The sequence below is a fragment of the Pseudoalteromonas sp. BSi20311 genome (assembly GCF_000239875.1).
Classification (GTDB): Bacteria; Pseudomonadota; Gammaproteobacteria; order Enterobacterales; family Alteromonadaceae; genus Pseudoalteromonas.
This window is the reverse complement of the sequence record NZ_BADU01000054.1, coordinates 1-53384: the sequence shown is the minus strand read 5'-3', so window position 1 is coordinate 53384 and position 53384 is coordinate 1. Positions and strand designations below refer to the sequence as shown.

Sequence of the window (53384 nt, the reverse complement as noted above, 5' to 3'; positions counted from 1 at the left end):
CTAACTAGGTACTTTAAGTACTACTTTATAAGACAAACAATAAAAAGCGCTAACCTAATGGTTAGCGCTTTTTTTAAGCTCGGGTCAAATCAAGCTTTAAAACAAATGGGCTTAAAGGTCGCCTTCATCACCTAATACGTCTTCGCCATCTTCTGGCTCAACCGTTGCTTTTAGCAATAGCATCTCTCGTAATTTACCTTCAATTTCATCTGCAATTTCAGGGTTTTCTTTAAGGAACTTAATCGAATTAGACTTACCTTGGCCAACTTTGTTGCCATTGTAACTGTACCAAGCACCCGCTTTTTCAACAATTTTGTGCTTAACACCTAAATCAATCAGCTCGCCCTGCTTAGAAATACCTTCGCCATACATAATGATAAATTCAGCTTGTTTGAACGGCGGTGCAACTTTGTTTTTCACAATTTTAACGCGCGTTTCATTACCAACAACTTCATCGCCTTCTTTTACCGAACCAATACGGCGAATATCAATACGTACAGAGGCGTAAAATTTCAGGGCATTACCACCAGTTGTTGTTTCAGGGTTACCAAACATTACACCAATTTTCATACGGATTTGGTTAATGAAAATACATAGTGTGTTTGAACGCTTAATGTTACCTGTAAGCTTACGTAATGCTTGTGACATTAAACGTGCTTGTAGACCCATGTGTGAATCACCCATGTCGCCTTCAATCTCAGCTTTTGGTGTCAATGCTGCAACCGAATCGACAATCACTACATCAACCGCGCTTGAACGCACTAACATGTCACAAATTTCCAGTGCTTGCTCACCTGTATCTGGTTGAGATACCAGTAACTCATCAATGTTAACACCTAGTTTTTGTGCATAAATTGGATCAAGAGCATGCTCAGCATCAACAAAGGCACAGGTTTTACCTTCTTTTTGAGCTTCAGCGATAACTTGCAATGTTAGCGTTGTTTTACCTGATGACTCTGGGCCATATACTTCAACAATACGCCCCATCGGCAAGCCGCCTATGCCTAAGGCAATATCAATACCTAGCGAGCCTGTTGATACAGCGTCAATGTTTAACGCTTTATTGTCACCCAATTTCATGATTGAGCCTTTACCAAATTGACGTTCAATTTGTGATAAAGCTGCGTCCAACGCTTTTTGTTTGTTATCGTTCATTTTCTTCTCCAAATCCAGCTAATGCAGACAAGTATACTGTATGAAATCACAGTATCAAGCTAATTTTATTATTTTATCTTCTCTATTATGATTTTTAAAGAAAATACAATAGCTTGCAGCCTAACTTGCGCCCTGTTACCATTAAATACTTGTTCAAACGTCCAGTGTTTACCGTTAATTTGCAGTCCAAACCACACGAGCCCTACCAGTTTGCCCTCAGTAGCACCACCGGGTCCTGCAATCCCTGAAATAGCAATGCCAATATCAGCATTTGCAGCCTTACAAGCGCCTGCTGCCATCTCAATGACTGTTTGTTCGCTCACCGCGCCAAATTCCTCTAGGGTATCATGCTTCACATTGAGTAATTCATGCTTTGCGTTATTGCTATAAGTGACAAATGCACGGTCAATATATGCTGAGCTGCCTGGGGTATCGGTAAGCGAATAACTCACTCCACCACCAGTACATGATTCAGCGGTAGTGATCCATAAGCGTTTATCCGTTAAAATAGCGCCTAATTGCGCAGCAAGTGTCTTAATCTCTTGATGTAATTCCATATTCAGCCTTTGGGTAAATACATGTCGTTTGATCTTTATGCACCGCACACTATAAAACAACAAACCCCTATGATGCAGCAGTATCTAAAAATAAAATCAGAGCATCGCGATATTTTATTGTTTTATCGGATGGGGGATTTTTACGAACTCTTTTTTGATGACGCAAAACGCGCCGCGCAGTTGCTTGATATTTCACAAACACACCGTGGCAAAGCAGGGGGCGATCCTATTCCTATGGCGGGCGTGCCTTATCATGCGGTAGAAAACTACTTAGCCCGCTTAGTACAAATGGGCGAGTCGGTGGCTATTTGTGAACAAGTGGGTGACCCTGCCACCAGCAAAGGCCCTGTTGAGCGTAAAGTAGTCCGTATTGTAACCCCAGGAACTATTTCTGACGAAGCCTTACTACAAGAGCGCCAAGACAACTTACTAACCAGTGTTTGGCAAAATAAAAAAGGCTTATACGGTGTTGCGTATCTTGATATCAACTCTGGGCGCTTCAATGTTGTTGAAGTAAACACTGATGAAGCATTTAGCTCAACCCTACAACGCTTAGCGCCTGCTGAGTTACTATATAGTGAACACTTTGAAAACACTCATTTAATTGAACATATTAAGGGAGCGCGTCGTCGCCCTGATTGGGAGTTTGACCTTGATACCGCGCAACACTTACTATGCGAGCAGTTTGGCACCAAAGATTTAGTCGGTTTTGGGGTCGACAAAGCACATAGCGCCTTGGTGGCAGCAGGCTGTTTAATGCAGTACGTAAAAGATACCCAACGTATTGCATTACCGCACATTCGTGCAATTACCCTTGAGCATAATGAACACGCAGTAATTTTGGATGCGCCAACTCGCAAAAACCTTGAACTTACCGTTAATCTATCAGGTGGCTTTGAAAATACCCTTGCCCAAGTGCTTGATAAAACAGCCACAGCGATGGGCTCGCGATTACTTAAGCGTCGTATTCATACCCCTATTCGTAATAAAGACGAGTTAAACTCTCGTCTAAATGCCATTAGTGCTATTTTAGATGTGCAATTATGCAGTGAGCTGCATGACGCGCTCAAAGAGATTGGTGATATAGAACGTGTAATTGCTCGCTTGGCATTACACACGGCTCGCCCACGTGATTTAACAAGGCTTCGTAGTGCGCTTCAAGCATTAGCACCGCTACATAGCTTATTAAACGATGCCACAGATGCGCGTATTTCTCATATTATTGCCCACTCTAAAGAGCTCCCCGAGCTTCAAGCATTACTTGAACGTGCAGTGATTGATAACCCACCAGTGTTAATTCGTGATGGTGGTGTTATTGCGCCAGGGTATAACAGCGAACTCGATGAGTGGCGTAATTTAAGCCAAGGTGCAACCGATGTGCTTGAACAGCTAGAGCAGCGCGAACGTGAACGTACAGGTATTAGTACACTTAAGATTGGTTATAACCGAGTGCATGGCTTTTTTATTGAAGTGAGCCGCGCCAACTCGCACTTAGTGCCTGCAGATTACATTCGTCGTCAAACATTAAAAAATAACGAGCGCTATATAATCCCAGAACTAAAAGAACACGAAGACAAAGTTCTCGGCAGTCAATCAAAAGCGTTGGCCCTTGAAAAACAATTATACGAACAGTTATTTGAGTTTATTGCTCCGCATATTGAGCAACTACAAATAATGGCCTCGGTCATTGCCGATTTAGATGTACTGAACAATTTAGCAGAGCGTGCTCAAACACTTAATTATGCCAAGCCTGAGCTTTGCGATAACGATAATATCAGCATTAAACAAGGCCGCCACCCTGTGGTAGAGCAGGTAATGAAAGACCCGTTTATTGCCAACCCTGTGGAACTCAATAACCAGCGTAAAATGTTGATTATTACCGGCCCTAACATGGGCGGTAAATCAACCTACATGCGCCAAACTGCCCTTATTGTGCTTATGGCACATATTGGCTGTTACGTTCCTGCCGATAGCGCTAAAATTGGTAATATAGATAGAATATTTACCCGTATTGGCGCCAGTGACGACTTAGCATCTGGGCGTTCAACCTTCATGGTTGAAATGACCGAAACCGCGGCAATTTTAAATAATGCCACTGCACAATCATTGGTATTAATGGATGAAATAGGCCGAGGAACCAGTACTTACGATGGTTTATCACTGGCGTACGCTACGGCTGATCACCTCGCTTCAAAAATCGCGGCTAAAACTTTGTTCGCAACCCATTACTTTGAACTCACTGAGCTTGCAGAACAAACGCCTGGGCTGGTTAATGTGCACCTAGATGCCATTGAACACAACGATACCATTGCCTTTATGCACACGGTATTAGATGGTGCCGCAAGTAAAAGTTTTGGTTTGCAAGTAGCGGCACTGGCCGGGGTGCCTAAAGCAGTTATTGCCCAAGCTAAACAAAAGCTAAGCTTGCTTGAAAACCATCAAAGTGTCACCACAGTCACTACAGAGCAACAGGTTTTACCGTTTGATAGTGAACCGCAAATAATTCAGCCTAGTGAGCTTGAGCAACAAATGAGCGCAATAGACCCTGATAACCTATCACCGCGTCAGGCGCATGAACTGCTTTATAAATTAAAAGCACTGCTTTATACGTAAACAGCCCGGCTTAAAAAGCCGGGCTGTATTCATTTTTCTGTGTGTTTAGATTAAGCGAACTGTTCAAATAAGCTTTTGGTACTTAAGCCTTCTTGTTGCAAAATATCTTTTAACCGACGTAGCGCCTCAACCTGTATTTGGCGAACTCGCTCACGGGTTAAGCCTATTTCACGGCCAACATCTTCAAGGGTTGAGGGTTCATAGCCTAGTAAACCAAACCGACGTGCCAGTACTTCGCGTTGCTTAGGGTTTAACTCACCTAACCAGTCAATAATATGCGTATTCATATCGTTGTTTTGTACTTCACCTTCAGGGCCTACATTTTTTTCATCGGCTATCACATCTAATAATGCACTGTCATTCTCGCTACCAATGGGCATATCTACAGACGCTATTTTTTCATTTAGGCGTAGCATTTTAGTAACGTCTTCGACCGGTCTATCTAAGCTTTCTGCAATTTCTTCTGCGGTAGGCTCATGATCAAGCTTTTGCGTTAGCTCACGTGCTGTACGTAAATAAACGTTAAGCTCTTTAACAACATGAATAGGCAAACGAATAGTACGCGTTTGATTCATTATCGCCCGCTCAATGGTTTGACGTATCCACCATGTAGCATAAGTAGAAAATCGAAAACCACGTTCAGGATCAAACTTTTCAACCGCTCTAATGAGTCCTAAGTTACCTTCTTCAATTAAATCGAGTAGAGCAAGCCCACGATTGTTATACCTGCGCGCAATTTTCACAACCAAGCGTAAGTTACTTTCAATCATGCGTTTACGGGAAGCTTCACAGCCTTTAAGCGATTTTCGTGCAAAAAAGACTTCTTCTTCGGCACTTAATAGAGGGGAAAAACCAATTTCGCCTAGGTATAACTGAGTGGCGTCGAGGTTTTTAGTGACTTCTTCTTTAACAAATACGTCTTCATCTTCCACGTCATCAAGTAGTTGCGTTGGATCTTCAACTTTTGAATCGTCAAACTTATCATCAGTGGGGGTTTTCTCAGCTTTTGCTACATCAGCCATAAGACTTCTCCTGAGCAAGCTATCAATAACTTTATGATTAAGGTCTGTAGTCGTTTTATTAGCTTTTGCTGTATTAGCCATGAGCCTTCTCCAGAACAATCAATCAACACCTTTAGTTCAGGGTAGGTATTTAGCAGGGTTAACAGCTTTTCCTCGATAACGAATTTCAAAACGAAGTGCCGTTACTGAAGACTCTGAATTACCAATTTCTGCTATTTTTTGTCCCGCCTTCACTGTTTGCTTTTCTTTAACAAGTAACTTTGAGTTATGTGCATAAGCACTTAGGTAATCATCATTATGTTTCAATATAATTAAATTACCGTAACCTCTTAGTGCACTACCCGCATAGACTACCGTTCCTTGAGCAGCGGCGAATACTGCCGACCCCTTTTTATTAGCAATCTGTAGGCCTTTATAACCATTTTCCTTGTTAGAAAAGCGTTGGATTATTTTACCTTTAGCAGGCCAAAACCAACTCAACTTTCTGTTTGCAGAACCTTGAGACTTGCTAATTTTTTGGTTAGCTTGTTTTTGAACATACCTTCGTTTTTTCGGCTTATCAAGCTCTTTCTTTGATTTCTTGTTACTTTTTTGTAAATTAGATGACTTTTTAGCTGGGTGTTTTTGATTCGTTTTTGCTGTAACTCTTGGCTTGCTTGGTTCTAAAAGAGAAACAACCTGACCAGGAACAATAATGTAAGGTGATGCAATTGCATTGTTTTTTGCAAGCTCCCTGAAATCTTTTCCGGCACTAAAAGCAATCGAGTAAAGTGTATCGCCTTTTTGTACTGTGTATTTTCCGCCGTTAATATTAATCCGTGAGGGATAGTCATTAATATTATTATTTAAACTGCTTACCGGTGCGGGAACATGGCGAGACGAGCATGCACAGAGAAAAACACTAATAAATAAAGCAACATAACAGCGTATTTGTTTATTCAATGCGTTTTGCCCTCTGCGTTAATAACATTAATATATAGTACTTAACGTAATAAAATGTACGCAACAACAATTAAAGCAACCACAGCCCAGCCAAGCACTTCAATATATTGACGTAATTTTTGCTCCATTTTAACTCCGCCCCATTTCATTAAAGCAGATACTAAAAAGAAACGCGCCCCTCGTCCAACCGCCGATGCAACAATAAAGGGTAAAAACGCCATCTGTAATACCCCTGCACCAATAGTAAATACCTTATAAGGAATAGGCGAAAACCCGGCTAAAAATACCACCCATACGCCATAATCTTTAAACCATGCAAGTGCCGTATTAAATTTATCTTGCCATTGCATTTGTGCAATAAAAGGCTCTACAACAGGTTCAAATAACCAAAACCCTAGTAGATAACCTAGCACGCCGCCAAGCACAGAAGCTACGGTAGCAAAGCTTGCAAATCGCCATGCTTTACTCGGTTGTGCCAGCGACATAGGCGCTAACATTACATCGGGTGGCACCGGAAAAAAAACCGATTCGGCAAAGCTCATCCCTGCTAAATAACGTTCTGCATGGCGATGCTTAGCCCACACTAAGGCCATATCATATAACTTGGTAAACAACTTCAAAATGAATTCCTATTCAATATCGCCAGGGACCAAAGGTACAAATCTTACTGGCGCAATTACATGCTCTGTAAAGCTATCGCCTTGGCGAATAACCATGGTTAATTTTTGTTCTGCCTCACCAATGGGGCCGAGTAATACGCCTCCATCTGCAAGTTGTGCGAGTAGTTCTGGAGGGATAATCGTTGCCGCAGCGGTAACAATAATGCCATTAAATGGCGCTTGCGATTGCCATCCTTGCCAACCGTCACCGTGTTTCATAGTGACATTATATAAATCGAGCTGATGTAATCGACGCTTTGCTTGCCATTGCAAAGCTTTTATACGCTCAACCGAATACACCTTATCAAAGGTTTTAGCCAGTACCGCGGTTTGATAGCCGGATCCGGTACCAATTTCTAACACTTTACTTTTCACGCCGGCTAAACGCATCAATTCGGTCATACGGGCAACAATGTAAGGCTGAGAAATAGTTTGTCCTTGCCCTATCGGTAGCGCAGTATTTTGATACGCTTTGTGCTTTAGTACATCATCAATAAAAATATGCCGAGGAATTTGCGAAATCGCCTTTAAAACCTCCTTATCTTCTACGCCCTCTCGTTGTAATAGGTCTGAAAGCGCTTGTGCACTGCGGGTATAATTAGCCAGCACGGTTGATCTCCAACTCGGCTAACCACTCTCCCACGGCTTTAATACTGTCTTTGGCAGTCATATCAACGCTCAATGGGGTGACTGATGCATAGCCATTATTTACAGCATAAAAATCGGTGCCTTCACCGGCATCGCTTTCTGTACCCAAAGAACCATACCAAAAAATATCGCGTCCCCAAGGATCGCTTTGCTTGGTCATGGTTTCTGCTTTGTGTCGCGCGCCTAAGCGAGTTACCTGAACACCTTTTAGCTCACTTAAAGGAATATCTGGCACATTAATATTGATGATCTGATCTTTAGGCAGCGGATGCGAAGCAAGCCCTTTAATAATATTGACCGTAACGGCTGCTGCCGTTTCAAAGTGTTCACCAAGGTGAGAGCACAAAGACACCGCAATTGCTGGTAAGCCCAGATGACGACCTTCAGTCGCCGCAGCAACCGTACCAGAGTAAAGTGTATCGTCACCTAAATTGCCGCCGTGGTTAATACCGGCTACCACTAAATCGGGCTTTTCATCCATTAATTGATTCACACCTAAATGCACACAATCCGTTGGCGTGCCATTAACCGACATAAAGCCATTGTCGAGTGTCGTTGCACGCAAAGGATTCATTAACGTTAGTGAATTACTAGCGCCACTGCAATTTCTATCTGGCGCAACCAGCGTTACCTCAGCAATTTGTGTTAATGCTTGGTATAAAACAGCAATACCTTTGGCATTAACACCATCATCATTACTTAATAGAATCTTCATCTGCGTTATCCTTTTCTTTTCGCTCGCGAGGACTGGCGTCAGTATAATCAACCAGTTCGCGCAGTAAAGCCGTTGCAAAGCAGCCTTTGGGTAAACCAAAGCTGAGTTTTAATGTGCGTTCATCAAGTGTTTCTACACTTAGATCTTGAGGGATTAAACGCAGCATTCTGCGCTCGTTTTTAAGCCCTAGCTCACCTAAGCCATCACACCATGCTTGATACGGTGCCAACCATGTTTTTTCTTGTTCGGTTAAGCCTTTTTCACTTTTGCCAACCATGGGCGCCGACATCATAATGTCGCCTGAGGCAAGCCGTGCAATATTTTCATCACTTATCGCATCTTCAAAAAACGCATTGCTACCACTTAGCATAAATACTTCGCGGTGCATGGTTTTAGCAAGGCCATGCTCTGCCACGCGTAAACTAACAATTTGATTAAACACATGTGAACGCGCAGCAGAAATAATAATGCCTCGCAGCTTTTTATCGCGAATACGCTCACCGGCAAACATCTTTTCGGCCATCACTAAGTTATGCCCATCACGGCCAAAACGCTGCTCACCAAAGTAGTTAGGCACACCTGCGCGTACTGCGTTTATACGGCATAAAATATCAAGCGGCTCGGTTACATTGCGCAAGGTAATAGTAAATCTATTTCCTTTATGGCAACCGGTGCGCAATTTTCGCTCATGGCGCTGCTGCGAAACCACAAACACGCTTTCGCTGTTGAGCTCAGTAAAATCAATATGTTTTTTAATCGGTACTTTTACGCTAAACCACTGCGAGCATACTCCATGGCGGTCTTTCATGCCGGCATAACTTACATCACGTGGCGATACACCCGCTTTTTGTGCAATCAGCTTGGCAACATATTGGGTGTTTTCACCCTTTTTAACCACTTGCAAACACACGTGTTCACCACTGCCGGTAAACTCTATACCGAGCTCCTCATCAACCATAAAGTCTTCTGCGGTGGTTTTAAAGTCGGCTTTAGAAAGCGGCGCGCCATATAAATAATTTAATTCGCTCATGCGTTTTGTTTGCTCATAATGACCACGGCATGGCTTGAAATGCCTTCTTTTCGCCCCTCAAACCCGAGCTTTTCAGTGGTTGTGGCTTTAACATTTATCTGTGAAAGCTCAGCATTTAAATCACTGGCAAGATTGGTTCGCATTGCTTGAATGTGCGGCAGCATTTTTGGTGCTTGTGCCACAATAGTGACATCCGCATTGCCTAATACATAGCCCTGTTGCTTGGCTAGACTCACTACATGGCGAAGTAAAATACGGCTATCGATATTTTCATACTCACTGGCTGTATCTGGAAAGTGCTTACCAATATCGCCCAGCGCTAATGAGCCTAAAATCGCGTCACACAACGCATGAATAGCTACATCTCCATCTGAGTGTGCTAAAAAGCCTTGCGGGTAATCAATTTTTTCGCCGCAGATGGTTAAAGGCCCTTGGCCTCCAAATTTATGCACGTCAAAACCATGGCCTATTCGTATCATGTTGCACTCTCATTATTTTGTTTTTGCAGTAAAAAGCCAGCTAAATCTAAATCTTCTGGGGTGGTAATTTTAATATTGTCACTACGCCCTGCTACCAGCTTTACCGGCTTATTTGCCCACTCCATTGCACTGGCTTCATCAGTAATGGTTGCACCGCTGTTAAGCGCACTTTGCAATGCCGTTTTAAGCTCGTCGTATTTAAACAGTTGCGGGGTAAGCGCTTGCCATAAATCATCACGAGGCACAGTTTGCTGCGCATGGCTTTGCCCTCGTTTTATAGTGTCTTTTACTTTGCTGGCTAAAATGCCGCCTTCATCAGCCTGCATGCACTGTGCGATTAAGCGCTCTATATCAGCAATATCAACTAAAGGTCTTGCTGCATCATGCACCAAAACCCAAGTCGGTGGATTGGCAGCTAAAAACAATAAACTGTTTAATACTGAATCTGCACGCTCTTTACCGCCAATAGCACGCACGATGCGAGGATCAGCTAGCGTAAGGTCGTCAAAGTAAGGGTCGGTTTCGCTCAAAGCCACCACTATAGAGTTTAACTGCGGTAACTGCGATAACTTAGCGAGCGTGTGCTCTAAAATGGTTTTCCCTGCTAAGGAAATATATTGCTTTGGTGTTGTGTGTTGCATTCTGCTGCCAACACCTGCGGCAGGAACAATAGCTGCAATAGTAAATTTATTTGTCATGGTGTTGAGCCGGTAAAACACGAATAAAGGTTTCGTCCGGTTTAATCATTCCTAATTCGTTGCGGGCACGCTCTTCAATGCCTTCGTGGCCGAGCTTTAAATCTTCTATATCCGCTTTTAATACTTTATTACGCTTTATTAGTTTTTCGTTAGTTTGTTGATGCGATGCCACCGCATTTTTTAAACGGGTGTAGTCTTGCACCCCGTTATGACCAAACCAAAGGCGGTACTGGATAAAAAGTGCTAAGCACAACAAGCCAAATTGAAAAAATCGCATTAAACACTCCTTATTTTAATTTTGAATTGTAAGCTTTACGCCAATGGCCGCTTAACATTGCGCCAATTAATATTGGCAGCTAGTAACATTTCCCGTAACGATAATACCCGTGGCGTACTGCGCTTTGAAAACTGCCACTGATGGCCACAACACGCCGCAGCAAGCGTTGCTTTGTTGGGTTTGAGTAATTGCGCACTTTGCTGCTCAAGCCCTTGACCTAAAAAATCAAACCAGCCAAGCTCATTGCAATGAACCTGTGTTTTAGTTACTTGATCAATGCTGTCTATTCTAACCCGAATTTGGCCGTGACTTTGTAATAATACAGGAATAATCAGCCCAACTTTGGCATGCGCTTGATAAAAAAGTTCATTCGCTGAAGAATTAACTTCTGGCGGAGTTGGTTTTTGTTTTTCAAGCCAGCCTCCATTTTGCGCATCAAGCGTAAAAGGCAATGGTGCATTAGCCACCCGTGTTGCGGCACGTTCAATATAATAAGGCAGGCTTTTTAATTGCCTGCGTAAACGGTCGCCATTAGGTTCAGCCACTAAGCGCTGCACCTCACGCTGATAAAAGGCATTACATAATTGTGCATAAAGCACTTTTTGTGCATCAGTTTGCCACATTTCAACTTGTTGGTTTGTGTCAAACTGCTTATTTTTACTGACCAATCGCTATACTCAAAAACACCTTAATAGATGTTTTATAACACAGTAATGCACAGTTTTTAAGCACCGATTGTTAGGGCTTTTCGCCTAATTTCGCAATGCCTGATTCTAAAAATTGCACAACCGTATTACGTTTTTTTCCAATTAATAAACTGCCATCAGCTAAAAACATAAAGTTTTGCCAGTTGCGTTTAAACACATCAAAGCTCGTTTCAATAATATTATCGCGCGCCATACAAAAATAAACGGTGGTGTTAGCCTGCCAGTCTAGGTGGTTTAAAATAGCGTCAGGAAATTGGGGATCTTCGCTTTCCCACGCATCTTCCCAATTAATTTCTTGGCTAAAGTTTTGCTCTTGCGCGCACCAATCGGTTTTATCAAAAAAGTCAGGATGATCATGTTCACGACTCACCATGGTTGTCCATAGCACTGCAGCACGTTCGCTGGTCATAGGTTTAATATTGGCTGCATCAATATCTGAAACCGGAATATCTTTATGGCGAAATACCCAGGCTTTTTTGTAATCATCAAGAGAAATATAATTCATAGTATTGCTGTATTCTTTGGCATAATAAAAAGCGAAGGCAAATTATACAAGATAACAGACTATGACTACAGCACTAAAACTGGGTTTATATCAACACTACAAAGGCCCACAATATAAAGTTATGCATGTGGCGACCCACAGCGAAACCAACGAGCAGTTGGTTATTTACCAAGCCTTATACGGTGAGTACGGCATATGGGCACGCCCACTAAGTATGTTTACTGAAACCGTAGAAAAAGACGGTAAAACTATCGCCCGTTTTGCCTACCTTGGTGAAGCCGATTAACTATGGCATTATAACGCATAATAATTACTGCTCAGACCAGATAAAGGATAACCCGTGCAATTTAATTCTACTGATAATTACATCGCAAGCTCAGCATTAAAACAGGCAGTAAACGCCGCTATTATGCTGCAAAAACCGCTTTTAATTAAAGGCGAGCCTGGCACAGGTAAAACCATGCTGGCCGAAGAGTTAGCGAAAAGTTTAGATACTGAGCTTATTCAGTGGCATATAAAATCAACCACTAAAGCGCAGCAAGGTTTGTACGAGTACGATGCGGTATCGCGTTTGCGCGACAGCCAGCTAGGTGATGAGCGCGTTCACAATATTAGCAACTACATAGTTAAAGGTAAGCTGTGGCAAGCCTTCATGTACGCTGAATTAAACGGCAAACGCCCAGTACTGCTTATTGACGAAATAGACAAAGCCGATATTGAGTTTCCAAACGATTTACTACTCGAACTCGATAAAATGGAATTTCATGTATACGAAACCGGTGAGCGCATTGTGGCTAAAGAGCGCCCTATTGTGATCATCACATCAAACAATGAAAAAGAGCTGCCTGATGCGTTTTTACGTCGCTGTTTTTTCCATTATATTGATTTTCCAAATAGCGACGAAATGCAGCAAATTATTGATGTGCACTACCCGCATGTTAAACAAGATTTAGTTCGCCAAGCGCTAGAAGTATTTTTTAACTTACGTGAAGCCAACAGCCTTAAAAAGAAGCCATCCACCAGCGAATTGCTGGATTGGTTAAAACTATTAATGGCTGAAGATATAGATGCCAAAACCCTGCACGACAAAGCGCAAAAAGGCGGTTTAATGCCGATGTTTGGTGCGCTGCTTAAAAACGAGCAAGACATAAGCCTAATCGAAAAACTTGCGTTTATGAGCCGTCGCTAACATGTTGGTACAGTTTTTTTTCACGCTACGCAAATACCGCTTACCAGTAAGCCTAAGAGAGCTACTCGATTTAATTAACGCTTTAAAACAAGGCGTTATATTTGCTGATGTAGACGCGTTTTATCATTTAGCGCGCACTATTATGGTAAAAGACGAAACCCATTTTGACCGGTTCGATAAAGCCTTTAGCGATTACTTTAGCGGTATTGCCGACTTAGATCTGCTCGAGAGCTTAAAACAACAACACAATTTACCTGAAGATTGGTTGCGTAAAGAGTTTGAAAAGCACCTAAGCGATGAAGAAAAAGCCCAACTAAAAGCCATGGGCGGGCTCGAAGAGCTAATGAAAACCCTAAAAGAGCGTTTAGAAGAACAGCAAAAACGCCATGCTGGCGGCAATAAGTGGGTAGGTACAGGCGGCACCTCGCCTTTTGGTGCATATGGTTATAACCCTGAGGGCGTTCGCATTGGTCAAGACGGCAGCCGCAATCGCCAAGCAGTAAAAGTGTGGGATAAGCGCGAATACCGTAACCTAGATTCTGACCGTGAAATTGGTTCACGCACTATAAAATTGGCGCTTAAAAAGCTGCGCAAATTTGCCCGTACTGGCGCAAGCGACACCCTTGATTTAAACGAGACTATTCGCGCGACCGCCAAGCAAGGCGGCATGCTCGATGTCAAAATGGCCCCCGAGCGCCACAACGCGGTAAAAGTATTGATGCTGTTTGATATTGGCGGTTCAATGGATGACTACATTCATACCTGTGAAGAGTTATTTAGCGCCGCCCACAGCGAATTTAAACACTTAGAATTTTACTACTTTCATAACTGCTTATACGAGCACGTGTGGCAAGATAACCAACGCCGCCACTCAAACGTTATTGACACCATGACGCTGATCAACAAGTTCACCAGTGACTACAAAGTTATATTTGTTGGTGATGCCACTATGGGCCCGTATGAAATTGCCTATCCTGGCGGCTCAGTAGAGCATTGGAATGAAGAACCCGGCAGTGCGTGGTTGAACCGAATCACAAATCACTTTGATAAAGTCGCGTGGCTCAACCCACAACCGGTTGAGCATTGGCCGTACTATCAATCAATTGACTTTATAAAGCAGCTAATGAACAACCGCATGTACCCGCTGAGTTTAGATGGGATAAGTAGCGCGATAAAAGAGCTGAGTTAATCTTAACCTAGGTTGTTAACTTTTTTACGTAGATTGCGTTGAGGTAGGTTCTGTTTTAGGCTGGGTTGAGCACAGCAAAACCCAACATAATCATCACATGCAAGTAGCTGTTAAACACAAAAAAGCGCACTTAATATAGTGCGCTTATATAAGACTTTTAAGTCTTAAAAACTATATCGTACTGTAGCACTGATCAAGTCTAGATCGTCTAGTGACATATAATTAGCACCGAATGAAAGATTTTCATTAATATAATAACGTGCCCCCACAGAAATAGACGTTTCACTATCATCATCAATGTCGACGTAGCCTAAGCGTCCATCTAGTTCAAAGCTCTCGCTCACCATTGAACGAAGACCAACAGATAAGCCATATCCATTTTCATCTTCCGACTCACTTCTACCCGCATAAGATGCTTCTAGCTCTAAATTTTCATATGTCAGCAAACCATAAAAGTCAGTACTGGAGCTAATCGCAGTCCGGTACCCTACCCCTGCGCTAAGCCAATTTATATCAAAATCAGCGCCGTTTACCGAGTCACCCACTGTTTGATATTGGCCAGATAAAAATACATTTTCGCTTACAAGTTTACTACCGTCAATTGTCCACCCATCGGCACCCTCGCCATCAATATCACCGTCTAGGTAACCACCAGAAACGAAGTTAAAGTTAGGCGTTTGTTCAGCTAATGCAGTAGGACTTGCAACGAGAGTCGTTAATAATAAGAGTGCAGTTTTATTCATTTTCATAATGCTTCCTTTGAGTGTTTAATTACTCCTTAAATGTACCCAAAATTATACATGAGCATATAACTACTAGCAATCAAACGGTTATAAACAATAAAGCTTTATGCAAGATCTTGCAGAAAGTTAGTAAGATTATATGTGCAGTGAAGGTTTAGCCATTTTACTTTCTTATAGTTCAGTGGTTTTTTGTTAAATATAATCATATACGCAAACCACATCGAGGTGCTGAGTTCAGCATTTCATGGAGAATAAAAAATCATTTACAATAATTAAAGTTTCTTTTCTATAAGGAATAACGCTTAAAGTTTGGATATATAGCCAGTTAGCTATTAAGGTTATTTATAGATTTTATATTGGTATTTACTTAATGTCAGAGTCATTCGATGAGCCAATAGCCAAGCCCATGCCGCAACCAATCGCAATACCACCCGATATACTAAACGGTAATACATCGAAAAATAAACCACCAATAAGCCCGATAACTGAGCCTATGATTGCACCTATAATCATATAAGGAGCCATCGCGCCTAATGAACTTGTATGTTCATCATGTTTTGCCATTTTAATGCTCCCTTTAAAGTCATAATGTTAAAGCTACAATCTAACCACTAAATTATTTACTAAAGTGCCAACAGGACTACCCATAGTTAAGTAGACATTAGTAGATTTTCAAACTATTTCAAAACTTGATTGTCATAACAGCATGCCAGTCGTCCACTTTTTGTCATAAATAGACGGTGGCAATACTTGTATAAGATTGCTTACCTGATTCAACCAGCTTTAGCACACACCTAATTTATTGCTCAAAATAACCTTCGGTTGTTTTTCTCACTAAGGTTCAATTTGAATAACATATGTTGCTCGCTAATGACTATGGGTGCTCTGCAGTATGTCGATAGTTAACCCTCTTAACGAAGTACTATAGAGGTAATTTACCTCGAACCTCGAACCTCGAATATAAAATCACATCAACTTCCACACAACAAACGCCACAGCAAAACCAACCAAGTACACCAAGCCTAACCAGGTTAAGCCACGCAAAAGTAGACTGTGTTTAATCGCAGGCTCTGAGCGAACTAGGCTGAAGTTAAGCCATGCAAAAACGGGTGTAGTTACAAACGCAAGCGTCATGGCAAAGGTAAGCATGGGCCCAAGAGCTGATTTAAAAAATAAGATCACCGCCATACCAGCCAATGCTTGTAATATAAGCCACGTATTTAAGCTGTGTTTTGATTGCTTAAAACCAAGAAGTTTATGCGATTCGTTAAGTGTTCGGGCGTAACCGTCAAGCACGGTGAGTGTGGTGCCAAACATACACAAAAACGCGATGGCAGATACCAAAGGCCTTGCCCACTCGCCAATAGTAAGTGCATACATATCAATCAGCTGTTTAGCAAAGGCTACACCGCCAAGCTCTATATTACTGCTTTGCCCATATTGCACTAACGCACCTAAACTAAAAAATACCAGCGCAAGCCCTGCGGTTAACCAGTAGCCTACATTAAAGTCGAATAAGCCTTGGCTTTTAGTCACACTTTGCTGAGTTTGTTTTTCTTTAAGCCACAACGAGCTCAGAGCCGAAATTTCAATAGGCGCTGGCATCCAGCCCATTAAGGCAACCATAAAGCCTAACATGGCAAGTTCATACGGTGAGGGGCCAACATAGTTTACAGACGCTACAGGGCCGTTATTTATAGCAATAACTAATGCGGTTATGGTTGCTATAGTAAGTAGCCCCATAATAGCTTTTGCAACGTTATCGAGCGCTTTAAAATGCCCCAGTAATAATATAATTAAACACACGGCCAATATTACCCAGCACAATAAGGTAACAGGAATACTAATAGGTAATGCATAGTGTAATAAGCTCGCAGTAAGCAACAATACGCCTGCGGTATTTACCACTGCGGCAATAATATTCAATGCAATAAAACTATAAAAATAGCCAGGCCCTTGGTTTTTATACCCTTCCACTAAACTGTTTTTGGTGGCGAGTGTGTATTCCATACCAAAACGAAAAAACGGGTACTTTAAAACGTTAACCACCACAATAAGCCAAAATAGCTGCCAGCCAAATAATGCGCCAGCTTGGGTCGATGCAACTAAGTGTGAGCCACCAATGGCAGCGGTGGCCATTAAAATACCTGGGCCGAGCGCCCCTAACCGAGACTTCCATGTGCTTTGTGTGTACTGCATTAACTTCTCAAATTTGGTGTGTTATGTGCTTTTATTATTAATTTTAATCATCAATAAACTGTGTGAATGCATAACTTACCTAATTTAAAGGCAATAAAAAAGAGCCCTTAGGCTCTTTTTAAAAATAACACATTGTTAGTTATTAATTTAAATCCATCTCTTGGATGATTTCGTGTGCTATTTCAGGTGTGGTACTTACAGGCTTTTCATGTAAGTTTGCTTTTATTTGCCCTTTACGATGCTTTAGTGCGGCATCGAGTTTTTTAGCTGCGCTTGAAATGGCTGGGTACATAACCTCGTTTTCCCCTTTAACTGATATTCGCGCACCTTCATAATTTGTACTAATTTCTGCTTGGAACTTGTGATGCTCTTTTGAAAGAATAATGTCGAGCGCTATCAATGATGGAAAATGACTCTCAATTTTAGAAAACTTTTCGTTAATGTGTTCTTTAATAGAATCAGTAACGTCAACATGGTGACCAGAAAGATTAATTTTCATAGGGTATCCTTTTTTATGTTACCTCATAGTTAGTATTGGGGGCTAAACGAATTAACACAAGAGAAAATAGCTAAATTTAGCAATTATTTATTACCGCACCTGATTTAGATCATTCATTTAGCATTAAGTATGCAAAAAGCCGCGTGATAGCGGCCTTTCAGAAGTGCTGATAATTTAATCAACTATATATTTATTCGGTGTATGAACAACAGTAATCTGCAAAGTCAGCGACTTTTACTTGGAATTTAACATTAGCATCTACGTTAAATGATTCACCTGCCGACATTGTTTGCCATTCACTCTCACCTGGCAGTAACACTTCCCATTGGCCGCCATTTAATTCCATCAATTCTTTTTTACTGGTTGCGAATTCAAACTCACCGGGTTGCATAAAACCTAATGTTTTTGTACTGCCATCACCAAATACCACGGTACGACTCGATACTTTACCGTCAAAATATACGTTGGCCTGTTTAACGACACTTACATTATCAAACTGAGACATCCTCACTCCTGTTTATTTAAGTTTATAATTTTAATTATGCTCACAGTGCCTGATACGAGAAAGGCTTGCAAGTTAAGTGCTTTGAAAATTACTCATTTAGAAGCCAAAAGGTTAAAAAATTAACGATTTTATAGGGAAATTTGCTTCGAGCAACGGGCTACGAGCTTCGAACAGATCTTTTGGTAATTTATGCACAAAGAGGACGAAGAGACGCTGCGCTTTAGAGGAAGTGATAAAAGTATAACTCATAAAAAAGCCCGCCCTGTTTACACAGCGCGGGCTTTTAAATGTTAAAGCAGTTGCTTAAAACAATGCGTTTGCTTTGTTAACGATGTTTTCTACGGTGAAGCCGAAGAATTCAAATAGCTCGTTAGCTGGAGCTGATTCACCAAAAGTAGTCATACCGACTACAGCACCATTTAGGCCGACGTACTTGTACCAGTAATCAGCAATACCCGCTTCAATCGCTACGCGACGTGAAACGCTTGCTGGTAATACGCTTTCTTTGTACTCAGGCGATTGATCTTCAAACGCATCAGTACACGGCATAGATACAACACGTACTTTTTTACCCTGCGCACGTAGCTCTTTCGCAGAGTCTTGCGCTAGTTGTACTTCAGAGCCGGTAGCAATAAGAATAAGCTCTGGGTTGCCGTCACAACTTAGGATGTAACCACCCTTTTTAACGTCGCTTAATTGCTGTGCATCACGTGCTTGTTGCTCTAAGCCTTGGCGAGTAAAGATTAATGATGTAGGACCGTCTTTACGTTCAATAGCTTGTTGCCACGCAATTGCCGACTCAACTTGGTCACATGGGCGCCAGTTGTAAAGGTTAGGCGTTAAACGCATGCTGGCAATTTGCTCTACTGGTTGGTGAGTTGGACCATCTTCACCTAAACCAATTGAATCGTGCGTGTATACAAAAATGCTTGGTTGCTTCATTAATGCAGCCATACGTACCGCGTTGCGTGCGTATTCCATAAACATTAAGAACGTTGCACCGTAAGGAATAAAGCCCTTATGAAGTGCAATACCGTTCATAATTGCCGACATACCAAACTCACGTACACCGTAGTAAATGTAGTTACCACTTGCATCATCGCATGTTAAGCCTTTAGAGCCATCCCAAATTGTTAAGTTTGAACCTGCTAAATCGGCAGAGCCACCCATAAACTCAGGTAGTAACGGACCAAACGCGTTTAATGCATTTTGTGATGCTTTACGTGATGCTGGGTTTGCTGGGTTTGCTTGTAACTGCTCAATATACGCTTGTGACTTTTCAGCCCAATCAGCGGGTAAATCTGAATTTGTACGGCGTTTGTATTCTGCTGCTAGCTCTGGGAAGGCTTGCTCGTATGCGGCAAATTTTTCATCCCAGCTTGCTTCAAGCTGTTGGCCTTTTTCTTTGTTATCCCACTGTGCGTAAATGTCAGCAGGGATTTCAAATGCATCACCCGTCCAACCTAAGAACTCGCGAGATGCTTTAATTTCGTCATCACCTAGTGGTGCGCCATGACAGTCGTGGCTACCTGATTTATTAGGTGAGCCATAACCAATTACTGTTTTACAACAAATTAGCGTTGGTTTGTCGGTCACGCTTTTTGCTTCGCTAATTGCAGCACTTACAGCATCGCTGTCGTGGCCATCAACGTCGCTAATTACATGCCAGCCGTATGCTTTAAAACGTGCAGGTGTGTCATCGCTAAACCAGCCTTCAACTTCACCGTCGATTGAAATGCCGTTGTCATCCCAAAATGCCACTAACTTGCCTAGGCCTAATGTGCCAGCAAGCGAACAGGCTTCATGAGAAATACCTTCCATTAAACAACCATCACCCATAAATGCGTAAGTGTGGTGATCAACAATGTCATGGCCTTCACGGTTAAATTGAGCGGCTAATGCTTTTTCAGCAATTGCCATACCTACGGCATTTGTGATCCCTTGACCCAATGGACCCGTAGTAGTCTCGATTCCTGGCGCATATCCATATTCTGGGTGGCCTGGCGTTTTAGAGTGCATTTGGCGGAAGTTTTTAATTTCGTCCAGTGGTAAATCATAACCACTTAAATGCAATAGAGAATAAATTAGCATTGAACCGTGACCATTTGAGAGTATAAATCGATCTCGGTCAGCCCACTCTGGATTTGTTGGGTTATGTTTAAGATAATCGCGCCATAATACTTCTGCGATATCAGCCATGCCCATAGGGGCTCCAGGGTGACCAGATTTGGCCTTTTGTACTGCGTCCATTGACAAGACGCGAATAGCATTTGCAAGTTCTTTGCGAGATGGCATGAATTCTCCTACCTTTATATGTATTTGCGCGGGTATTTATATACCTCCATTCTTACTTATTGTAGGGGCTGTGTGCAATTAAAAACCCATAAAAATAGGACATTATGAATATTTTTTAAGAACCATTTACTATTAGATATTTTATTTAGACGTCTAGGCGTAAAAAAACTATGCAAGTTCGCTTGTTTTAGATAAAATACGCGCCTTAATTTTTTAGCGCTAATACCGACGTTTGTGAAGCGCAATATTTGTGAGCATAATTACAATGGCAAAACATTTATTTACTTCTGAATCTGTTTCTGAAGGTCATCCGGATAAAATCGCCGATCAAATTTCTGATGCGGTACTTGATGCTATCCTAGAGCAAGACTCTCATGCCCGTGTAGCGTGTGAAACTTACGTTAAAACCGGTATGGTTATGGTTGGTGGTGAAATCACGACTAGCGCATGGGTTGATATCGAAGAAATTACACGTAAAACAGTACGTGAAATTGGTTACACACACTCAGATATGGGCTTTGATGCCGATTCGTGTGCAATTTTAAACACGATTGGTAAACAGTCTCCAGACATCAACCAAGGTGTTGATCGTACAAGCCCTGAAGAACAAGGCGCTGGCGACCAAGGCTTAATGTTTGGTTACGCATGTAACGAAACTGAAGTATTAATGCCTGCTCCAATTACTTATTCTCACCGTTTAGTGCAGCGTCAAGCTGAAGTTCGTAAAAGCGGCGAGCTTAACTGGTTACGTCCAGATGCAAAATCACAAGTTACATTTGCATACGAAAATGGCAAGCCAGTAGGTATTGATGCCGTTGTACTTTCTACTCAGCACAGCGAAGATGTATCGCAAAATGACTTAGTAGAAGCGGTAATGGAAACAATTATTAAGCCAGTACTTCCTGCTGAGCTTATTACTAGCGCAACTAAATTTTTCATTAACCCAACGGGTCGTTTTGTTATTGGTGGCCCAATGGGTGACTGTGGTTTAACTGGTCGTAAAATCATTGTAGATACTTACGGTGGTATGGCTCGTCACGGTGGTGGTGCTTTCTCTGGTAAAGATCCATCAAAAGTTGACCGTTCAGCGGCTTATGCTGCACGTTATGTTGCTAAAAACATTGTTGCTGCAGGTCTTGCCGATAAATGTGAACTTCAGGTGTCTTACGCTATCGGCGTTGCAGAGCCTACTTCTATCAGTGTTGAAACATTTGGTACTGGTAAATTAGAAGAAGCGCGTTTAATCGAACTTATTCGTGAACACTTTGACTTACGCCCTTACGGCCTAATTCAAATGCTTGACCTTGAGCGCCCTATTTACCTTCCAACAGCGGCTTATGGCCACTTTGGTCGTGACGAATTCCCATGGGAACGCACAGATAAAGCAGACGCACTTCGCGCAGCAGCTGGGCTATAAGCCACTTAGCTAATATTTAAACGGCCCTTTTTAGGGCCGTTTTGCTATGTGCACTAAGTTAGTCGTAAAACAGTCTCGAACTGTTTAACATTTTAGGTATATACTCTGCTTATACAATAAAGCGTATTAGGGATAAAAAATGGCCGACAATTTTCGTGTTATATTTGTAGGACTTGCAGAAGGCGCAGACAGCCAGGCAGTAACCACTGCACTGACAGAAAAGCTGAAAACCTCGCCAGAGAAGGTGGCTGCATTTTTTAATGGCAAACCGTTATTTGCCCCATGCCCTAAAGATAAAGCACTCAAGCAAGCCAAGTTACTTTCAACGCTTGGGATTAAAAGTAAACTTCAGCAAACTGCGGCTACACAAACGGCGTCTCAAACAGCTTACGACAGCCAACGAGATCAGCGCTTATTTGACGCCCTAGATTACATTACCAGTAGCCTAATTCGCCTTGAAGAAAAACTAGAAGATATTGAGCAACGCCTCCCTGAAGTTGAATTATCATTACCTGATGAAAATAATGAAGTATGGGAAGATGACGATTTAATGCTTGATGAGCCTCTCTCTACTGAGCCCAAAAAACGCGGCAACCTTGTTTTATATTCGCTGATTTCTACAGCCGTAATATTGCTTATTGTACTTGCTATGTACTTATTATTTCCTAATTTATTCTCTTTTTAATTACGGTTAAGTTATTTAATGAGTAATAATCGCGCACAAATAAGACACGATATTCGTAAAGCACGTAATAACCTATCAAAAAACCAGCAAGAATTAGCCGCCGAATCGCTTAAAGTGAATTTTATTCAACACTTAAAAAGCGTAAATTCGGCCAAAAAAAGCCATATCGCGCTTTATTTAAGTAATGATGGAGAATTAGATACCTCATTGTTAATTAATGAATTATGGAACACTGGCCAGGCTATTTACCTGCCCATAATCCATCCATTTAATGGGGCTAATTTACTATTTCAACGCTATGAAAAAAACTCACCCATGAGAGCAAATCGCTATGGTATCTTGGAGCCTAAGCTGAATTGCTCTCAAATATGCCCATTACCTGAGCTTGATTACGTTTTAATGCCATTAGTGGCATTTGATAAATTTGGTAATCGCCTTGGAATGGGAGGTGGGTTTTACGATAGAACATTGGCACGTTTATACGAACAACACTGGCAACAACCGCAACTTATTGGCCTCGCACATGCGTGCCAACAAGTCGATGAGTTACCGATTGAATCGTGGGATGTACCACTAAAAACGATCATAACACCCGATAAAACCTACTGTTGGTAACAACTAATCTTGTAAACTAACAGCTATTTTGACACCAATGAGCAGACAACAATGACACAAGATGAATTAAAAAAAGCAGCTGCGTGGGCTGCACTCGAGTTTGTAAAAGAAAACACCATAGTAGGTGTAGGTACAGGCTCAACCGTTAATCACTTTATTGATGCCCTAGGCACAGTTAAAGACACCATCGTTGGCGCAGTATCAAGTTCAGAAGCATCTACAGCGCGCTTAAAAGAGCTTGGCATAGAAGTGTTTGAGCTTAACGATGTAGCAGCACTCGACGTATACGTAGATGGCGCAGATGAAATTAACGCCTTAAATGAAATGATCAAAGGCGGCGGTGCGGCGCTTACCCGCGAAAAAATAGTGGCAGCAGTAGCAAAACAGTTTGTATGCATTGTTGATGATACAAAACTAGTCGATACCTTAGGAGACTTCCCACTGCCGGTTGAAGTTATTCCGATGGCGCGCAGCTATGTTGCCCGCGAATTATTAAAACTTGGCGGTGACCCTGTGTATCGCCACGGTGTTGTAACCGATAACGGCAACGTTATTTTAGACGTACATAATTTAAAAATTACCCATGCTAAACAGCTTGAAACACAAATAAATCAAATTGTTGGCGTAGTCACCAACGGCCTATTTGCAGAGCGCGGTGCTGATAAAGTAATTATCGGCACTAAAAATGGGCCACAAATTAAATAGGATATGGTTATGAGTAAGGTATCGTTAGCAAAAGACAAAATTAAAATTCTCTTGCTTGAAGGTGTTCACCAAAGCGCTGTTGAAACGCTAAAACGTAACGGTTATAGCAATATCGACTACGTTAAAACATCGTTGCCAGAGGACGAACTTATAGAGCGTATTAAAGATGTGCACTTTGTAGGGCTTCGTTCTCGTACTCATATTAACGAATCTGTATTAAACGCAGCTGAAAAGCTAGTCGCTGTAGGTTGCTTTTGTATTGGTACAAACCAAGTAGATTTAAACGCAGCACGTGAGCGCGGTATTGCGGTATTTAATGCCCCGTTTTCAAATACCCGCTCTGTAGCTGAGCTTGTACTTGGTGAAATACTGCTGTTATTACGTGGTATTCCTCAGCGTAATGCCGCTGCCCACCGCGGCGGTTGGTTAAAAACAGCCAACGGCTCGTTTGAAGCGCGCGGTAAAACCTTAGGTATTATTGGTTACGGCCACATTGGTACTCAGTTGGGCATTATGGCTGAAAATATTGGTATGAACGTGGAGTATTACGACATTGAAGACAAACTGTCTTTAGGTAATGCCACACAAGTACATAACTTAACGCAGCTGTTGCAACGTGCTGATATTATTAGCTTACATGTTCCAGAAACTCCGCAAACTAAAAACCTAATTGGCACGGCTGAATTGGCGGTAATGAAGCAAGGCGCTATTTTAATCAATGCTTCTCGCGGTACTGTGGTTGACATTGACGCCCTAGCTGAAGCACTCACAGAGAAGAAACTTAGCGGTGCAGCCATTGATGTATTCCCAGTTGAACCTAAATCGAATGATGAAGAGTTTATTTCGCCACTGCGTGAATTCGACAACGTTATTTTAACGCCGCACATTGGGGGCTCAACTCAAGAAGCACAGGAAAACATTGGTATTGAAGTAGCAGGTAAGCTTGCTAAGTACTCAGATAATGGCTCAACCATTACTGCAGTTAACTTCCCTGAAGTATCACTGCCAGAACTTGCCAACCGCAGCCGCTTGTTACACGTGCATCACAACCGCCCTGGCGTGCTAACGCAAATTAACCAAGCGTTTGCTCAGCACGGTATTAATATTGCCGCGCAGTACTTACAAACGGATGAAGCAATTGGTTACGTGGTTATTGACGTAGATACCGATCAATCTGAAGTAGCACTAAAAGAACTTAGTGCAGTTGAAGGCACAATTAGAGCTCGTATTCTGCACTAAGTAATCAGCTATCAGCTATCAGCTATCAGCTATCAGCTATCAGCTAAAATAATAAAAGCCGTACTTGAATAATCAAGTACGGCTTTTTACATTAAACTGGAAGCTGGCAACTTATTCTATTATTTGCCTTTTACTTCTAAATTTATAAACTTAACCAGCTCTTCGGGTTGCCCTGCTAACATCATTAGCTGCTTATTTACTTCCATCATGGTTTTACCTTCAGGTAGTTTAGCTGAGACACTAAGCGAATTTAGACCTTTAGCAAAGTCAGTTAATGCTTGCGCTATTTCTTCGGTTACCGGCGCTTGCTGTAACTGTTGAGCTAGCATCATTTGCATCTGCTCTAGTGTCATACCTTGTTTGGCTAATTCACTTTCTAGCAAAGTACTTAACTCACCTTGGTTATCGAGCATTACACTCATAGTGCGTGGCTCTAACTTGCTCATTGCTTGCATAATAAGTGTTTGCTGTTGTAGCTCTTGCTCATAAGTAAGCGGTGTATTACCTGCAGCTTGCTGAGCTTTGCTTATTTCAAGCGAAGCATCCATAAGCGCTTTAGAGTTAGCCAACCCCATATTCATATCAATGCTGGCAATATCGTTGGCGTGTAATTTAACAACTATATCGCTGTTACCAGATTGTTCATCGTAATCTAATGATGAGTGTAAATCATAGCTGGCCGAGGCAAGTTGTGCATTAGTATCTGCTGGAAGTGTATCGACAAAGCTTTTATCAAATTGGAAGTTCTTTAGTGTAAAAGCGGTATGTGGCGATATTTTATCGGTTTCGTAACCAATCACTTCAACATGCTCAACCGTGGCAATATTTTTCCCCTCAGGGCTGGTCACTTCTATGTTACTAATGGCAACACTGTTTGAAATAACACTCGCCGATAACTCTGCGTAGTTAAAGCTGGCACCTGTTTGTTCGCTAACCAAAGCCAACTGCTTATCAACCTCAGCACGTACCTCCTGTGTTGCTACATAGTTTGCATAGCTTACGCCACCCACACCTGCAGCAATAATCGCGGCTGCAATCACTAATTTTTTCATGTTATTTCCTTATTCAACTCTTTATATAAGTGGCTTTTGCAAGACTAACATTGAGAACATGAGTCGTTAAGCACTTTTTTGTGTGTTAATTTATTAAACTAAGTAGTTCGTGCACGGTTTTAACTGGCGTTATTTTAGCGCCCAGCCCTTCCATGGATTTATGGTAGTTACGAAATGGGATAAATATTTCAGTAAACCCATGTTGCGCCGCTTCTTTAACACGGGGCACACCACTGTCGATTGGGCGTACATCACCATTTAAACTTAACTCCCCCATAATACAGGTGGTTCGTGGAACAACGAATTCGTTTAAACTACTCAAAAGTGCAGTAACAAGCGCTAAGTCAATACAGGTTTCTGATTCATCAATTTTTAAACCACCGACAATATTAAAAAACGTATCGTGGAATATTTTAGTTTTGGTGTGCTTACGTAAAATACCGGTGAGCATTTTGATCCGGTTCATATTTAAACCAACACATACTCGCTGTGGAAACTCTGCTTCGGTTTCAGTGGTTAAACACTGAATTTCTAGCAGTAAATTACGATTTCCTTTACGGATACAGGTAATTGTCGACCCCGGTGATTCAGTGGTTGAACCCGATAAGAAAATTTCACTGGGGTTATCCACACTGAGCATACCGCGTTCACACATTTTAAAAATGCCGACGGTGTCTATATCACCAAAGCGATTTTTATTAGCACGCAGAGTACGCACTTGACCATCATTGGTATCAATATGTAACAGTGCATCAACTATATGTACTAAGGTTTGCGGGCCAGCTATTTCATTATTCTTATTTACGTGAGCAATAATAAACATAGTCACGTCGTTTTGCTTACAATATTGAGTTAATGCCTGAGCTGCACTTTTTACCTGAGAAGGTGAACCTGGGCTGCCATTAGCGGTATCGGTGACAACAGCTTGAATAGAGTCGATAACGGCAAACTTAATTTTGTTTTTATCAAGCTCTTCAATAATGGTTTCAACACTGGTTTCTGACAATAAATAGAGTTCATCTTCGTTGTAATTTAGTTTTAACCGATTAACCCTGTTTTTAAACTGGGATAATGACTCCTCCGCAGTACAGTAAAGTGATGGCATACGCTGAGACATTCTTGCCACCAAATCAGATAGTAGTGTTGTTTTACCCGCCCCTGGATCACCAGAAATAATATTAACTGAGCCGGTGGTTACACCGCCACTTAACACACGGTCAAGTTCACCAATTTCGGTAAGCTGTTTTTCAGCCTCTGCGGTAGCTACATCATTAATTTTTTTAGAGCCACCACCAATGCCACCAGCATAGCCACCTACACTGGCACGAGCAGCTACCTTTTTGTTTTGCCCTGCAGAAGGTTTGAACTCTGCTAAAGTGTTCCATGCGCCACAGCGACACTGACCTTGCCAACGTTGATAGTTCATGCCACATTCTGTACAAACAAACTCTACTTTTGCCGCTTTAGCCATTTAAAATCTTACCTACTATTCTTTATTTTGAAATACACAGTGTTAAGCGCTTATTTTGCCATTGCAGGCTTTGTCTTAGCAACAACGTCTTGTGGAACAGCGCATTTAGTCTCACACTGATACTATATTAATGTAGTTTCACTTAGTCCACTTTAAGGCATGTTTCTTGCTTTAAAAAACTAATAAACCCTTGCCAATTAATTGGCTATTAGAAAATAACAATAAATAACCTAAACTTTGGTTAAGATATTTACTAACATGTTGAATCAAAAAGATATTTGTGCTTATTATTCTCTAGCTAGAGATTTTTAGTGAAACAAGGCGAAATTACGCGTCAATAACTCTAGTCTATTGCAAGTAAATTAAACGCAGTTAGCGCTGAAAATAGCTGCTTGAGATGGATTTAATTATCCGGAGTTCAGGTTAAACACAAGTATAGTTACGCAGAGTATCGAGGCCGCATTTGACGGTTTTGCGAGATTCTATTTATTAAATACTCTAATAAATGGTTGCAAAAGTATACCTACTTTTTAAATTAGACGGTGATGATTTATAAATGGCTGAAGACGTATTGCTTAAGCATGAAGCGCTTGTAAATGAATTAAAACAGTATTTGGGAAATGCTAAGTTTGATCTCATTTTCAAGTCAAAAACTACCGAGTTAACTAAACCCGAGCAGTTTTTAATAAAAATGGAAATGTCTCGTTTATCTCAGCCGATAGACCGCTTTATTGATCTACGTGGTTTAGTCAACGGCCAAGTAAAGCCTTATGAATACAAAAACAAGCAACACTTTATGGATGACAACGCAATTGAAGTATTCGAAGCGGCAATAAAGCAACATAAAGGCTACACCCTGGCAGTTTACGAAGCGGTAATGAATACCGACAATAATTATCGGGTATTACAACAGCAATCAACCACAGCAAAAAAAGTAGAACCGCAACGCAAGCTAACTACCAATGTTATTAAGTTTGCAGCCTATGAAAGTCGTAGTGAAGAGCGAATGAATTACTCAATAAAAATTACCATTGAGTATGACAGGCAAGCAAAAATTGACGCTAGCACCTCTGATATTTCTCTCAGTGGCTGTAAAATTAAGTTGGCGTCGCGATATAGCTTAAAAAAAGGTCAGCCTATTACTATGCACTTAGTAGGCTTAGAGCAAGACTTTCAGTTAGGCCTTAAAAGTGGTGTTAAATATGAAGTTGTGGCGATAGAAAACACCTCAGATGAATTTAATCATATCCGCTTAAAACGTACATTTGAAGAAAATAACAGCGCGTTTGATCGGTTTTTAGAAAGCTTTATTCATGGTAATAAACGCCGTTATAAAGTGAACTTAGATAACACCCTTGATGCGGTTATTTCTAAGGGGTATGAACAATATTACATCCCTAGGGTTAATTCTCTATATGTTTTTATTAGCCAGAAAAACGGCGTTTATTATCCGAGCCTGAGCTTAACCACCGAAAACAGTTTATTTATTCAGCGTTACTTTACTGACGAAGGCAAAAAATCTTGCCTATACAGTGTGTTAAACCATAAACGCATTCGTACCTTGGCACTAAAACCAGTGGCTGTAAAAGAAGAGTACTTATATACCTTTACTCATGTCTCTGCAGGAAAAATTTATTACTACTCAGCAACTCGTTCCGAGCTTGAGCAACACGCACAATTAAAAGCGTTATTTTTTGGTTTTGGTAGCCGCAGAGACAGTTGGCGCTGCTTTAAATTACAACTAATGCCAAGTCACACTGAGGATGCTTATATTCCTTTATCTTTACCTAACTCGTTGGGTAAAAATATTGAAAAACTAAACAAGCCGCCTTCACCGCGTGTTGAGGGCGCTATAAAAGACGTAAAATATTTAATGCTGCTTACCCAAGTAGGTAATAAACATGAACAACAGCATTATCAACATTACGAGTTTAATAAGGCCTTAGCTAACAAGCTGAAGTTTTTTGGCCACAGTAAGCATGAATCTCCTCCTGAGCTAAATACTGTGCCTCTAGAATATGTAAATCTTCGCTCTAATAAGCGCTATTTATACAAAACTAATGTGGTAATTAATACCCGTGATGCGGTACTACATGGGCATACCCGTGATTTTTCAATATTTGGCTTACAGCTAGAGTGCAATCAAGAAGTGAACTTTAAAAAAGGCGATATTGTTTCGTTATCATTTCCCGATTTGCAAAAAATTACCAAAAGTTATTCCCTCAGCCACATTCAGTATGAAGTAATGGCAGTAAGCAAATCGCTGACTACTATTAATTTGAAAGCGCATGTAGATAAAGGCTCACCTCATACTGGGGTCGATTTTTTTACCCTTTTAATTAATAGTAATAAACAAAAATTAAAAGTAGCTGAAGAGTCACCTAAAGTACCCGGGCTTTCTACGGCACTCAGAAATATGGTGACCAAAACGCTGTGTCAGTTCCCAATTTATCTACATAAATCAATGGCACATTTCGAAATTGGCGCCATGGGATTTGGTTTATACCCAAGCCCATTACATGTTATTTTGCAAAACTTTGCTCTGTTAAATGCTCAAACAGACTTATCGAATATTATTACTAAAGCACACATAATTGATGTGATCACACCTAATATTAAAGATCGCACCCGCCAAGATCCACCGTTAGAGTTTAGTTTGGTAATTAACTTCGATCCTAAAAAAGAAAATATAGCCGATGCTATTACCAGTCAATGTGTTTTAGGTACTGACTGCAGCGAGTTTAAGCAGCAAATAAGTAAAGGGCTGAAGTCTGAACTGGTTTTTATAATGCGTTTATATATTTCACGTACTGGTCGACTCGATACTGATTACTTAGCAAACGAGCTAAAATACGTAAGCCAATACGCAATTCACAAAGCCAAAGACTTAGAGGATGCCTTGTGGTCTGTATCAGGTGTTGGCGACATTATTGATGTAAGTAATGAAGCGCTTGAGCATTTATCGCTCAACCAACAACAGGTTGAGCAAATGTCTAGGCGCAAACTAATTTGGTTAAACCGTTTACGTTAAACCTGTGATGGGTTTAGCGGAACCGCCAGCATATATAACAGTTGTAATAACGAGCCTTGGCATATAGCAGCTTGGGCTTGTTCAACTACTTTAGGTTTACCATGCACAGCAACGCCTAAGCCAGCATGAGCCATCATTTTTAAATCGTTTGCGCCATCACCAATGGCAACAGTTTGACTTTTTTCAAGCCCCAGTTTTTGTTGTAAGGCATTTAAAACAACCGCTTTTTGCTCAGCATCAACAATCCCACCTAACACCTTACCTGTTAGTTTATCGTCTTTAAATTCAAGCACATTGGCATGCACTTCATCTAAATTAATCAGCTCCTGCACTCGCTCAGCAAACGGCACAAAACCGCCCGATGCAATCGCTAAATACCAATCGTGGTGTTTTAAAATTTGGCATAACGCTTTAATTCCCGGCATTAAAGGCAGTGTACTTTTAAGCTCATCAATTAAACTCTTTTCAATGCCTTCAAGCTTAGCAACACGTTGGTATAAGCTTTCACTAAAATCAAGCTTGCCTGCCATTGCCTGCGCGGTCACGCTGGCAACCTCGTCGTATACATTAGCCAAACGTGCAATTTCATCAATACACTCAATAGTAATGGCTGTTGAATCCATATCCATTACCAATAATCCCGGTTTTTGTAAGTCAGGAGGGGTGGTAACTTGCACTAACTGGCATGCCAAGGTATTTGCAAAAGTTTGAAGTTCGAGAGGATTTATTGCGCGCTCTGCATTTTCTATGTAGAAGCACAATGCCGGAGATAACCCTAAATCTGGCTGATATTGACAAATTGCTGTTACATTTTGCTGGTGAGCCGCAAAAAATTCAATAATGCTATTAATATGCTGCGTATTAAAGTCACCGCCAAATGCAATACCAAATAGCCCTTGGTTTCTGTTCGGTGTTGTATTTAGTGGTGTAAAAACACCTTGTTGGTAGCTAAACCACTTATTAAGAATAAGTGATGATGATAATAGCTCAGCGCTTTGCTGTGCCATGTTCGCGTTCGACATGGGATCTCCGTTTATATTTCCTGACATTTAGCTCATTGATAATAAGGATATGAGATACAAAATTCGCCATCAGGGGGGATTTAGGGTTATAGTGTAGTTGTAACATCAAATCAAAATGCTGTCAGCAGCATAAACGGTGACTATGAAAAATAACCATCTTAAAAATCCACTTACAGCCTCGCAAAAAAAGCGTTTAATTCGTTTATTATTGGCCGCTGGCTGCTTTGTATTATTAAGCTGGGTAGGAATAAACAGTAGCTTTCAAAGCCATCAACTACTGTATGATAGTGCTAATAGTGCAGCCAAGTCACTCACTCAGTTTATGGCACTGAATGCCAAAAACCCGCTGATAGAGAAAAACAAATCGCAGCTCACCACCTTGTGCAACAATATTAGTAAAGATGAGTTTGTTCTTTCAGCCACCATTTATGATAAACAAGGTGTAGTGCTTGCAAGCAGCGATAACTGGCAATCACATCATGTATATGGCTTACTACCAGACTCATCGCCTGGCATTAGTAAGTTAAAAACACCGTTTGTTGAACAAGTTATTTCTGACGACAATCGCCCTATTGGCTTTGTATCTATTACCTATTTAACGCGTGCTGCGGTATCTTCAAGCCATAATCATTTTCACGATTTAGGTCGCCAAGTATTACTTATGCTAGTGATTGCCTGTATTTTTACTTGGCAATTAGGCCGAGGGTTAAAACGCTGGCAAGTAAATCGCTATATACAAAAAACCTCAGAGCACGAATCATAAAGCTGCTCAGCTAATCGATATTTATCGCTATTTGGTTTTAAACTATGAAGCGTATTAAACACGTTAGGAATATGCAGAGGGGTATTTATTTCCCCTTGATAACCATTTAGCGGCATTGAAGGTGAATCAGTCTCAAGCACTAAATGCTGTGGCTCAAGCTTTGCTACAACCGCACGTGTTTTAGCAGCCCGTTCATAGGTTATAACCCCACCCACTCCAAGCTTAAAGTCCATTTTTATATAATACTGTGCTTGTTGTATTGAGCCTGAAAAAGCATGGATCACACCGCCATTTTTTGGCCTACAACGCTTAAACGATTGCGCTATTAAATCATGGCTTTGCCTGTGATGCACAATCAGCGGTAACTCAAGCTCATTAGCAAGCGCTATTTGTTGCTCAAACAGAAAAGTTTGTTTTTCAAGATTGGAAATACTGCGATCGAGCCCGCACTCCCCAATAGCCACCAGCTGAGTTTTGTTTGTTTTAGCAAAGTTATACAGCGATTCTAAGTGCGATTGCTGATGTTGCGCTAAAAAATAAGGATGTAGCCCTGCCGCTATGCTGACTTGTGGGTAGGTTGCTTTAAACTCAAGTAATTTTTGAGATTGCGCCAAGCTAATACCTGGCACAATAAATTGTCTAACGCCCTTTGCTACACAGGCATTAATGAGTGATTCGCGGTTTGTATCAAACTCACTAAAATCGAGATGACAGTGTGAGTCTATAAATTGCAAAGCTAGCGGCCAACTAAGGGTTTAAGCGCGTTATTTGCCAGCTATTATCGGCCTGACGCTGATACATAAAGCGATCATGCAGACGATGCGCTCCGCCTTGCCAAAACTCGATTTTTTGCGGCACAACACAATACCCGCCCCAAAAATCAGGGAGCGGAATTTCGCCTTTAGCGAATTTGTTTTTCATGTTGGCAAAGGTCTCCATTAGCACCTTGCGCGATGAAACTGGACGGCTTTGTTGCGACGCCCATGCGGCTAATTGACTTTCTTTAGGGCGAGATAAAAAGTATTTAGCGACTGCCGCTGTAGGTAATGGCTGCGCTTCACCATACACAATTACTTGACGCTCCATAGGGTGCCATGGAAAGTGCAAGGAAATTTTATTATTGCCTTTAAGTTCTTGTGCTTTACGTGAACCGGTATTAGTAAAAAACACAAAACCGTTATCATCTAAATGCTTTAGCAACACAATACGCTGTGAAGGCTGACCGGTTTCATCGACCGTAGCGACGACCATAGCTGTAGGATCAGGCAAGTTACTACCAACAGCATGCTCAAGCCAAGTTTCAAACTGCTTAAACGGATCATCAAGCAAGTTGTCTTCACTGAGCGCATCTTGCAGGTATTCACGACGAATATCTTCGAGTTTCATAAACAAATCCTTCTAAAGAGCTATCAGCTATCAGCTATCAGCTATCAGCTATCAGCTATCAGCTATCAGCTATCAGCTATCAGCTATCAGCTATCAGCTATCAGCTATCAGCTACAAAATTGGTGAACATTCCGAACAGTGTCAATATAAACCTAAAATTATCTGCTAGTGTAGGAGTGCTAGCAAGGCGGTAAAACTATTTATGCCAAGGAGCATACGGTTTGTATGTGACTTAGGCTAAATAGTTTTACCAACGCAGCTAAAGCGAACTACACAAATCAGATATCTGCAAGTGTAGGAGTGCTGACAAGGCGGCGTGCTTTTTTATGCCAAGGAGCATACATTTAGTATGTGACTTAGGCTAAAAAAGCACGACAACGCAGTCAAAGCGAACTACACGCAGCAGACGGTGATTACATTTGCTCCATGACTTCGATACCTAGTAGATCTAAGCCTGTGCGCAGCGTATCTGCCACTAAATTACACAGCACTAAACGGCTATCACGAACACTTGGCTCTACGCCCTCTTTAAGTACTGGGCAAGCTTCGTAGAATGTCATGTATAAGCTAGCTAGTTCGTATAAGTAACCACATAATACGTGCGGTGTGGCTTCATTGATCATCAGATCAAGGACTTCTTCTAACTGTAATAATTTAAGCGCGAGGGTTTTCTCTTGCGGCTCAATAATACTTACATTGGCTTTTAAGCTTGCAGCATCAACGCCAGACTTACGGAAAATGCTGCGAACACGCGTATAAGCATATTGTAAGTAAGGGGCTGTTGCGCCTTCAAAGCTTAGCATGCTGTCCCAGTTGAAGATGTAATCGCTGGTACGATGCTTAGAAAGGTCAGCATATTTAACTGCGCCAATACCCACTTTACGTGCAATTTCACTGCGGTCTTCGTCAGATAAATCTGATTCACGCTCAGCGAGTTTGGCTGCTGCGCGAGTAATTGACTCTTCAAGCAAATCAGCTAATTTAACCGTGCCGCCTGTACGGGTTTTAAATGGTTTACCATCAGCGCCCATCATGGTGCCAAATGGGCAAAACTCGTAACTAGTTTCATCACGTAATAAACCGGCTTTACGCGCAGTTAGCTCTACTTGATTAAAGTGAAGGCTCTGGCGCGCATCAACAAAGATTAAAATACGCTCAGCGCCTAGCTTGTTTGAACGGTAATCACACGCCGCTAAATCTGTGGTTGCATATAAGAAGCCGCCACCTGATTTTTGCACGATAAACGCTGAAGGCTCACCGTCTTTATTTGCCAGCTCATCTAAAAATACCACCTGTGCGCCTTGCGACTCTACTGCAATATTTTTATCTTTTAACAGGCTAATAATATCGTTAAGTTCACTGTTATAAGCACTTTCAGCCATAATGTCGGCAGGCGTAAGGGTTACGTTTAAACGCTTGTATACTTCTTCAGAGTGTTTCACTGAAGTGGCAATAAATAGCTTCCACAGTTTTTCACAGTGAGCGTCGCCACCTTGCAGTTTAACTACGTAGTTACGCGCTTTATCGGCAAAGCCTTCTTCGTCGTCAAAACGCTTTTTCGCATCGCGGTAAAAGGTTTCTAAATCAGCAAGCGCAACAGTATCTAAATCAACACCTTGGTTAATTTTATCTTCTAAATGCGCAATTAGCATACCAAACTGTGTGCCCCAATCACCCATGTGATTTTGACGAACAACGGTATCGCCTCTAAATTCAAGCGCACGTACTACGGCATCACCAATAATAGTTGAGCGTAAGTGACCTACGTGCATTTCTTTTGCAAGGTTAGGCGATGAGTAATCAACCACTACTTTTTGTGGTTTGGCGTGCTCATTTACGGCAAGTTTTGCGTGGTTATTAGCAGCTTGTACGCTTTGAGCTAAAAACTCCGGCTTTAAGTGAATATTAATAAAACCAGGGCCAGCAATTTCCGTTTTTTCGGCAATGTCGCTTACATCTAACTGATCAATAATTTTTTGCGCCAATTCACGCGGGTTACTTTTCATTTTTTTAGCTGCGCCCATCGCGCCATTAATTTGGTAATCACCAAACTGTGGGCGAGTGCTTTGGGTAACCGCTGGGTTAGTATCTTCTGGTAGGCCTGCGGCGGTCATAGCGGCAATGGCTTTTTCTACTAAAATAGTACGAATATTCATAATATTATTTACCTTTATAAGCCCGCCAAAGCAGGCTTTGTGTTAATTCTAGAGGCTAAGTGCTAGTTTTCACGCGTGTGATTAAATGTCACTTCAGGGTAACGCTCTGTCGACAAGTTAAGATTTACACGACTCGGCGCGATGTAAGTTAAATTATCGCCACCATCAAGTGCTAAGTTGCTTTCGCACTTACGCTTAAACTCTTCAAACTTTTTAACATCATCACAGCTAACCCAGCGGGCTGTATTTACATTAACGCTTTCGTAAATTGCATCAACGTTATATTCAGCTTTTAAACGCGCTACAACCACGTCAAACTGCAACACACCTACCGCACCTACAATTAAGTCATTATTAATTAATGGTCTGAATACTTGTACTGCGCCCTCTTCTGAAAGCTGTACCAATCCTTTTAATAACTGTTTTTGTTTTAATGGATCGCGCAGACGAATACGGCGGAACAATTCAGGGGCGAAGTTTGGAATACCGCTAAACTTAATTTTTTCGCCTTGGGTAAAGGTATCACCAATTTGAATCGTACCGTGGTTATGTAAACCAATAATATCACCAGCGTAAGCATCAGCCGCACGCTCACGATCGCCCGCCATAAAGGTTACCGCATCAGAAATACTGACTTGTTTACCGATACGCACATGATTCATTTTCATGCCTTGGCTATATTTACCCGACACAATACGCATAAAGGCAATACGGTCACGGTGTTTTGGATCCATGTTGGCCTGAATTTTAAATACAAACCCAGTGAAGTTTTCTTCTGTGGCTACAACTTGGCGGTCTTCTGTCTCACGTGGTAATGGGGTTGGCGCCCACTGAGTTAACCCATCTAAAACATGATCTACACCAAAGTTACCAAGTGCGGTACCAAAATACACAGGCGATAACTCACCCGCTAAGAATAGATCTAAATCAAATTCGTGTGATGCACCAATAACTAGCTCTAGTTCATCGCGTAACTGCGCTGCAAGTTCATCACCAATGGCTTGGTCAAGCTCAGGGTTATCGAGCCCTTTAATGCTGCGTACTTCTTGAATAGTGTGACCTTGACCTGTTTTATATAAAATGGTCTCTTCGTTATGGATATGGTAAACACCTTTAAACTCTTTACCACAGCCAATTGGCCACGTAATAGGTGCACAGGCAATATTTAGCTCTGTTTCTACTTCGTCAAGTAGTTCCATTGGGTCGCGAATATCACGGTCACATTTATTCATAAAGGTAACAATAGGCGTGGTACGCAGGCGTGTTACTTCCATTAGCTTACGGGTACGTTCTTCAACACCTTTAGCAGCATCAATTACCATTAAACACGAATCTACCGCGGTTAAAGTTCGGTATGTATCTTCAGAGAAGTCTTCGTGTCCTGGGGTATCAAGTAAATTAACTAACGCATTGTTATAAGGAAATTGCATTACAGAGGTAGTCACAGAAATACCACGCTCTTTTTCCATTTCCATCCAATCAGACTTGGCATGCTGATTAGAGCCACGGCCTTTTACCGTTCCAGCTTTTTGAATTGCTTGTCCGAATAACAATACTTTTTCAGTGATAGTGGTTTTACCCGCATCCGGGTGCGAGATGATCGCAAAGGTACGGCGTTTATTAATTTCGCTAAGGAGATTTTGGTCTGCCATTAAAAAGGTTCTTTTAGTTGATATACGGATGTATTTGTATTTTAGTATGCTGAGCTTTTAAGGCTAAAAACAAGCTAACCTCTAAAGCTCAACATACCCCAACAAGAACCCAAATTAGCTCTTGTGACGCTATCCGTTAAGTTAATCGTAATTAAAGACTATTTTCGCTGATCTTGGCTTTATAAACAATCAATGGTTGGTTATTAACGGATCTTTTTTAAGTTTGGTGTTTTCAGCGATAATTAACAATAACGCTATAAATTGCCCACTAACTTAACACCAAGCTTGAGTAATAGTGCTGTAAATCATATTATTGGTCGATTACATGGAGGATTTGATGTTGGGTAATGAAAACCAGTAAGCTAAGTATTCGATTATTATGGTATATAACTCCACTGGTTATACTGCCATTGTTATTTTTAGGGGGCTTTACGCTCACTAATGTGACCAACTCTACGCAAAAGCAGGCCGACTTGATTATGAGTCGCTTTGTAGAACAACAACAGCAAAAAGTATTCAACTATATCGATTCTTTTCATGCAACGGCTAAGTTACTCTCTGCTTCACCAGTACTAAGTGACTTTTTAGCTAAAGATTTATTTGAAGACGCCAGCTATACCTATCGCCTTGGCGCGTTAATGGACGTATTTGCCAGTTACAGTGAAGCCTACCCTGACATTATTAGTATTAACTTAGTCTCAAAAACAGGTAAAAGTGACGCCTATTATTCCAGTAATTTAACCGTAGCGCCCAAATCCTACCCATTTTTTGATCAAGTTAAACAAAGTAATTTAAGCCAGCAGCAGTTTATGGTGCAAAAAGAAGATGGCACCACTAACTTATACTTTGTGCAGCGCATATATAGCGTCGACTATTATTTAAAACGCCCACAACAATTAGGCTTTATTATTCTTAAAGTCGACCCCTCTATTTTAAACACCAGCATTTTAGAAGCGCCTTATAACAACACATTAAATTTGTTACTGGCCAACGATGGTAAAATTTTGTTTAGCTCCGATTATAAAATGCGTGGCCACTATGTCAGCGAGTATGAGCTAAATAAAATTAACGATTTAGCGGATATAGGCAGCTTATCAACCATTGAACTTTCAAGTGTTGATAAAATAGAGCGACTGATTTTTGCAGCCCAAATGAGTGGCGGCTACTATTATGTATCGACCATTCCAAAAGCAGTATTGTATCAGTCAGGCAAAGCAATTAGTGTGATCACCGGGCTAATTGTTATTATTTCTGTGATCACCCTACCAATCTTAATTTTTATTGTGGTGCGTAATTTACTGCTTAACCCAATAGAGTTATTAGGTGAAGCAAGTCATCGAGTTGGTGATGGCGACCTCTCTGTTACACTCCCTGCTTATACTACGGATGAAGTAGGAATACTGTTTAACGACTTTAATCACATGATTAACCAAATTAAGCATTATCAACAGCAACTAGAAGAATATAAGCATCACTTAGAAGACAAAGTAGAAAGCCGAACTAAAGCGCTTGAGTCGATGAACAGTAAGCTTGAAACCGCCATCGCCCAAGCAGAACAAGCAAACCAGCTTAAAAGCCGCTTTTTAGCCAATATGAGTCATGAAATTCGCACTCCGCTTACAGCCATTATGGGATTTACAGAGCAACTACTGCATAGCGAAAAACCAACCAATGACAAACATCATTTAGGCACTATTCTACGTAACTCAAAACATTTGTTAGAGCTTATTAATAACATTCTCGATCTTTCAAAAATTGAAGCCGAAAAACTCGCGGTTGAGCAAACGCCGTTAAATGTTGTACAACTTATTCATGATGTTGAATCAATCATTAAACCTCTAGCACAAGAGAAGCAGCTGTCATTTACAATTAATTATGCGCTTCCGCTACCGCATACTATTAATAGTGATATTACTCGCTTAAAACAAATACTGATTAATATTGCCAGTAATGCGGTTAAATTCACTGAGCAAGGTCAGGTTACAATAACCGCTAAATACCAAGCACCAAAAACGCTTACCTTTGTTATTGAAGATACCGGCATTGGTATGTCGCCAAACCAAATAAAACGATTATTTACGCCATTTGAGCAAGCCGATGCTACAACGACACGTCGGTTTGGTGGTACGGGATTAGGGCTGTGTATTTCAAAAAACTTAGCTCAGTTACTAGGTGGTGATGTAAGTGTAACCAGTGAGGTGGGTGTGGGTAGTTGCTTTACCATCGATATAGATTGCCATTTGCATAATAGCCTTGGCGGCAATTTATTATTAACCGAGCATTCTCAACTAACACCAGAAAAGGATCCGCAGCTGTCTTTTGCAAGCAACAGCTTTGATGCGCATATTTTGGTAGCAGAAGATAACCCCGATAATCAGTTACTGATTAAATTGCTATTACAAACATGGGGATTAGAGCCCGATATAGCCAACAATGGTGCACAAGCTGTAGAAATGGCGTTGGTAAACGACTACCAGCTTATAATCATGGATATGCAAATGCCGGTTATGGGTGGGTTAGAAGCAACTAAAATGCTCAGAGATGCGGCCTATGATGGCCCAATTATCGCTCTGACCGCGAATGTGATGAATCATGATATTGATACTTACCTTGAAGCAGGCTGTGATAAAGCGCTGGGTAAACCCATTGATAAAGACGCACTAGAAAATGTATTAGTCAGCTATTTACACCTTGAACGTGATAACCAAAACAAGTGGGATAGCTTATTGAAGAGTGAGAAGTTTCAGCAAATAAATGCTAATTATTTAGCAAGCTTACCTGATTATTTACAACAGATAAAAGCACTATATAACAGCCGTGACTGTGAGACATTGCGCGCCCTTGCCCATAGTATTAAAGGCAGCGCTGGTTGTTTTAACTTTGATGAAATTTACCAAAGCGCCTCAGCGGTTGAACAAAGCTTAAAAGGCAATGATATGCCACAAAGAGAAAAACACGTTGCAGAACTTATTGCCGCAATAGAGCAAGCCATCGCTAATAAGTAATCCTTAAAAATTTAAACCCAGTGCCATGCCCATTAAAATCGCGTCTTCAAAGCCGTTTTTATTGGGAGCGTCACTGGGGTAATAATTTTTACGCACTGACATTTCAATAAAGCCTGCTCGTTCATACAAAGCAATAGCCCGTGTATTAGATTCGCGTACTTCTAAAAATAAGTTTTCGGCGCTGTGTTGCTCACCATACGCTATAAACTGCGTTAATAACTGCTGAGCAAATCCTTGTCCCTGAAAGCTTGGGGCGACACAAATATCCATTAGAGTAAAATCGGGTCCAGCTTTTTCACCAATATAAAAACCTATCATTTGCTCTTCATCGAACGCCGCTAAATTAAAATAACGTCCCTGCAAACATGATTGCATTGTTTTTAATGTCCAAGGATGTGTGTGGCAGCTGGTTTCAATGGCCATAAGCTCATTGATATTCTCATCGGTAACCGATTTAAAGTGTATCAAGGTGTTCACTCATTAATGCCCATAACACACGTTTTTGTGCACTGGACAGGGTGGAATCAGGTAAGCCTAATTGTTGCTCACTAAACTCAATGGTTGATGATTTAACAATCTTGTTTATTGTTACTGGCGCAAATGCACGCTCAATATCATCTTTTAACGTATCACAGAGTATTAACGATGAATTAGCTGACTGCTCTGACGGAGCTGGGCGAAAGTGTTGATTAAGTTCAAGCTTTTCTATACCAAAAACAGATGCGTAACGTGAATGCATAACGACTCGATGGAATTAGTAAGTTGAATAATATATGAAGTAATCAAAACGATGTAAAGAAGAAATGGCAGGGGCGGAGAGATTCGAACTCCCAACCGTCGGTTTTGGAGACCGCTGTTCTACCAATTGGAACTACGCCCCTGCAATGACGATGAATTATAAAGACCTTTTGACAAAGGTAAAGTAAAAAATCAAATTTTTGGTTTGTTTGCTTTTTAAATAAACAAAACGGCGAATTAGCATGCTAATTCGCCGTTAGTTATTACTTAATTATAACTATGAGAGGGTTATTCCCATTCGATAGTTGCAGGTGGTTTACCTGAAATATCGTAAACAACACGTGAGATACAGTCGATTTCATTAATGATACGGTTTGAAACCACACCTAAGAACTCATACGGTAAATGTGACCAACGCGCAGTCATAAAGTCAATGGTTTCTACACAACGAAGTGAAACAACCCAATCATACTTACGTGCATCACCCATAACCCCTACCGACTTAACCGGTAAGAATACAGTAAACGCTTGGCTTACTTTATGGTAAAGCTCTGCTTTGTGAAGCTCTTCAATGAAAATAGCATCAGCGCGGCGAAGTAAATCACAGTACTCTTTTTTGATTTCGCCAAGTACACGCACACCTAAACCTGGCCCTGGGAATGGGTGGCGGTAAAGCATGTCGTACGGTAAACCTAGCTCTAAACCAATTTTACGTACTTCATCCTTAAATAACTCACGTAATGGCTCTACTAAGCCCATTTGCATATCATCTGGTAAGCCGCCCACATTATGGTGCGATTTAATTACGTGTGCTTTACCAGTCGCTGAAGCTGCTGATTCGATTACGTCAGGGTAAATTGTACCTTGACCTAACCATTTTGCGTTTTTAAGCTTTTTAGCTTGCTCATCAAATACGTTAATAAACGTGTGGCCAATGGCTTTACGCTTATCTTCAGGATCTGATTTACCTGCTAAGTCATTTAAGAATTGATCTTCGGCATCTACTTTAACAATGTTTAAACCAAACTTATTGCCAAACATGTCCATTACTTGTTGGCCTTCGTTTAAACGAAGTAGCCCGTTATCAACAAATACACAGGTTAGTCGCTCACCAATAGCACGGTGAATAAGCATAGCTACAACCGATGAATCTACACCGCCTGATAAGCCTAAAATAACTTCGTCGTCGCCTACTGTTTCTTTGATACGCTCAATGGCGTCATCAATGATTTTTGCCGGCGTCCATAATTTTTCACAACCACAAATATCAATAGCAAAACGCTCTAGTAAACGTTGACCTTGATGTGTGTGCGTTACTTCTGGGTGAAATTGTACACCGTAAAAGCGTTTTTCTTCGTTAGACATTGCCGCATGTGGGCAAGTAGATGTTTTAGCAGTGGTATTAAAAGTATCTGGAATTTCCATTACTTTATCACCATGGCTCATCCAAACATCTAGTACACCATTGCCGCCATCAGTAATATGATCTTCAATGGCATCAAATAATGCACAGTTACCCACTTTTTCAACTTGCGCGTAACCAAATTCTTTTTTATCTGAGCTATGTACACGGCCGCCAAGCTGCGTTGCCATAGTTTGCATACCGTAACAAATACCCAATACTGGTACGCCAGCATCAAATACATACTCAGGAGCACGCGGGCTATTTTCAAGCGTAGTTGATTCTGGGCCACCAGAAAGGATAATACCTTGTGGGTTAAACTCGCGAATTTGCTCTTCGGTTACATCCCAAGCCCAAAGCTCACAATAAACACCAATTTCGCGCACGCGACGGGCGATTAACTGCGTGTATTGTGAACCAAAATCTAAAATGAGGATTCGTGAATCGTGAATGTCTTTGCTCATGAAGTATCTCGTAAAGTCAGGTGCTAAACGCCACCAGCTTAAGCTGTGTGACTATATTAGGGCTAACAAAGGTTAGCCCACTTATTTCATGTTAAGGCTGATTAGCCTAAACGGTAGTTCGGTGCTTCTTTAGTGATTTGCACATCATGAACATGCGACTCACCCATACCAGCAGAAGTTACACGTACAAACTGTGGTTTAGTGTTTAACTCTTCGATTGTGGCACAACCGGTTAAGCCCATTGCACTGCGAAGACCACCCACTTGTTGGTGAATAATTGTCGCAATTGGCCCTTTATAAGCAACACGACCTTCAATGCCTTCAGGTACTAACTTGTCAGCTTGGTTTGATTTTTGGAAGTAGCGATCTGATGAACCTTCTTTTTGATCCATCGCACCTAGGCTACCCATACCACGGTAAGACTTGTAGTAGCGACCTTGATAAAGTTCAACTTCACCAGGTGCTTCCTCTGTACCCGCGAGCATAGAGCCAACCATTACACACGATGCACCCGCAACGAGTGCTTTTACAATGTCACCTGAGAAACGAATACCGCCATCGGCAATCACTGGAATATCGCGACCTTTAAGGCCTTCAACCGCATCTGAAATGGCTGTTATTTGTGGTACACCACAACCAGTAACAATACGTGTAGTACAAATAGAACCTGGGCCGATACCTACTTTAACAGCATCAACACCAGCATCTGCAAGGGCAATAGCACCTTCGGCAGTTGCCACGTTACCCGCAACAATTTGTAAGTCTGGGTAAGCTTGACGAGTCGCTGCAACACGGTCAATAACACCTTGTGAGTGACCATGAGAAGTGTCGATTAGTAGTACATCAACACCGGCTTCAACTAATGCAGCAATACGCTCATCAGTACCTGCTCCAACACCTACAGCAGCACCTACACGTAAACGACCTTGCTCGTCTTTACACGCGTCTGGTTTGTCTTGTGCTTTTTGGTAATCTTTTACGGTGATCATGCCTTTAAGTTTAAACGCATCATCAACCACAAGAATCTTCTCAATGCGGTGTTCGTGCATTAAGCTTAAGATATCTTCGCGAGCAGTTCCCTCTTTAACCGTTACTAGGTTTTCTTTTTTCGTCATCACTGTTGAAACCGGCTGTTCAAGCTTAGTTTCAAAGCGCATATCACGACTAGTTACGATACCTACAAGGTTATTTTCGCTATCGGTGACCGGAAAACCTGAGAATCCCTTTTCCTGAGACAATTCAACAGCATCTGCAATAGTCAGATCGGCAGTAACTGTAACAGGGTATGAAACAATACCTGCTTCATAGGTTTTAACTTTACGAACATTTTTCGCTTGTTCTGCAATGGTCATGTTTTTATGAATAAAACCAAGACCACCTTCCTGCGCGAGGGCAATAGCTAAACGAGCTTCTGTAACAGTATCCATAGATGCTGAAATGAGCGGCAAGTTAAGTTTGATACCACGCGTTAAGCGAGTTGAAATATTTGCCGTGTGTGGCAAAACAGTAGAATGACCAGGTACTAAAAGTACGTCATCAAAGGTAAGAGCTTCTTTAGCGATTCTAAGCATTTTGGCAACTTCTCACATGTGGATCTAAGATAAGGAATTGCGGCCAAATTTTAACAGCGTTGTAGGCACTAGTAAATAATATTTTGTATTTATTTATGATAAGCTAGATTTATAAATGTTTTTTGGTAGTTTTTATGTTTTCTAAGCCCTCGCAAACGGTTTATACCGTATCTCGCCTTAATCGTGAAATACGTGCCTTACTTGAACAAGGTTTTGCGTCTTTAGTACTCACTGGTGAAATTTCTAACTTTATTGCGCCTGCTTCTGGGCATTGGTATTTTTCGTTAAAAGACGATAAAGCGCAAATTAAAGCCGCCATGTGGCGAGGCAATAATCGCAACCAAAGTTACCGACCAATTAACGGCGCACAAGTAACTGTTAAAGCACGTGTGTCTTTGTACGAACCCCGTGGTGACTACCAGCTTATTGTTGAACATATGGAGCCTGCCGGCGAAGGGCAACTTAAGCAAGAGTTTGACGCGCTAAAAATGCGTTTGGCTGCAGAGGGCTTATTTAGCTCTGCTTATAAAAAACCCCTACCCCAAAACATAAATCGCATAGGGGTGATCACCTCACCTACAGGCGCCGCAATCAAAGATATTTTAACTGTGCTAAAACGTCGTGCTCCGCAATTAGAAGTCGTTATTTACCCTGCGATGGTGCAAGGCAAAGAAGCGCATGGCCATTTAATCAAGCAAATAGAGCTGGCAAATCGTCGTAACGAAGTCGACGTTATTATACTCGGACGCGGTGGTGGTTCATTAGAAGATTTATGGTGTTTTAATCATGAGCAACTTGCTCGCACTATTTATCAAAGCGCACTACCCATTGTGAGCGCTGTTGGCCATGAAATAGACACCACGATTAGCGATTATGTCGCTGATGTGCGCGCAGCAACCCCCTCGGCGGCAGCGGAGCTAGTAAGTCCCAATACACAAGAGCTACATAATAGGGTTAATCAATTAGTTAGCCGTTTAGCGAATGCATTTAAACATGACATTGCCGATAAACGCGCACTGGCAATTCAACTACAGCACCGCTTAAATTTATGCCACCCGCGCAATCAGCTAAACCAAAAATCACAACGCTTAGATGAGTTGAGTATTGCACTGCAACAGGCAATGCGTCAGCGTTTATACCAGCAAGAACGCGTATTAGCTAATTTAACTCCACGCCTAATGCGCCAATCACCAGATAAAAAGCTAGCAAATGCAAACCATCAGTTAGCACAGCTACATGCAAGGCTAAACCAAGCGATGCAGCAGCAACTACAACACGCAAATAATACGCTTGCCTTACAGGCGAGTCGGCTTGATTCGGTTAGCCCCCTTAATGTATTAGCGCGCGGTTACAGCATAACGAAAACGGCGCAAAATAAAGTGGTTAAATCAGTGGAAGATGTAAAAGTGGGTGATGTGTTGATCACTGAGTTAGTAGATGGCCAGGTTATTTCAAAGGTAGAAGCTTAGCCATATTGCTAAGCGCTAGCCTTGCGTACTAACAGTAAACTCAATACGGGCATCGTTAGATTGAGATGCACTGAGTTTAAATTGCTGCCACCAAGGTTCAAGATGAAGCTTATCGTTTAGCTCGCGCCATAATTTAGCTCCATAATTAACGGCATGTTGGTTAATGGTAAGCTCAAACTTACAAATTGTTTGCTTACACTTTAGCGCTGTAAGCTCAGCGCTATCTGCAAACTCATTAATAATTAAAAAGTCAGTTAACGCGACTTCAAGCTCGTAACTCCATTCGAGATTATCAGCCTCTTGCTCAAACTGTATTGCGAGCTCATCATCAAGCTCTACACTTTCTAATTGATTTAACTTTAGCTGTTGTTGAGATTGCTTAAGCTGGATTGATTTTTTTTCAAGCCGCTGATTAAGCTCAACCACATGTTGTGCTAGCTGAGTTTGTTGATCAGCCTCTTGGGCTTTATTAACCTGCACTAGGCCTTGCAAAGTAGTTGGCTGATTATTGACTTGAGTGTTAGCCGAAGAGATTACAGCTTGTTTGGGCGCTGAGGAAACACGAGTGGAATCTTTAAAAAACAAAAAGTAACCACTTGCTAATGCCACGCCTGAAGAAAAACAGAGCAGCATAGCCACAAGGTTACTTTTATATATCATTTCTAGGTACTCAAAAATTAAAGCATTGCACTGGTGTGCGATTCGTTTTCTGGCTCGGGATATTCTAAAAAGTTTTGGTTCATACTTTCTGCCGGGCACTCACAATCAGGACGACCAATAATTTTTGCAGGTACGCCAACAGCAGTTGTGTGAGGCGGCACAGGGCTTAATACCACTGAACCTGCGCCAATACGTGCGCCCTCGCCCACTTCAATGTTACCCAGTACTTTAGCGCCCGCGCCAATAAGTACGCCCGCTCTAATTTTAGGATGGCGATCACCTTGCTCGTTACCCGTACCACCTAATGTAACCGATTGTAATATAGATACATTATCTTCAATTACGGCGGTTTCGCCAATTACAATACCGGTGGCATGGTCAAACATGATGCCTTGGCCTACTTTACAGGCAGGGTGAATATCAACCCCAAACACCTCTGAGGTACGGCTTTGAATAAAGCGTGCAAGCTCTTTACGGTTTTGCTGCCATAAGCAGTTTGCTAAACGGTGTGCTTGAATCGCGTGAAACCCTTTTAAATTTAAAATCACAGTAAGGTAGGTTTCGGCCGCAGGGTCACGGTCTTTTACCGCTTTAATATCATGAGCAACATACGTCAGCATCCGGTCACACTTTACAAATGCTTGGTCAAACAACTCGCGTATTGTAAAAGCAGAAACCACAGCATCAGCTAGTTTATTAGCAACAATAAAACTCAATGCCGACCCTAAGCACTCATGATTTAAAATACACGAATACACATGGCTCGCTAAAAGGGGTTCACGAGTTACTACTTCATTTGCTTCACTACGAAGCTGTTGCCAAATTTCATGACGCATAATAATGCCTTAAGATTAGTACAAAGAGCCTATCGCCAATTCTAACGGATTTAGCCGCCTAGGTGTTAATCCCTTTGTTATTTGTTCTAGTTATTAGATATAACCAGCTAAGTTTCAGGTTTATATTACTTTTTTCAAGTCATGTCATATGACAGCTAGGCAGGTTTAAGCATTTATGAAAAAATAAAATAAGTTAATAAAAATCAGTAAATAACAACATATGACAGCACGTGTGTCATGTGCCAAAATAGCCACTGGCGTACTGCTGACGGCGTAAAAAATAATAATAAACGCTAAATTAGCATCATCAACTCAACAAGGATAACGATGATGAAAAACGACATATTAAATACAAAAAAATTAGGCTATAAATTTTACTTTCAAGATGGCGATAACCAAATAGCCTGTTTTGGAAGCTACTTTACTGGTAAAGAGGAAGTCTATATTAACGATGACTTAGTTAGCAGCAGACGCAGCGTTAATATAAAAAGCTCACACACATTTGATTTTGAAAATTCGCAGTACCAAGTGAAATTTGACATGCTCAATATACTGACAGGACGACTTGAATGCACTCTTTACAAAGATCAAGAAGTGCTTGCCAAGCAAGTTCAAAGTAGTCTTCCTAGCGATCCTAAAAAAGCGGTTTTTTTTATTCTAGGTTGTGCATTAGGTGGTGCAGTATTTGGCTATACTACAGCAGCAGTCGTAGAGCTATTTGTAGGGAAACTTTAACATGCAATTAAACCCTGCAACGGTAAAGTCGCTTAGGCACACATTCGATTGGACACAACAACAGCTTGCCGATGCCTGCGATGTAAGCTTGCGAACCATTCAACGAGTAGAAAAAGAAGGTGCAGCCTCAAAAGAAACCACCATGGCCTTATGTGCGGTATTTGAAGTACGCCAAGGTGAGCTTATTAAGCTTGATGAAAACAACCAAAATGATGCCAATAACAGCCCATCTAAAAGTTTTATTGCTGGTTTAGTTATTAGCTCTGTTATTAGTTTTGCCCTTGGTGCAGCCTCAGTACTATTAGTTAGTAACTAATAAAATATAAAAATGCCCCAATGCTTACGGCACAGGGGCATTTTTTAGTACTTAAAAACTTAAGAACTTAAGAACTTAAATTATTGAAATACTTTATCCACCTTCACTACTTCAATATTTTTCGCTGGTATTGCCAGTTTATAATCAGCAATTACCTTATCTTCAGCCACTAACTCGGCAGGCTTATCGGTGTTGTACACCATAGGCGAGGTTTGCATAGTTGCTAAACGTTTTTGCATATCTTCACCATCACCGGTAACAAACACATAGTGGATATTCTCAGTTTGTAGGTTGTCTTTAATCACGCGATTTACATCGCCAACAGTCAATGTTTTAAGCTTGTTTGTTACATAGTTTACAAAACTATCGGTGTTATAAAACTCGCTATCTAGCGCATAACCTAACTGGCGATTTTGACTAGCAACCATTTGTGGCACAAAGTTAATTAAAAAGTTACGTGTGGCTTCAAAATCAGCCTCAGTCATGCCATTTTTAATTAGTTTATCTAGCTCAAATAATGCGGTACGGGTAGCAAAATGCGCATCGTTGTTTGAGCGCAGTGGACGCAGCCACACCTGGAATATTTGCTCAGAGCGCCCTAAGTTTGCATCCGGTTTAGTTTGAAACATACCTCTAGGGAAGTATTCAATGTAGGCGTAATCACCGTAATTCATACCACGGGTTTGACGAATACGTTCGTACAAGTAACTGTTAGAACTACGATGCTCACCAAAGTACGAGCGCACTAACCACAATGCGGTCCAGTCTTCGCTGCTACGAATGGTATCAATAGGAAAGCCAAACGATACAGCTGTTGATTGCGCTGACTTTTCAACAATTGTTGCATGATGACCTTTAAGCTCTGGCGCATCAGGGATTGTTAAGCGGCTTTGTTCGCCTTTAGGGAGTGTCGCTAAGTCAGCTAACATTTGTGCTTTAAGTTTTGTAGGGACTGCACCAATTAAACCCACAGTAAGTTTAGCTTGTGTAAGTTCAGCATTATAAAACGCTTTAACATCATCAAGAGTGAGCGCTTCTAAGTCAGATAAGTCACCGTAGTTATAGCTTTCATAAGGGTGGCCTTTATAAAGCACACTGTAGAGCACTTCTTTACCCAACTCTTCATCATTAGAAGCTTTTAAACCCGATTTAATGCCATCGATCATTTCTTTTTTCAGACGTTTAAAGTCATCTTCTCTAAAGCCTGGGTTTAGAAGCTGCTCACTCACTAAGGCATACCACTGAGCAGCATTATCTTTATGAATACGCCCTTGGAACGACAGCATTTCTTTATCTATTTGATAACCAAAACTACCCGCAAGCGGGTACATTGCTTTTTTAATTTCTTTGTAACTCATTGAGGTTGAGCCACCTTGCGCCAGCATTGCGGCAGTCAGTGCCGCCACGCCTTTTTTACCTTGCGGATCGGCAGCGGCACCGGTATTAAATAATAAGTTAATATCGATTAACGGCGAGCTATTGGTTTTATCCAGCACCTTAAAGATTGGCTTACTCGGTACTTGCTGATATTTTGCTACCAAGGCATTTAAATCGCTTTCTTGTTCAAAACCTGGGGCTTTATCAAGTGCCGACATAGTAATTGTGGTGCGAGCATTATCAACAAAATACTTATTTGCAACGGCTCTAATATCTTCGCTAGTGATATTGTCTGCCGATTTATACAGCTGATTAATCACCTCAGGATCGCGCTCAAAATGCATATAGCTGGCAAGTGTAGAGGCAATTGCTTGCGATGAATCTAAACCATTTATAAAGCTGTATTTAAGGTTAGACTTTAAATCGCTGAGTTTTTGGCTATCAACCAACTCGGTACGCGCTTTGGCATAGGTACGGTTTATAGCATCACGCACTGTGGCTAAATCATCGGCATTTTCAACTTTTACAAATACATGCAGTAACCCTGGATCTTTAGTTTCTGGGTTATAAATAAACATTTGACTCGCGATTTGCTTTTCTACTACCAGCTCTTGGTAAATATCTGAATTGCTAGAAAAGTAAAGCTGCGACAGTAAATCTAATGCGGCTCTGTCTTTTTTCTGAGGCTCCCATGCAGCCCCTTTATACGACACAAGTAACCAATGACCTGGTAACCCTTCGTTTTGCTCATGCACATATTTTGGCGCTTGCTGAGTTGGCTCTTTTGGAATATCAGCAACATAGTCGCCTTTTTGCCAGTTACCCCAGTGTTTTTTAACCATCGCCATGGTCTCTTTTGGATCAACATCACCAACAATCACAAGCGATACATATTCAGGCTTATAAAACTTATCAAAAAACTCTTTACCGTAGGTCATTTGATCTGGCATAGCTTCAATGTCTTCAAAAAAGCCCATAGTAGTGTGTTTATAGGTATGTTTTTCGAACGCTTCTTGGCGTACCGCACTTAATAATTTACGAATTGGACTGGCGTTATTTTTTAAGTACTCGCCTTTAACGGTAAGCGCTTCGGTTCTAAATTGTTCTTCGGTGTAGCTTAAGTTTTGAAAAATATCAGCTTCAATCTCAAGTACTTTATCAAGATGCTGTTTTGAAAAATTTAAGTGGTAGTTAGTGTAATCGTTAGTTGTGTAGGCGCGGTTATCAACCCCTGAATTTTTTAGAATATCTGAATACACATCTTGCGGAAACTTTTCAGAGCCTTTAAACATCATGTGTTCAAAAAAGTGAGCAAAACCAGTTTTACCCGCTTCCACTTCATTTCGCGAGCCAACAGATACCGGTATTTGTAGCGATACTACATCTGGGTAATCGGTTTTAACTACCATCACACGCAAGCCGTTATCTAGCTCTTCTAATAGGTAATCTTGTGAAAAAACACGCTCATCTGCTTTATTAACTTGTTCTTGTTGAGCTGCTGTTTGCGTGTTTTGACTTTGCTGCATAGCACAACCTGTTAAGGCCAGCGATACCGCTAGGCTAGTTGCCAATAATTTAAATTTCATTGTTATCCCTTTTTAAATTGAGCAATTTTTAAAACATTTACCAAACTAAGTATGCCGTAAAGCAATTAAATATAAGAGCCCTAAGCCTATTAATTATGTAAACAACTGTGTCAGTTATTGCTGGTAACTTGGTTTAACTATGAAAATAATTCACGTTTGTTGAGAAACTTTCAATAAATAAATCTATCTAGACGTCTAAATGGCTGCTATATTAAATCCATCATCACAAATTAAGCTGGAATGAGGATTATGGCTTTATCACTTCAAGAAAAAATACAGGACACCAACCAAGGTGTTTACCTAATTGGCACAACACCTCCAAAAATTGGGACTGATAAAGCGCAATTAAAAGTCATTGCCGAAAAGTTATTAGGCCGTTTACACGAAATTGAATATGACGGTGTGATTATTTATGACATTCAAGATGAAAGCAGCCGTACAGAGCAAGCGCGTCCATTTGCATTTAAGCAAACAGTTGATCCGCGCGAGTACAGTCAACTCTTACGAGGCTTATCTGATCTTGATGTAATTACTTATAAAAGTGTAGCTCAGCGCGGTGTGAGTGAGTTTAAAGCGTGGTTAGATGAAACTAAAAATGACTACGATTTAAAAAACGTGGTGTTAGTGGGCAGCCCATCATCAGCAGGTGATATAAAGCTGAGCTTACCGAATGCCTATAAAACACTGGCAGAGCAGTCTGAAGATTTCTTTTTAGGTGGTGTAACCATTGCTGAGCGCCATGCCAATAAGCGCAACGAACACCAACGCTTAATAGAAAAAACAGCACAAGGGTGCCAGTTTTTTATCTCTCAAGCCGTGTACAACGCACAAGCAACCATAGATTTAATAACCAGTTATGCGCGCACATGCAAAGCACAAGGCCTGACACCTAATCGAATTATATTAACCTTTACGCCTTGTGGTGGTGAAAAAACCTTAGAGTTTATGCAATGGCTAGGCATCTCAGTGCCAGAGGCAACTAAATGGCGCATGCTTGATTCGGAAAATACATTAAGCGAATCAGTGCGTATTTGTCGCGAAAACCTCGACTCAATTTTAAAAAGCTGTGCGCACTTAGGTGTGCCGCTGGGCTTAAATATTGAAAGCTTAACCAACCGTAAAGAAGAAATTGACGCGTCAATTAACTTATACCGTTTATTAAAAGCAACAATGGAACTCAACCTAGCGGAGAAACTAATAGCTTAATTGCGGGGTTCGGGGTTCGGGGTTCGGGGTTCGGGGTTCGGGGTTCGGGGTTCGGGGTTCGGGGTTCGGGCAACAATAATAAGCGACATAGAATAAGCCAGTTCAAGTAGTTAGCTTCGTTTATTTTAATAAGTACTAACTTGAACTGTCAGGTTTAAACTGTAGGACTTTATCAAATCTAACAGTCGCATTTGTGCCC

At 41.3% G+C, this 53384-nt stretch carries 49 protein-coding genes and 1 tRNA gene; 16 read left to right on the top strand and 34 right to left on the bottom strand.

The features are described from left to right. Positions 1-111: 111 nt before the first annotated feature. Together recA and P20311_RS04960 are read right to left on the bottom strand one after the other, a co-directional pair. On the bottom strand, positions 112-1155 hold the full coding sequence (gene recA / locus P20311_RS04965; protein ID WP_008110343.1) for a recombinase RecA: 1044 nt from the start codon (positions 1153-1155) through the stop codon (positions 112-114). Between the two features lie 68 nt (positions 1156-1223). After that, a complete protein-coding gene (locus tag P20311_RS04960) occupies positions 1224-1712 on the bottom strand; it encodes a CinA family protein (RefSeq protein ID WP_008110341.1) in 489 nt (162 codons plus the stop codon). A gap of 21 nt (positions 1713-1733) precedes the next feature. Between P20311_RS04960 and mutS the strand changes: the two genes are divergently transcribed. Beyond that, complete coding sequence (gene mutS, locus P20311_RS04955; protein ID WP_008110339.1) at positions 1734-4325, top strand: DNA mismatch repair protein MutS; 2592 nt, start codon at positions 1734-1736, stop codon at positions 4323-4325. Between the two features lie 50 nt (positions 4326-4375). On the opposite strand, the gene rpoS is transcribed toward mutS, so the two are convergent. From rpoS to P20311_RS04900, 11 genes are all read right to left on the bottom strand, one after another. After that, entirely contained in the window at positions 4376-5347 is a 972-nt protein-coding gene (rpoS, locus tag P20311_RS04950) for an RNA polymerase sigma factor RpoS (RefSeq protein WP_008110338.1), read from the bottom strand. A 117-nt stretch (positions 5348-5464) separates the two neighbouring features. After that, entirely contained in the window at positions 5465-6289 is an 825-nt protein-coding gene (locus P20311_RS04945; protein WP_008110337.1) for a peptidoglycan DD-metalloendopeptidase family protein, read from the bottom strand. A 41-nt stretch (positions 6290-6330) separates the two neighbouring features. Then, positions 6331-6909 (bottom strand): YqaA family protein, encoded by a 579-nt coding sequence (locus tag P20311_RS04940; RefSeq protein ID WP_008110336.1) that lies wholly within the window; start codon positions 6907-6909, stop codon positions 6331-6333. Between the two features lie 9 nt (positions 6910-6918). Then, positions 6919-7557, bottom strand: coding sequence for a protein-L-isoaspartate(D-aspartate) O-methyltransferase (locus P20311_RS04935; protein WP_008110335.1), 639 nt, complete (start codon positions 7555-7557; stop codon positions 6919-6921). Continuing rightward, positions 7547-8311 (bottom strand): 5'/3'-nucleotidase SurE, encoded by a 765-nt coding sequence (surE, locus tag P20311_RS04930; RefSeq protein WP_008110334.1) that lies wholly within the window; start codon positions 8309-8311, stop codon positions 7547-7549. The genes P20311_RS04935 and surE overlap by 11 nt, the downstream gene beginning before the upstream one ends. Continuing rightward, positions 8292-9341, bottom strand: a complete 1050-nt coding sequence (truD, locus tag P20311_RS04925; RefSeq protein ID WP_008110333.1) for a tRNA pseudouridine(13) synthase TruD — start codon at positions 9339-9341, stop codon at positions 8292-8294. The genes surE and truD overlap by 20 nt, the downstream gene beginning before the upstream one ends. Next, complete coding sequence (gene ispF, locus P20311_RS04920; protein ID WP_008110332.1) at positions 9338-9820, bottom strand: 2-C-methyl-D-erythritol 2,4-cyclodiphosphate synthase; 483 nt, start codon at positions 9818-9820, stop codon at positions 9338-9340. The genes truD and ispF overlap by 4 nt, the downstream gene beginning before the upstream one ends. After that, the gene (gene ispD / locus P20311_RS04915; protein WP_008110331.1) at positions 9817-10518 is read right to left on the bottom strand and encodes a 2-C-methyl-D-erythritol 4-phosphate cytidylyltransferase; all 702 of its coding nucleotides are present in this window, start codon (positions 10516-10518) and stop codon (positions 9817-9819) included. Before ispD ends, ispF begins: the two co-directional genes overlap by 4 nt. Further along, positions 10508-10795 (bottom strand): cell division protein FtsB, encoded by a 288-nt coding sequence (gene ftsB / locus P20311_RS04910; RefSeq protein ID WP_008110330.1) that lies wholly within the window; start codon positions 10793-10795, stop codon positions 10508-10510. Before ftsB ends, ispD begins: the two co-directional genes overlap by 11 nt. A gap of 35 nt (positions 10796-10830) precedes the next feature. Continuing rightward, the gene (locus P20311_RS04905) at positions 10831-11418 is read right to left on the bottom strand and encodes a hypothetical protein (protein WP_370587300.1); all 588 of its coding nucleotides are present in this window, start codon (positions 11416-11418) and stop codon (positions 10831-10833) included. Between the two features lie 115 nt (positions 11419-11533). Then, positions 11534-12007, bottom strand: coding sequence for a DUF2947 domain-containing protein (locus P20311_RS04900; RefSeq protein WP_008110328.1), 474 nt, complete (start codon positions 12005-12007; stop codon positions 11534-11536). Between the two features lie 61 nt (positions 12008-12068). Here P20311_RS04900 and P20311_RS04895 point away from each other — a divergent pair, with 61 nt between their 5' ends. The 3 genes from P20311_RS04895 to P20311_RS04885 are packed head-to-tail and all read left to right on the top strand — an operon-like array spanning position 12069 to position 14385. Beyond that, positions 12069-12293, top strand: coding sequence for a DUF1653 domain-containing protein (locus P20311_RS04895; protein ID WP_008110327.1), 225 nt, complete (start codon positions 12069-12071; stop codon positions 12291-12293). Positions 12294-12347: 54 nt separating this feature from the next. Then, positions 12348-13196: a MoxR family ATPase gene (locus tag P20311_RS04890; RefSeq protein WP_008110326.1), complete on the top strand. Its 849-nt coding sequence runs from the start codon at positions 12348-12350 to the stop codon at positions 13194-13196. Between the two features lies 1 nt (position 13197). Continuing rightward, positions 13198-14385 carry a VWA domain-containing protein gene (locus P20311_RS04885; protein WP_008110325.1) on the top strand — a complete coding sequence of 396 codons (1188 nt, stop codon included), beginning with the start codon at positions 13198-13200 and terminating at the stop codon, positions 14383-14385. A gap of 164 nt (positions 14386-14549) precedes the next feature. Here P20311_RS04885 and P20311_RS04880 read toward each other — a convergent pair whose 3' ends face one another. The 6 genes from P20311_RS04880 to tkt all read right to left on the bottom strand — a co-directional run bounded on the left by P20311_RS04880 (position 14550) and on the right by tkt (position 20626). Beyond that, positions 14550-15134 carry an outer membrane beta-barrel protein gene (locus tag P20311_RS04880; RefSeq protein WP_008110324.1) on the bottom strand — a complete coding sequence of 195 codons (585 nt, stop codon included), beginning with the start codon at positions 15132-15134 and terminating at the stop codon, positions 14550-14552. Between the two features lie 357 nt (positions 15135-15491). Then, positions 15492-15692 (bottom strand): hypothetical protein, encoded by a 201-nt coding sequence (locus P20311_RS04875; protein ID WP_008110323.1) that lies wholly within the window; start codon positions 15690-15692, stop codon positions 15492-15494. Between the two features lie 402 nt (positions 15693-16094). After that, positions 16095-17327, bottom strand: a complete 1233-nt coding sequence (locus P20311_RS04870; protein WP_008110322.1) for an NRAMP family divalent metal transporter — start codon at positions 17325-17327, stop codon at positions 16095-16097. Positions 17328-17469: 142 nt separating this feature from the next. Continuing rightward, entirely contained in the window at positions 17470-17826 is a 357-nt protein-coding gene (gene hpf / locus P20311_RS04865; protein ID WP_008110321.1) for a ribosome hibernation-promoting factor, HPF/YfiA family, read from the bottom strand. Between the two features lie 190 nt (positions 17827-18016). Further along, a complete protein-coding gene (locus tag P20311_RS04860; RefSeq protein ID WP_008110320.1) occupies positions 18017-18331 on the bottom strand; it encodes a pyrimidine/purine nucleoside phosphorylase in 315 nt (104 codons plus the stop codon). Positions 18332-18634: 303 nt separating this feature from the next. Continuing rightward, positions 18635-20626: a transketolase gene (tkt, locus tag P20311_RS04855; RefSeq protein ID WP_008110318.1), complete on the bottom strand. Its 1992-nt coding sequence runs from the start codon at positions 20624-20626 to the stop codon at positions 18635-18637. Between the two features lie 265 nt (positions 20627-20891). Here tkt and metK point away from each other — a divergent pair, with 265 nt between their 5' ends. The 5 genes from metK to serA all read left to right on the top strand — a co-directional run bounded on the left by metK (position 20892) and on the right by serA (position 25287). Next, positions 20892-22043, top strand: a complete 1152-nt coding sequence (gene metK, locus P20311_RS04850) for a methionine adenosyltransferase (protein WP_008110316.1) — start codon at positions 20892-20894, stop codon at positions 22041-22043. A 139-nt stretch (positions 22044-22182) separates the two neighbouring features. Next, a complete protein-coding gene (locus P20311_RS04845; protein WP_008110315.1) occupies positions 22183-22728 on the top strand; it encodes a hypothetical protein in 546 nt (181 codons plus the stop codon). Between the two features lie 18 nt (positions 22729-22746). Then, positions 22747-23343, top strand: coding sequence for a 5-formyltetrahydrofolate cyclo-ligase (locus P20311_RS04840; RefSeq protein ID WP_008110313.1), 597 nt, complete (start codon positions 22747-22749; stop codon positions 23341-23343). Positions 23344-23394: 51 nt separating this feature from the next. Further along, positions 23395-24048, top strand: coding sequence for a ribose-5-phosphate isomerase RpiA (gene rpiA, locus P20311_RS04835; RefSeq protein WP_008110310.1), 654 nt, complete (start codon positions 23395-23397; stop codon positions 24046-24048). 9 nt (positions 24049-24057) lie between these two features. Then, positions 24058-25287 carry a phosphoglycerate dehydrogenase gene (gene serA, locus P20311_RS04830; protein ID WP_008110308.1) on the top strand — a complete coding sequence of 410 codons (1230 nt, stop codon included), beginning with the start codon at positions 24058-24060 and terminating at the stop codon, positions 25285-25287. Between the two features lie 119 nt (positions 25288-25406). Here the strand turns inward: serA and P20311_RS04825 are convergent, their stop codons facing one another. Beyond that, entirely contained in the window at positions 25407-26339 is a 933-nt protein-coding gene (locus tag P20311_RS04825) for a hypothetical protein (RefSeq protein WP_008110306.1), read from the bottom strand. Positions 26340-26424: 85 nt separating this feature from the next. Then, entirely contained in the window at positions 26425-27810 is a 1386-nt protein-coding gene (gene radA / locus P20311_RS04820) for a DNA repair protein RadA (RefSeq protein WP_008110304.1), read from the bottom strand. A gap of 556 nt (positions 27811-28366) precedes the next feature. Between radA and P20311_RS04815 the strand changes: the two genes are divergently transcribed. Further along, a complete protein-coding gene (locus P20311_RS04815; protein ID WP_008110302.1) occupies positions 28367-30841 on the top strand; it encodes a PilZ domain-containing protein in 2475 nt (824 codons plus the stop codon). On the opposite strand, the gene serB is transcribed toward P20311_RS04815, so the two are convergent. Continuing rightward, complete coding sequence (gene serB, locus P20311_RS04810) at positions 30838-31863, bottom strand: phosphoserine phosphatase SerB (protein ID WP_008110300.1); 1026 nt, start codon at positions 31861-31863, stop codon at positions 30838-30840. The genes P20311_RS04815 and serB overlap by 4 nt on opposite strands. A 142-nt stretch (positions 31864-32005) precedes the next feature. On the opposite strand from serB, the gene P20311_RS04805 reads away from it, so the two are divergent. Beyond that, positions 32006-32626, top strand: a complete 621-nt coding sequence (locus tag P20311_RS04805; protein ID WP_008110298.1) for an AhpA/YtjB family protein — start codon at positions 32006-32008, stop codon at positions 32624-32626. Here P20311_RS04805 and P20311_RS04800 read toward each other — a convergent pair. The 4 genes from P20311_RS04800 to prfC form a co-directional block, all read right to left on the bottom strand. Beyond that, positions 32593-33360 carry a TatD family hydrolase gene (locus P20311_RS04800; RefSeq protein WP_008110295.1) on the bottom strand — a complete coding sequence of 256 codons (768 nt, stop codon included), beginning with the start codon at positions 33358-33360 and terminating at the stop codon, positions 32593-32595. The genes P20311_RS04805 and P20311_RS04800 overlap by 34 nt on opposite strands. Positions 33361-33373: 13 nt before the next feature. After that, complete coding sequence (gene pdxH, locus P20311_RS04795) at positions 33374-34012, bottom strand: pyridoxamine 5'-phosphate oxidase (protein WP_008110293.1); 639 nt, start codon at positions 34010-34012, stop codon at positions 33374-33376. A gap of 413 nt (positions 34013-34425) precedes the next feature. Then, positions 34426-36168: an arginine--tRNA ligase gene (gene argS / locus P20311_RS04790; RefSeq protein WP_008110291.1), complete on the bottom strand. Its 1743-nt coding sequence runs from the start codon at positions 36166-36168 to the stop codon at positions 34426-34428. A 62-nt stretch (positions 36169-36230) separates the two neighbouring features. Beyond that, on the bottom strand, positions 36231-37820 hold the full coding sequence (gene prfC / locus P20311_RS04785) for a peptide chain release factor 3 (RefSeq protein WP_008110289.1): 1590 nt from the start codon (positions 37818-37820) through the stop codon (positions 36231-36233). Positions 37821-38167: 347 nt separating this feature from the next. Between prfC and P20311_RS04780 the strand changes: the two genes are divergently transcribed. Beyond that, entirely contained in the window at positions 38168-40825 is a 2658-nt protein-coding gene (locus P20311_RS04780; protein ID WP_008110287.1) for an ATP-binding protein, read from the top strand. A gap of 3 nt (positions 40826-40828) precedes the next feature. On the opposite strand, the gene rimI is transcribed toward P20311_RS04780, so the two are convergent. From rimI to guaB, 5 genes are all read right to left on the bottom strand, one after another. Continuing rightward, positions 40829-41293: a ribosomal protein S18-alanine N-acetyltransferase gene (gene rimI, locus P20311_RS04775; protein WP_008467686.1), complete on the bottom strand. Its 465-nt coding sequence runs from the start codon at positions 41291-41293 to the stop codon at positions 40829-40831. Further along, complete coding sequence (locus P20311_RS04770) at positions 41280-41564, bottom strand: hypothetical protein (RefSeq protein WP_008110283.1); 285 nt, start codon at positions 41562-41564, stop codon at positions 41280-41282. Before P20311_RS04770 ends, rimI begins: the two co-directional genes overlap by 14 nt. A gap of 65 nt (positions 41565-41629) precedes the next feature. Further along, positions 41630-41706 (bottom strand) — tRNA-Trp (locus tag P20311_RS04765). Positions 41707-41851: 145 nt separating this feature from the next. Then, complete coding sequence (guaA, locus tag P20311_RS04760; RefSeq protein WP_008110281.1) at positions 41852-43429, bottom strand: glutamine-hydrolyzing GMP synthase; 1578 nt, start codon at positions 43427-43429, stop codon at positions 41852-41854. Between the two features lie 101 nt (positions 43430-43530). After that, positions 43531-45000 carry an IMP dehydrogenase gene (gene guaB, locus P20311_RS04755; RefSeq protein ID WP_008110278.1) on the bottom strand — a complete coding sequence of 490 codons (1470 nt, stop codon included), beginning with the start codon at positions 44998-45000 and terminating at the stop codon, positions 43531-43533. 134 nt (positions 45001-45134) lie between these two features. Between guaB and xseA the strand changes: the two genes are divergently transcribed. Beyond that, positions 45135-46469, top strand: coding sequence for an exodeoxyribonuclease VII large subunit (gene xseA / locus P20311_RS04750; protein WP_008110276.1), 1335 nt, complete (start codon positions 45135-45137; stop codon positions 46467-46469). 15 nt (positions 46470-46484) lie between these two features. Here the strand turns inward: xseA and P20311_RS04745 are convergent, their stop codons facing one another. Next, positions 46485-47129, bottom strand: a complete 645-nt coding sequence (locus tag P20311_RS04745; protein WP_008467687.1) for a hypothetical protein — start codon at positions 47127-47129, stop codon at positions 46485-46487. A gap of 17 nt (positions 47130-47146) precedes the next feature. Further along, positions 47147-47965, bottom strand: coding sequence for a serine O-acetyltransferase (gene cysE, locus P20311_RS04740; RefSeq protein WP_008110273.1), 819 nt, complete (start codon positions 47963-47965; stop codon positions 47147-47149). A gap of 327 nt (positions 47966-48292) precedes the next feature. On the opposite strand from cysE, the gene P20311_RS04735 reads away from it, so the two are divergent. Both P20311_RS04735 and P20311_RS04730 read left to right on the top strand, forming a co-directional pair. Further along, on the top strand, positions 48293-48700 hold the full coding sequence (locus tag P20311_RS04735) for a hypothetical protein (RefSeq protein WP_008110271.1): 408 nt from the start codon (positions 48293-48295) through the stop codon (positions 48698-48700). 1 nt (position 48701) lies between these two features. Beyond that, complete coding sequence (locus P20311_RS04730; protein ID WP_008110269.1) at positions 48702-49016, top strand: helix-turn-helix transcriptional regulator; 315 nt, start codon at positions 48702-48704, stop codon at positions 49014-49016. Positions 49017-49096: 80 nt separating this feature from the next. Here P20311_RS04730 and P20311_RS04725 read toward each other — a convergent pair whose 3' ends face one another. Continuing rightward, the gene (locus tag P20311_RS04725) at positions 49097-51979 is read right to left on the bottom strand and encodes a pitrilysin family protein (RefSeq protein ID WP_008110267.1); all 2883 of its coding nucleotides are present in this window, start codon (positions 51977-51979) and stop codon (positions 49097-49099) included. Positions 51980-52228: 249 nt separating this feature from the next. On the opposite strand from P20311_RS04725, the gene P20311_RS04720 reads away from it, so the two are divergent. Next, positions 52229-53185, top strand: a complete 957-nt coding sequence (locus P20311_RS04720; protein ID WP_008110265.1) for a methylenetetrahydrofolate reductase — start codon at positions 52229-52231, stop codon at positions 53183-53185. Positions 53186-53384 lie beyond the last annotated feature (199 nt).

What these genes read in the sequence shown, in the direction of transcription:
- recA (WP_008110343.1), bottom strand. Translation starts at nt 1,155, where the DNA reads ATGAACGATAACAAACAAAAAGCGTTGGACGCAGCTTTATCACAAATT.
- P20311_RS04960 (WP_008110341.1), bottom strand. Translation starts at nt 1,712, where the DNA reads ATGGAATTACATCAAGAGATTAAGACACTTGCTGCGCAATTAGGCGCT.
- mutS (WP_008110339.1), top strand. Translation starts at nt 1,734, where the DNA reads ATGTCGTTTGATCTTTATGCACCGCACACTATAAAACAACAAACCCCT.
- rpoS (WP_008110338.1), bottom strand. Translation starts at nt 5,347, where the DNA reads ATGGCTGATGTAGCAAAAGCTGAGAAAACCCCCACTGATGATAAGTTT.
- surE (WP_008110334.1), bottom strand. Translation starts at nt 8,311, where the DNA reads ATGAAGATTCTATTAAGTAATGATGATGGTGTTAATGCCAAAGGTATT.
- truD (WP_008110333.1), bottom strand. Translation starts at nt 9,341, where the DNA reads ATGAGCGAATTAAATTATTTATATGGCGCGCCGCTTTCTAAAGCCGAC.
- ispF (WP_008110332.1), bottom strand. Translation starts at nt 9,820, where the DNA reads ATGATACGAATAGGCCATGGTTTTGACGTGCATAAATTTGGAGGCCAA.
- ispD (WP_008110331.1), bottom strand. Translation starts at nt 10,518, where the DNA reads ATGACAAATAAATTTACTATTGCAGCTATTGTTCCTGCCGCAGGTGTT.
- ftsB (WP_008110330.1), bottom strand. Translation starts at nt 10,795, where the DNA reads ATGCGATTTTTTCAATTTGGCTTGTTGTGCTTAGCACTTTTTATCCAG.
- P20311_RS04905 (WP_370587300.1), bottom strand. Translation starts at nt 11,418, where the DNA reads ATGTGGCAAACTGATGCACAAAAAGTGCTTTATGCACAATTATGTAAT.
- P20311_RS04900 (WP_008110328.1), bottom strand. Translation starts at nt 12,007, where the DNA reads ATGAATTATATTTCTCTTGATGATTACAAAAAAGCCTGGGTATTTCGC.
- P20311_RS04895 (WP_008110327.1), top strand. Translation starts at nt 12,069, where the DNA reads ATGACTACAGCACTAAAACTGGGTTTATATCAACACTACAAAGGCCCA.
- P20311_RS04885 (WP_008110325.1), top strand. Translation starts at nt 13,198, where the DNA reads ATGTTGGTACAGTTTTTTTTCACGCTACGCAAATACCGCTTACCAGTA.
- P20311_RS04880 (WP_008110324.1), bottom strand. Translation starts at nt 15,134, where the DNA reads ATGAAAATGAATAAAACTGCACTCTTATTATTAACGACTCTCGTTGCA.
- P20311_RS04875 (WP_008110323.1), bottom strand. Translation starts at nt 15,692, where the DNA reads ATGGCAAAACATGATGAACATACAAGTTCATTAGGCGCGATGGCTCCT.
- P20311_RS04870 (WP_008110322.1), bottom strand. Translation starts at nt 17,327, where the DNA reads ATGCAGTACACACAAAGCACATGGAAGTCTCGGTTAGGGGCGCTCGGC.
- hpf (WP_008110321.1), bottom strand. Translation starts at nt 17,826, where the DNA reads ATGAAAATTAATCTTTCTGGTCACCATGTTGACGTTACTGATTCTATT.
- P20311_RS04860 (WP_008110320.1), bottom strand. Translation starts at nt 18,331, where the DNA reads ATGTCTCAGTTTGATAATGTAAGTGTCGTTAAACAGGCCAACGTATAT.
- tkt (WP_008110318.1), bottom strand. Translation starts at nt 20,626, where the DNA reads ATGCCATCTCGCAAAGAACTTGCAAATGCTATTCGCGTCTTGTCAATG.
- metK (WP_008110316.1), top strand. Translation starts at nt 20,892, where the DNA reads ATGGCAAAACATTTATTTACTTCTGAATCTGTTTCTGAAGGTCATCCG.
- P20311_RS04845 (WP_008110315.1), top strand. Translation starts at nt 22,183, where the DNA reads ATGGCCGACAATTTTCGTGTTATATTTGTAGGACTTGCAGAAGGCGCA.
- P20311_RS04840 (WP_008110313.1), top strand. Translation starts at nt 22,747, where the DNA reads ATGAGTAATAATCGCGCACAAATAAGACACGATATTCGTAAAGCACGT.
- rpiA (WP_008110310.1), top strand. Translation starts at nt 23,395, where the DNA reads ATGACACAAGATGAATTAAAAAAAGCAGCTGCGTGGGCTGCACTCGAG.
- serA (WP_008110308.1), top strand. Translation starts at nt 24,058, where the DNA reads ATGAGTAAGGTATCGTTAGCAAAAGACAAAATTAAAATTCTCTTGCTT.
- P20311_RS04825 (WP_008110306.1), bottom strand. Translation starts at nt 26,339, where the DNA reads ATGAAAAAATTAGTGATTGCAGCCGCGATTATTGCTGCAGGTGTGGGT.
- radA (WP_008110304.1), bottom strand. Translation starts at nt 27,810, where the DNA reads ATGGCTAAAGCGGCAAAAGTAGAGTTTGTTTGTACAGAATGTGGCATG.
- P20311_RS04815 (WP_008110302.1), top strand. Translation starts at nt 28,367, where the DNA reads ATGGCTGAAGACGTATTGCTTAAGCATGAAGCGCTTGTAAATGAATTA.
- serB (WP_008110300.1), bottom strand. Translation starts at nt 31,863, where the DNA reads ATGTCGAACGCGAACATGGCACAGCAAAGCGCTGAGCTATTATCATCA.
- P20311_RS04805 (WP_008110298.1), top strand. Translation starts at nt 32,006, where the DNA reads ATGAAAAATAACCATCTTAAAAATCCACTTACAGCCTCGCAAAAAAAG.
- pdxH (WP_008110293.1), bottom strand. Translation starts at nt 34,012, where the DNA reads ATGAAACTCGAAGATATTCGTCGTGAATACCTGCAAGATGCGCTCAGT.
- argS (WP_008110291.1), bottom strand. Translation starts at nt 36,168, where the DNA reads ATGAATATTCGTACTATTTTAGTAGAAAAAGCCATTGCCGCTATGACC.
- prfC (WP_008110289.1), bottom strand. Translation starts at nt 37,820, where the DNA reads ATGGCAGACCAAAATCTCCTTAGCGAAATTAATAAACGCCGTACCTTT.
- P20311_RS04780 (WP_008110287.1), top strand. Translation starts at nt 38,168, where the DNA reads ATGAAAACCAGTAAGCTAAGTATTCGATTATTATGGTATATAACTCCA.
- P20311_RS04770 (WP_008110283.1), bottom strand. Translation starts at nt 41,564, where the DNA reads ATGCATTCACGTTACGCATCTGTTTTTGGTATAGAAAAGCTTGAACTT.
- guaA (WP_008110281.1), bottom strand. Translation starts at nt 43,429, where the DNA reads ATGAGCAAAGACATTCACGATTCACGAATCCTCATTTTAGATTTTGGT.
- guaB (WP_008110278.1), bottom strand. Translation starts at nt 45,000, where the DNA reads ATGCTTAGAATCGCTAAAGAAGCTCTTACCTTTGATGACGTACTTTTA.
- xseA (WP_008110276.1), top strand. Translation starts at nt 45,135, where the DNA reads ATGTTTTCTAAGCCCTCGCAAACGGTTTATACCGTATCTCGCCTTAAT.
- P20311_RS04745 (WP_008467687.1), bottom strand. Translation starts at nt 47,129, where the DNA reads ATGATATATAAAAGTAACCTTGTGGCTATGCTGCTCTGTTTTTCTTCA.
- cysE (WP_008110273.1), bottom strand. Translation starts at nt 47,965, where the DNA reads ATGCGTCATGAAATTTGGCAACAGCTTCGTAGTGAAGCAAATGAAGTA.
- P20311_RS04735 (WP_008110271.1), top strand. Translation starts at nt 48,293, where the DNA reads ATGATGAAAAACGACATATTAAATACAAAAAAATTAGGCTATAAATTT.
- P20311_RS04730 (WP_008110269.1), top strand. Translation starts at nt 48,702, where the DNA reads ATGCAATTAAACCCTGCAACGGTAAAGTCGCTTAGGCACACATTCGAT.
- P20311_RS04725 (WP_008110267.1), bottom strand. Translation starts at nt 51,979, where the DNA reads ATGAAATTTAAATTATTGGCAACTAGCCTAGCGGTATCGCTGGCCTTA.
- P20311_RS04720 (WP_008110265.1), top strand. Translation starts at nt 52,229, where the DNA reads ATGGCTTTATCACTTCAAGAAAAAATACAGGACACCAACCAAGGTGTT.